At 61.6% G+C, this 57,671-nt stretch carries 50 protein-coding genes, 3 tRNA genes and 1 pseudogene; 27 read left to right on the forward strand and 27 right to left on the reverse strand.

Annotated elements, in window-relative coordinates; translation table 11 throughout:
- Both B4920_RS30560 and B4920_RS20185 read right to left on the reverse strand, forming a co-directional pair.
- Positions 1–608, reverse strand: a pseudogene (locus B4920_RS30560) (transposase); the annotation flags it as partial.
- Positions 609–668: 60 nt separating this feature from the next.
- Positions 669–1,724: an aromatic ring-hydroxylating dioxygenase subunit alpha gene (locus B4920_RS20185; protein WP_079436487.1), complete on the reverse strand. Its 1,056-nt coding sequence runs from the start codon at positions 1,722–1,724 to the stop codon at positions 669–671.
- Positions 1,725–2,054: 330 nt separating this feature from the next.
- Between B4920_RS20185 and B4920_RS20190 the strand changes: the two genes are divergently transcribed.
- The 4 genes from B4920_RS20190 to B4920_RS20205 all read left to right on the forward strand — a co-directional run bounded on the left by B4920_RS20190 (position 2,055) and on the right by B4920_RS20205 (position 5,015).
- Positions 2,055–3,035 carry an isopenicillin N synthase family oxygenase gene (locus B4920_RS20190; RefSeq protein ID WP_079436488.1) on the forward strand — a complete coding sequence of 327 codons (981 nt, stop codon included), beginning with the start codon at positions 2,055–2,057 and terminating at the stop codon, positions 3,033–3,035.
- Between the two features lie 11 nt (positions 3,036–3,046).
- Positions 3,047–3,484, forward strand: coding sequence for a VOC family protein (locus B4920_RS20195; RefSeq protein ID WP_079436489.1), 438 nt, complete (start codon positions 3,047–3,049; stop codon positions 3,482–3,484).
- Positions 3,485–4,042: 558 nt separating this feature from the next.
- Positions 4,043–4,438, forward strand: a complete 396-nt coding sequence (locus B4920_RS20200) for a hypothetical protein (RefSeq protein ID WP_079436490.1) — start codon at positions 4,043–4,045, stop codon at positions 4,436–4,438.
- Positions 4,439–4,571: 133 nt separating this feature from the next.
- Positions 4,572–5,015 (forward strand): antitoxin Xre/MbcA/ParS toxin-binding domain-containing protein, encoded by a 444-nt coding sequence (locus B4920_RS20205; protein WP_161493356.1) that lies wholly within the window; start codon positions 4,572–4,574, stop codon positions 5,013–5,015.
- A gap of 131 nt (positions 5,016–5,146) precedes the next feature.
- Here B4920_RS20205 and B4920_RS31010 read toward each other — a convergent pair whose 3' ends face one another.
- Positions 5,147–5,293 (reverse strand): LysR family transcriptional regulator, encoded by a 147-nt coding sequence (locus tag B4920_RS31010; protein ID WP_216819972.1) that lies wholly within the window; start codon positions 5,291–5,293, stop codon positions 5,147–5,149.
- A gap of 376 nt (positions 5,294–5,669) precedes the next feature.
- On the opposite strand from B4920_RS31010, the gene B4920_RS20215 reads away from it, so the two are divergent.
- Positions 5,670–5,918, forward strand: coding sequence for a growth regulator (locus B4920_RS20215; RefSeq protein WP_079436492.1), 249 nt, complete (start codon positions 5,670–5,672; stop codon positions 5,916–5,918).
- 131 nt (positions 5,919–6,049) lie between these two features.
- On the opposite strand, the gene B4920_RS20220 is transcribed toward B4920_RS20215, so the two are convergent.
- A complete protein-coding gene (locus B4920_RS20220) occupies positions 6,050–6,382 on the reverse strand; it encodes a hypothetical protein (RefSeq protein ID WP_079436493.1) in 333 nt (110 codons plus the stop codon).
- Positions 6,383–6,839: 457 nt separating this feature from the next.
- Here B4920_RS20220 and B4920_RS20225 point away from each other — a divergent pair, with 457 nt between their 5' ends.
- From B4920_RS20225 to B4920_RS28940, 3 genes are read left to right on the forward strand one after another with little or no spacing between them, the layout of a single operon-like run.
- Entirely contained in the window at positions 6,840–7,334 is a 495-nt protein-coding gene (locus B4920_RS20225) for a hypothetical protein (protein ID WP_139379576.1), read from the forward strand.
- Between the two features lie 28 nt (positions 7,335–7,362).
- Positions 7,363–7,806: a hypothetical protein gene (locus B4920_RS20230; RefSeq protein ID WP_139379577.1), complete on the forward strand. Its 444-nt coding sequence runs from the start codon at positions 7,363–7,365 to the stop codon at positions 7,804–7,806.
- A gap of 23 nt (positions 7,807–7,829) precedes the next feature.
- Complete coding sequence (locus tag B4920_RS28940) at positions 7,830–9,590, forward strand: hypothetical protein (RefSeq protein WP_139379578.1); 1,761 nt, start codon at positions 7,830–7,832, stop codon at positions 9,588–9,590.
- Between the two features lie 165 nt (positions 9,591–9,755).
- Here the strand turns inward: B4920_RS28940 and B4920_RS20235 are convergent, their stop codons facing one another.
- The 5 genes from B4920_RS20235 to B4920_RS20255 are packed head-to-tail and all read right to left on the reverse strand — an operon-like array spanning position 9,756 to position 13,810.
- Entirely contained in the window at positions 9,756–10,316 is a 561-nt protein-coding gene (locus B4920_RS20235) for a 3'-5' exonuclease (RefSeq protein WP_079436496.1), read from the reverse strand.
- A complete protein-coding gene (locus B4920_RS20240; RefSeq protein WP_079436497.1) occupies positions 10,313–11,476 on the reverse strand; it encodes a hypothetical protein in 1,164 nt (387 codons plus the stop codon). The genes B4920_RS20235 and B4920_RS20240 overlap by 4 nt, the downstream gene beginning before the upstream one ends.
- Positions 11,476–12,372 (reverse strand): ATP-binding protein, encoded by an 897-nt coding sequence (locus B4920_RS20245; protein WP_079436498.1) that lies wholly within the window; start codon positions 12,370–12,372, stop codon positions 11,476–11,478. The genes B4920_RS20240 and B4920_RS20245 overlap by 1 nt, the downstream gene beginning before the upstream one ends.
- On the reverse strand, positions 12,369–12,863 hold the full coding sequence (locus B4920_RS20250) for a hypothetical protein (protein ID WP_079436499.1): 495 nt from the start codon (positions 12,861–12,863) through the stop codon (positions 12,369–12,371). The genes B4920_RS20245 and B4920_RS20250 overlap by 4 nt, the downstream gene beginning before the upstream one ends.
- Complete coding sequence (locus B4920_RS20255; RefSeq protein ID WP_079436500.1) at positions 12,860–13,810, reverse strand: CBASS oligonucleotide cyclase; 951 nt, start codon at positions 13,808–13,810, stop codon at positions 12,860–12,862. The genes B4920_RS20250 and B4920_RS20255 overlap by 4 nt, the downstream gene beginning before the upstream one ends.
- Positions 13,811–15,138: 1,328 nt before the next feature.
- Here B4920_RS20255 and B4920_RS20260 point away from each other — a divergent pair.
- Positions 15,139–16,146 carry an alpha/beta fold hydrolase gene (locus B4920_RS20260; protein WP_079436501.1) on the forward strand — a complete coding sequence of 336 codons (1,008 nt, stop codon included), beginning with the start codon at positions 15,139–15,141 and terminating at the stop codon, positions 16,144–16,146.
- A gap of 1,075 nt (positions 16,147–17,221) precedes the next feature.
- Here the strand turns inward: B4920_RS20260 and B4920_RS20265 are convergent.
- Together B4920_RS20265 and B4920_RS20270 are read right to left on the reverse strand one after the other, a co-directional pair.
- Positions 17,222–17,608, reverse strand: coding sequence for a type II toxin-antitoxin system VapC family toxin (locus tag B4920_RS20265; protein WP_079436502.1), 387 nt, complete (start codon positions 17,606–17,608; stop codon positions 17,222–17,224).
- Entirely contained in the window at positions 17,605–17,853 is a 249-nt protein-coding gene (locus B4920_RS20270; protein WP_079436503.1) for a type II toxin-antitoxin system Phd/YefM family antitoxin, read from the reverse strand. Before B4920_RS20270 ends, B4920_RS20265 begins: the two co-directional genes overlap by 4 nt.
- Positions 17,854–18,795: 942 nt before the next feature.
- Here B4920_RS20270 and B4920_RS28945 point away from each other — a divergent pair.
- Positions 18,796–19,605, forward strand: coding sequence for a hypothetical protein (locus tag B4920_RS28945; RefSeq protein ID WP_139379579.1), 810 nt, complete (start codon positions 18,796–18,798; stop codon positions 19,603–19,605).
- Here the strand turns inward: B4920_RS28945 and B4920_RS29540 are convergent.
- Entirely contained in the window at positions 19,589–22,459 is a 2,871-nt protein-coding gene (locus B4920_RS29540) for a tyrosine-type recombinase/integrase (protein ID WP_161493358.1), read from the reverse strand. The two genes, B4920_RS28945 and B4920_RS29540, sit on opposite strands and share 17 nt — an antisense overlap.
- A gap of 2,768 nt (positions 22,460–25,227) precedes the next feature.
- Between B4920_RS29540 and B4920_RS20280 the strand changes: the two genes are divergently transcribed.
- The 3 genes from B4920_RS20280 (at position 25,228) to B4920_RS20290 (ending at position 25,476) form a co-directional block, all read left to right on the forward strand.
- Positions 25,228–25,303: transfer RNA gene (locus B4920_RS20280), tRNA-Asn, on the forward strand.
- Positions 25,304–25,312: 9 nt separating this feature from the next.
- Positions 25,313–25,388: transfer RNA gene (locus B4920_RS20285), tRNA-Gly, on the forward strand.
- Positions 25,389–25,400: 12 nt separating this feature from the next.
- Positions 25,401–25,476: transfer RNA gene (locus B4920_RS20290), tRNA-Lys, on the forward strand.
- A gap of 52 nt (positions 25,477–25,528) precedes the next feature.
- Here the strand turns inward: B4920_RS20290 and B4920_RS20295 are convergent.
- The gene (locus B4920_RS20295; protein WP_079436505.1) at positions 25,529–27,169 is read right to left on the reverse strand and encodes a SulP family inorganic anion transporter; all 1,641 of its coding nucleotides are present in this window, start codon (positions 27,167–27,169) and stop codon (positions 25,529–25,531) included.
- 237 nt (positions 27,170–27,406) lie between these two features.
- Between B4920_RS20295 and B4920_RS20300 the strand changes: the two genes are divergently transcribed.
- From B4920_RS20300 to B4920_RS20320, 5 genes are all read left to right on the forward strand, one after another.
- Positions 27,407–28,225, forward strand: a complete 819-nt coding sequence (locus B4920_RS20300; RefSeq protein ID WP_079436506.1) for an alpha/beta fold hydrolase — start codon at positions 27,407–27,409, stop codon at positions 28,223–28,225.
- Between the two features lie 12 nt (positions 28,226–28,237).
- The gene (locus B4920_RS20305; RefSeq protein WP_139379581.1) at positions 28,238–28,738 is read left to right on the forward strand and encodes a DUF1648 domain-containing protein; all 501 of its coding nucleotides are present in this window, start codon (positions 28,238–28,240) and stop codon (positions 28,736–28,738) included.
- Between the two features lie 99 nt (positions 28,739–28,837).
- Positions 28,838–29,701, forward strand: coding sequence for an alpha/beta fold hydrolase (locus tag B4920_RS20310; protein ID WP_079436508.1), 864 nt, complete (start codon positions 28,838–28,840; stop codon positions 29,699–29,701).
- 5 nt (positions 29,702–29,706) lie between these two features.
- Positions 29,707–30,087: a hypothetical protein gene (locus tag B4920_RS20315; RefSeq protein WP_139379582.1), complete on the forward strand. Its 381-nt coding sequence runs from the start codon at positions 29,707–29,709 to the stop codon at positions 30,085–30,087.
- Between the two features lie 22 nt (positions 30,088–30,109).
- Complete coding sequence (locus B4920_RS20320; protein ID WP_079436510.1) at positions 30,110–30,643, forward strand: DUF1697 domain-containing protein; 534 nt, start codon at positions 30,110–30,112, stop codon at positions 30,641–30,643.
- A 361-nt stretch (positions 30,644–31,004) separates the two neighbouring features.
- Here B4920_RS20320 and B4920_RS20330 read toward each other — a convergent pair whose 3' ends face one another.
- On the reverse strand, positions 31,005–31,439 hold the full coding sequence (locus B4920_RS20330; RefSeq protein ID WP_216819966.1) for a lysozyme inhibitor LprI family protein: 435 nt from the start codon (positions 31,437–31,439) through the stop codon (positions 31,005–31,007).
- 179 nt (positions 31,440–31,618) lie between these two features.
- Positions 31,619–33,571 (reverse strand): PhoX family phosphatase, encoded by a 1,953-nt coding sequence (locus tag B4920_RS20335; RefSeq protein WP_079436512.1) that lies wholly within the window; start codon positions 33,569–33,571, stop codon positions 31,619–31,621.
- Between the two features lie 153 nt (positions 33,572–33,724).
- Here B4920_RS20335 and B4920_RS20340 point away from each other — a divergent pair, with 153 nt between their 5' ends.
- From B4920_RS20340 to B4920_RS20350, 3 genes are all read left to right on the forward strand, one after another.
- Entirely contained in the window at positions 33,725–34,165 is a 441-nt protein-coding gene (locus tag B4920_RS20340) for a GNAT family N-acetyltransferase (RefSeq protein WP_079436513.1), read from the forward strand.
- Positions 34,166–34,373: 208 nt separating this feature from the next.
- Complete coding sequence (gene blaOXA / locus B4920_RS20345; protein WP_079436514.1) at positions 34,374–35,147, forward strand: class D beta-lactamase; 774 nt, start codon at positions 34,374–34,376, stop codon at positions 35,145–35,147.
- Between the two features lie 99 nt (positions 35,148–35,246).
- The gene (locus B4920_RS20350) at positions 35,247–36,188 is read left to right on the forward strand and encodes a fatty acid desaturase (protein ID WP_216819967.1); all 942 of its coding nucleotides are present in this window, start codon (positions 35,247–35,249) and stop codon (positions 36,186–36,188) included.
- A gap of 78 nt (positions 36,189–36,266) precedes the next feature.
- Here the strand turns inward: B4920_RS20350 and gstA are convergent, their stop codons facing one another.
- A complete protein-coding gene (gene gstA, locus B4920_RS20355) occupies positions 36,267–36,872 on the reverse strand; it encodes a glutathione transferase GstA (RefSeq protein ID WP_079436516.1) in 606 nt (201 codons plus the stop codon).
- Between the two features lie 313 nt (positions 36,873–37,185).
- Between gstA and B4920_RS20360 the strand changes: the two genes are divergently transcribed.
- The 4 genes from B4920_RS20360 (at position 37,186) to B4920_RS20375 (ending at position 41,667) form a co-directional block, all read left to right on the forward strand.
- Positions 37,186–39,351 carry a TonB-dependent siderophore receptor gene (locus B4920_RS20360; protein ID WP_079436517.1) on the forward strand — a complete coding sequence of 722 codons (2,166 nt, stop codon included), beginning with the start codon at positions 37,186–37,188 and terminating at the stop codon, positions 39,349–39,351.
- Between the two features lie 81 nt (positions 39,352–39,432).
- Positions 39,433–39,705 (forward strand): hypothetical protein, encoded by a 273-nt coding sequence (locus B4920_RS20365; RefSeq protein WP_079436518.1) that lies wholly within the window; start codon positions 39,433–39,435, stop codon positions 39,703–39,705.
- A gap of 1 nt (position 39,706) precedes the next feature.
- Positions 39,707–39,997: a hypothetical protein gene (locus B4920_RS20370; RefSeq protein ID WP_079436519.1), complete on the forward strand. Its 291-nt coding sequence runs from the start codon at positions 39,707–39,709 to the stop codon at positions 39,995–39,997.
- Positions 39,998–40,011: 14 nt separating this feature from the next.
- The gene (locus tag B4920_RS20375) at positions 40,012–41,667 is read left to right on the forward strand and encodes a PepSY domain-containing protein (RefSeq protein ID WP_079436520.1); all 1,656 of its coding nucleotides are present in this window, start codon (positions 40,012–40,014) and stop codon (positions 41,665–41,667) included.
- A 32-nt stretch (positions 41,668–41,699) separates the two neighbouring features.
- On the opposite strand, the gene B4920_RS20380 is transcribed toward B4920_RS20375, so the two are convergent.
- A complete protein-coding gene (locus B4920_RS20380; protein ID WP_079436521.1) occupies positions 41,700–42,551 on the reverse strand; it encodes an SDR family oxidoreductase in 852 nt (283 codons plus the stop codon).
- 91 nt (positions 42,552–42,642) lie between these two features.
- Here B4920_RS20380 and B4920_RS20385 point away from each other — a divergent pair, with 91 nt between their 5' ends.
- Positions 42,643–43,071, forward strand: a complete 429-nt coding sequence (locus B4920_RS20385; protein WP_079436522.1) for a helix-turn-helix domain-containing protein — start codon at positions 42,643–42,645, stop codon at positions 43,069–43,071.
- A 16-nt stretch (positions 43,072–43,087) separates the two neighbouring features.
- Here B4920_RS20385 and B4920_RS20390 read toward each other — a convergent pair whose 3' ends face one another.
- From B4920_RS20390 to B4920_RS20420, 7 genes are read right to left on the reverse strand one after another with little or no spacing between them, the layout of a single operon-like run.
- Complete coding sequence (locus B4920_RS20390) at positions 43,088–44,071, reverse strand: HEAT repeat domain-containing protein (protein ID WP_079436523.1); 984 nt, start codon at positions 44,069–44,071, stop codon at positions 43,088–43,090.
- Positions 44,072–44,090: 19 nt separating this feature from the next.
- Positions 44,091–44,975 carry an ABC transporter ATP-binding protein gene (locus tag B4920_RS20395; protein ID WP_079436524.1) on the reverse strand — a complete coding sequence of 295 codons (885 nt, stop codon included), beginning with the start codon at positions 44,973–44,975 and terminating at the stop codon, positions 44,091–44,093.
- The gene (locus B4920_RS20400) at positions 44,972–45,766 is read right to left on the reverse strand and encodes an ABC transporter permease (RefSeq protein WP_079436525.1); all 795 of its coding nucleotides are present in this window, start codon (positions 45,764–45,766) and stop codon (positions 44,972–44,974) included. Before B4920_RS20400 ends, B4920_RS20395 begins: the two co-directional genes overlap by 4 nt.
- Complete coding sequence (locus B4920_RS20405) at positions 45,763–47,178, reverse strand: ABC transporter substrate-binding protein (RefSeq protein WP_079436526.1); 1,416 nt, start codon at positions 47,176–47,178, stop codon at positions 45,763–45,765. Before B4920_RS20405 ends, B4920_RS20400 begins: the two co-directional genes overlap by 4 nt.
- A 24-nt stretch (positions 47,179–47,202) precedes the next feature.
- Positions 47,203–47,448 (reverse strand): ferredoxin family protein, encoded by a 246-nt coding sequence (locus B4920_RS20410; RefSeq protein WP_079436527.1) that lies wholly within the window; start codon positions 47,446–47,448, stop codon positions 47,203–47,205.
- 15 nt (positions 47,449–47,463) lie between these two features.
- Positions 47,464–49,221 carry a fumarate reductase/succinate dehydrogenase flavoprotein subunit gene (locus B4920_RS20415; protein ID WP_079436528.1) on the reverse strand — a complete coding sequence of 586 codons (1,758 nt, stop codon included), beginning with the start codon at positions 49,219–49,221 and terminating at the stop codon, positions 47,464–47,466.
- 3 nt (positions 49,222–49,224) lie between these two features.
- Positions 49,225–49,992, reverse strand: a complete 768-nt coding sequence (locus B4920_RS20420; RefSeq protein ID WP_079436529.1) for a GntR family transcriptional regulator — start codon at positions 49,990–49,992, stop codon at positions 49,225–49,227.
- Between the two features lie 349 nt (positions 49,993–50,341).
- Here B4920_RS20420 and B4920_RS20425 point away from each other — a divergent pair, with 349 nt between their 5' ends.
- Complete coding sequence (locus B4920_RS20425) at positions 50,342–51,712, forward strand: amidase (protein WP_079436530.1); 1,371 nt, start codon at positions 50,342–50,344, stop codon at positions 51,710–51,712.
- A gap of 21 nt (positions 51,713–51,733) precedes the next feature.
- On the opposite strand, the gene adeC is transcribed toward B4920_RS20425, so the two are convergent.
- Genes adeC through B4920_RS20440 form a run of 3 tightly spaced genes read right to left on the reverse strand, consistent with a single transcriptional unit; the run spans position 51,734 to position 57,509 of the window.
- Positions 51,734–53,134: an AdeC/AdeK/OprM family multidrug efflux complex outer membrane factor gene (gene adeC, locus B4920_RS20430; RefSeq protein WP_079436531.1), complete on the reverse strand. Its 1,401-nt coding sequence runs from the start codon at positions 53,132–53,134 to the stop codon at positions 51,734–51,736.
- A gap of 1 nt (position 53,135) precedes the next feature.
- Positions 53,136–56,300 (reverse strand): efflux RND transporter permease subunit, encoded by a 3,165-nt coding sequence (locus tag B4920_RS20435; RefSeq protein WP_079436532.1) that lies wholly within the window; start codon positions 56,298–56,300, stop codon positions 53,136–53,138.
- A 12-nt stretch (positions 56,301–56,312) separates the two neighbouring features.
- Positions 56,313–57,509 carry an efflux RND transporter periplasmic adaptor subunit gene (locus B4920_RS20440; protein ID WP_079436533.1) on the reverse strand — a complete coding sequence of 399 codons (1,197 nt, stop codon included), beginning with the start codon at positions 57,507–57,509 and terminating at the stop codon, positions 56,313–56,315.
- Positions 57,510–57,671 lie beyond the last annotated feature (162 nt).

The following is a 57,671-nucleotide window of genomic DNA, read 5'->3' on the forward strand; positions in this document are numbered from 1 at the left end:
GTTGGGTTCGGCCACGTCGAACGCCCGCTTGAGATGGTTCGGTGCCTCCACGGCCGGCTTCCCGCTGCGAAACCCGGACCGACGTGTGTAGCCCATCTGGGACTTCCAGCCGGCCTGACGCATCAGCCGGGCCACTCGGTGCTTGCCACAACGCTTGCCCAGGTCGCGCAGATCGTTGCAGACCTTGCGGCAACCATACACCCGCCCGCTCTCGAGCCAGGATTGATATGCGAGGGCGCTCACACGTCGGTCGTCCTGGCTGCGCTGTGAATGGGGCTGCCGGCGCCATGCGTAGTAACCGCTGTGATGGACGGCCAGCACTGCGCACAGGCGCCGACCCGGGTGATGACCCTCATTGGCCTGAATAAACGCGTACTTCACCCGGACTGCCTGGCAAAGTACGCGGCGGCCTTTTTTAAGATATCTCGCGCCTCGGTCACCCGGTGCAGTTCCGCCTTGAGGCGCTTGATCCACGCATACAGGCTGTGGCTGCTGACGTCCAGTCGGGCCGCCACTTCAGCGACCGAATGCCCCCGCTCTGTCACCTGACGGACTGCCTCGGTCTTGAACTCTTCAGTGAAGCGTTGCTGCGACTTCTTCGTTTCCATGAACTCCTCCGATTTGCCTCAGCTGTGAGACTACAGGGTGTCTAGGAAACCCGAGACGACTCAAGCCATGGCAGACGCTGACCGACTAAACGTCAGCCCCATCTCCCTGAGCAACTTGCGATAGGCCAACGAGGTGCGGTCCGCCGCAAAGTGCGCTTCAGCCATTGGATCCAGTGGCAGTTCCTGAGGCCACTGTGTCTCAACCAAGTCTTTGTCTTCGGCAAACACCTGCGCATTGAAGGCATATACATCCTCCAGCGGCCCATTGGTGTCGAAGTTACGCGTAATGGGCACGAACAGTCGCGTGCTGCGGGCGGTCATCGGGCTGGCACAGTTGAGGATGTTCAGCAGACCGCCGTCGGGGAAGTGCACGGTCAGCCTGGCGGTGAAGGGGGGGTAGATCTCGTACACGCGACGCCACTGGAAGTCGGGCGACGCCAGGTGTTGCAGCCCCTTGGGCAGGTTGCTGACGTTGCTGACGTAGTCGCTGCGCACGCCCAGATCTGTGGCCTCCGTCTCGTAAGCGGGCACGACCGGATTTTCTGGATCAGCAAAGGCTTCGTGGTGCACGAAGGCGAAATGCGCGACGTCCACGAAGCCTTCGACTTGTCGTCCTGCAGACCCAAGGATGTCCACTGAAGGCGGTAGCACCTGTTGATGCGCCTCGTCGTACCACGTAGGCATGGGCGAGATCGCGCTGTGCCCGTCCGGGTTGAGGCAGGTCCAGACCAGGCCGTACCGCTCGACCGACGGCAGGCTCTGAAGCCGGAACCGATCCGAGGGCACCAAGCTGGGTTGGGCGGGGATCTTCTTGCAAGCACCTTGCGCGTCAAACTGCAGGCCGTGGTACGCACACACTAGGTGGTTGGCTTTGACGCAGCCCTTACTGAGTGGCACACCGCGGTGTGGGCAGCGGTCCAGCGCCACAGACAAGCCAGCGCTGGTTCGGTACACAACGACTTTCACATCTAGTAGCAGGGCTTGCACGGGCTGATCCGCGACATCGACCGCCCGTGCCACCGGGTACCAATGGCGCGACAGGATCATCCAGTCGGTGTGGTTGAAACTGCTGTCCTCGGGTTGGCTGACAGACTTTGAGGTGATCGGGGTATTCATAACGGAGAGCCCTGCTGTTTGGAATAAAGGTCAGTCTAGGTAGGCGCACCATTGCGGTCGAGAAGAGAATTTGCACAGATCCATTGCATAAAATGCATCGCACAGCGACGACCACGGTCACTGATCCCAGGCTTATTTTTTTGTGGCCCTCATTCCGCAGATGTTTGAGGCCTAGCGGCCGCCCACAGCTCTTGACCGTTTCAGAAACCGAACAGAATGTTGTCCGGATGGGACTTCCGCCACGGTTGGTCCGTGGTGAATAGTGAAGCTTGACAAGACCAGACGGCGCCAAGCCGATCTATTTGCAATCTTCACCATTACAGGTATCCCATGCTCGTCTACACCCCGCCATCGACCGCCAAATTCATTCCCGTCATCGACTTGAGCAGCAGCTTCTCTGACCGACTGAGCGACCGCAAGGCGGTTGCTTGGGAGGTTCACAAGGCGTGTCGCGATACAGGCTTCTTTTACATCTCGCACCACCAGATTCCGCAGGATTTGGTGGACCGCCAACTGGCTTGCGCCAGGGACTTCTTTGCCTTACCGCAGGAGGAAAAGCTGTCTATCGATGTTTCCAAGTCAGCGACGATGAGGGGCTACGAGCCCATGTCGAGTCAAACGCTCGATGATGGTTCAATGCCCGACATGAAAGAAGGCTTCATGGCCGGCGTAGATGGAGCACAGTCATACGTTTCCAACGGCGATTACAACAGTCTCAACCAATGGCCCGCGTCCCAGCCCGACATGAAGGTTTACACCGAAGCCTACATCGCCGAAATGATCAAGCTGGGCAAACATCTACTGAGCATTCTTGCGCTGTCTCTCGAATTGCCTGAAGACTACTTTGAGGAAGGCTTGGATTGCCCGATGGCGACCACGCGCTTGCTACACTACCCACCCCAATCCGGGGTGGGTAGTGGCAACCAAATTGGCGCGGGTGCCCATACTGACTGGGGCATGCTGACCATGCTCCTTCAAGACGATGTTGGCGGGCTCGAAGTGCGTAATGCTGATGGCGAATGGGTTCGCGCACCGCACATCCCAGGTACCTTCGTGATCAATCTTGGCGACATGGTGCCTGTGCTGACCAATGGACTCTATCACTCCAACATGCACCGGGTGCTTAATTTGTCGCCTGAGCGCCATCGCTATTCCGTTCCCACATTCTTCGACCCGAACTACCACTACAAGATCAAGCCGATCAGCGGTGGCCAAGCCGACAAGGAAACGAAGTCCAATGTGACGACAGTGGGCCAGCACATCGCAGACATGTACGCCAAGACCTATGGCGACCAAAAGGTCGTGGCCTGAGGAGAGTCCAAATGAAGCCCATGTTCAATATCTTCTGCCAAGACCTGGATCGAGTTTTCAATTTCTATCAGGCCATTTCAGGCTGGAAGGAAATTCTTGAGGCGTCGTCGCCGATCTATCGTGTTCTTCATCAGGAAGGGACGCAAATTGCCTTCAATGGGTTTCGTGCATACGAACTCCTGGGGCTGAGCGATCGACAGCCTGAGTCAAAGGAGCGTGCGCCGGTCTCGACCATGGTGACCTTCGTGGTTCAGGAGCCCGGAGACGTCGATGCGTTGGCTGCACGTGTGAGCGGGTTCGGCGGGTCGGTCGTTCAAGGTCCATTTCCTACGTACTATGGACACTGGCAGGTCGTCCTGCAAGATCCAGAGCGAAACATCCTGCGCGCTACATGCCCAAAGCTGCCCCACGGCGTGGAACCGTCGAAGGTGAATTTCGGAGGCAAGTGAGGCGGTACATATATTCCCTCTGGGGGAACCACTTTCGTGCATCGAGTTCCCTCGGTGCAAGTGCCTTATTTGTTTCATCGGTGGGCCTTGAGTGCAGCGCCGGCCTCGGTGTCATCACGAGAGTGGCACCTGTGGCGCGGGATTTGGTCACCTTCGCCGTGAGATGTGCACCACAGGCTGCTCACTCGGTGCCATCTCGCGTCGCCTCGGGATTGTTATGCATGGCCGCGCTGCCAGGCACATTCCATTTTCAGGTTCAGGAAGAAGCGCTCCAGCACGAATTTGTCCCAGTAATTGCCTGTCTGGCTCATGCTGAGCTGCATGTCGTCGCTCCCAAACAAGCGACGATGGGCCACGCTTGCATACAATCCAGCACTCCCTCCCTGGGCTCTACTGAATGACAGATTTGTCTATCTTTCATCGACCCAATGCGGCGAGGTAACTGACAGCGCGGATTCTGGAGAACTCCCCCACCTCCGCCTCTCCGTCTAGAATCTTCTGGCACTCCCCCGGCGCACGGGCACGTCGACGTTTATCCGAGAAGACCTGCTTCCTGCAGTGGAGGCTAGCGAAGCCATCGTCACCTACATCGCCCCTGGCGAGTCGATCGCCAGAGGGATTCGTAGCGCGGTCAGCAAGCACGACACGGCCGTCACGCGAATCGCCAAGTGCCTCGGCATCACGAACTGCAAGGTGGGACGGAGCGACTTCTCGATCGAGCGCATTGGGATCGGAAAAAACATCACGCTGGCGCAAGCACTCGTGGCCCTCTCCGATACGGTGAAGCATCCCATCGTGATCGTCATTGACGACGTAGAGCGAACGCTCACCAGCCAGGTCGGAGTGGACAGTCTGTTTGCCTTGAAAGCGGCGCAAGATGAGCTGAACGGTAGTGCGCACGATGGTTTCACCTTGCGCTCTCCGGATCCCACTGCGACAAGCTGGCCATGCTAAGAAGCTGCGTGGATCACGCGTTTTAGGGAACACCAGCCGTGACGCTTCCGCATCTGCACCGAGATGACGTAGAGTCCGGACGTGTTACTCGGGTATGCGCCTAGAAACTAAGTTCACAGCAGCGGAGATGACCTTGGAACCCGATATCACGACGTTCGCAAAAACCCTCTATCGTGCCTCGCCTGCTGAACGCGTCAGCCTCATCCGTGCCGGGGTACCAGCCTCCCGCCTCCCAGAGCTCGTGGCAGCAATGCATGTCTCGCGGGAGTGCCTACTGCGTATACTCAATCTGCCTGGTGCCGCAACCAGACAGAAAGCCCGTCCCGGAGCCATGCTCTCGACTGAACAATCCGAGCTTGTGATCGGGCTGATGCAGCTGATTGGCCAGGTCGCATTCATGGTGGACGACACCGGCGACTCAACGAACTTTGACGCCGCCCGATGGGTCGGCGAGTGGCTTGAGCGGCCAGTCCCCGCCTTGGGTGGAGCGAAGCCGTCAGACTATATGGATACGACAACGGGACAGAGGCTTGTATCCAATCTGCTTGTACAGTCGCAGCTGGGCGTGTTCGCGTAACGCGGGAGATCGGCTGACCTTCTGAGGATGCGAGCCCAGGTTGCCAGCACTACCAGCCGATCAAGGCACAACGAACGGCTACGGGGCACGCTTGAAGAGCTCCTAAGCACAAACGCCGGTCCTGCACCTAGTTATTTTGCAAATGTGACGGGGACAGGAACACGCCGGCTACGGTCAAACGAGGGTGCGTTGAAGTCCTCTTCAAGACTGCGGACATGCCGACTGACCGCCGACTGCGTGAGGCAAACCGCCTCCGCCGCGCGGACGAAGGACCCAATCTAGGCTATGGCAACCAGGGTGCGCAGAGACATCGGTGGCTTTGTGTATGTTTGGCTCTTGGGAGGTCAAGACATGTCCTCACGCCTGCTGGGAGAGTGACTGTCTTGACAGTCTGAGCGCCTATTCTGCTAGCGATGTGGCTTATCCGGTCGCAGGTCTAGAGCTGACGTTGAACCTGAGTTCGTCGTAAGGCTGCTCCTGGCCGAAGAAGGACGATCCGAGTGTTCCGCTTGATCGTCCGCTCAGGCCCGAAGAACAGATTTTCAAACCAGCGACACCGAGCTCGGCCCAAACGGCGGATGGCCCGCCAATGCCCGCACATGGATAGTATGGACATACGGTTGTAATTTATGACCGCTTTCAGCGGTGGAGACTATGCGCCAAGCCAACAAAAGAGCCGACGACGCCTTTGTTCTGACGGCCCCCAGATCCTTTATGGAACAGAACGGGATCAGCGAGGGTGATCACCTTGAGCTTGGGATTCTTGGCGGAAAGATAAGCGCACAGATTGCCGCCCGACCTCGATACAAGGTTACCGACTTGCTCGCAGAAATGCCGGACGGGTTGCCCCGTGTAGAAGAGAATTGGGATGCAACGCAGGATGTCGGCCTGGAAAAACAATAGCTGCCCATTGCGCACTGGTATCACTTTCTAGCCATCACCCTCGGCATCCCGTCCCCCTGCGCGGTCCATGCCGGCGACAGCCCCTCCCCGCCGCATCCGCCCATCCCCGCTGAAGCCTATGGCAAGAGGTCTCAGGCTCCCGCGCCCCCGAGGTTGATCCGGTCCATGGCCTGCATCAGGGCTGCAGCCCGACTTTCCTTGACCTTGTCGATGAGCAGACTGTCCTGGCGTCTCGTCGCGGGCTCCAGACCAGACAGCATCCCGCCGGCCTTCTTGTAGGCGTAGCCTGAGCGGTAGATTTTGTTCAGCCCCCATAGGGCTGCCTGGATGAGTATCCGGGTATCGGCGCTCAGTTCATGCAGGGGTGCCACGGCGCTCTGGTTATATTGGGCCTCCCAAGGCTTGCACGGATTGCTGCGGATGCTCACGGTAATGGCCCCCGCCACACAGTGTTGGGCGCGCAGCTTCTACGCCGCTCGAGTGATGCACCCTTCAGCCAGAAGCAGAGTAAGAAGGCTTCGATAGTGACAGTTACAGATTTCGGTTGCTCATAATCGCTCAGTCTGACTCGTCTTGATAAGAAGGCACGATTGCCTTGATCAACTCCTCCGAGAACCTAAATAACTTCAACGGTCCGCATGGACCCATACCAGCCCCTGGTCGCTCGGGTAGCCGATAACAGGCCACGGAAGCGCACGGCCATCTGGAGCTCGAATCCAGAGGCAGCACCTCGAGCCAAATCGGACGATCCGACAGGATGCTGATAACATCCGCCCATCGGCAAAGAACAGTCAATTGAGCATGTTTGTTATGTGGTCGCCAATTGAGACATCCTCGGTTGGTCCAATTCTAAGGCTTTGACCCAGCGCATCGATCCGGCTCACACGCCATGGTCGATAATTGCTGCAGGGATATTGAAAAATGAAGCATTCAGTAGCGGTCATCGGAAGTTTTAAACAGCACAATGAGCATGTACAGCAGGTATGTGCGAAGCTGCGATCAGCTGGCATTGCTATCACGTCTCCCCAAGGAGTGGATGTGCTTGAAGCGGGCATCGATTTTGTTCGTTTTTCAACGGACGACGCCAGTTGGTCCGACCCCGCCATTCAATCTCTCGCGATGCACCGTATCCTTCGTGCAGGGTTAGTCTATGTGGTCACTCCCAGCGGTTACATTGGACGGACCACTTGCTACGAGGTGGGACGGGTTGTGCAGTTGAAACGCCCCATCTACTTCAGCGAACATCCCGTCGACCTTCCACTGCATGTTCCTCAAGAATTTGTGCTCGACGAGTCGGAACTGATTCAGAGGATAACTGACAGTTCATGGACACCTTGTTGGCTATTTGAGAACGACCATGATCGCTCCAGCGTTCTTGAAAGGGAGCTGATAACGGGGGCATTGCGCGATGACTGAAGGACCAATGCGGACAAACCGGCGAGTCGTGTTGATCGGCAGCATGGGCGTTTACCAGCAGATAAAGGAGTGTGCAGAGGAGTTAGGTTCGTTTGGGATCCAGACTGTTATTCCGACAGAAGAGGGCGAGGCGATCCGGCAGCTATCGCTCTTTGACTTCGAGCACTTCAAGCGGAAAGCCTCCTTCTCCTACCTTCGCAAAATTCGTGACCCTCGCACTTATTGCGTGCTGGCGGTTAATATTGATCGACACGGCATCCTGAACTACGTGGGGCCTAATACGTTTGCGGAAATTGCAGTGGCCTTCGCGCAATCAAAGAAGATTTACCTTCTGCAGGGCACGCCCGATTCTTATTTGGACGAACTTTCGGCGTGGCGGGCGATAAGCCTAAAAGGGCAACTCGATAGGCTGGTCTCTGACTTCCGTGCAGATTGCATGGTTAATGATCCGCAGATGCGGTTCTTTGAGTAATAACCGTGCACACAGGGAGTTCTATGATCACGCAGACAAGACTGGAACGCCTGTTTCTGCATTTTTTTGACACGCATTTCATTGCTGACAAAGGCCGTGCGATTGAATCCCCCCAATTACGTGACGAGATGAAGATCGCCACACGGTTAGCCGTGGCCTGTGCGGAAAAGGTCTTCATTCCTGCTGCTTCGTACTACGAATCTTATCTTTGTCGCCAGATCTTGGCTGATCTTACAGAATTTTTAGACCTTGGGATCATCGGGCTTGCGGGCAATGCCATCAACTTGGAAGAGTATATTCGAGAGCGCCAAGATGAGACGTTCTATAGGAAAGGCAGTGAGCAGCACAGTTTGTATAGAACAGACCAAGAGGCAACCAAGTTTCTACCTTACGTCCGCAGAAATCGCAGTGCAACGCGAGATATTGGCGCGCATTGGGATCAATGCGTTGCAGACGGATCACTGGCGCATAGGCTACGCGATGCTGTTGACAGACCGATTCCGAAACTCGAGGCCCGGCTTGAACGGGTACCCAATGAGTTAGGCTCGTTGGCATTCATTCCAGCACATGTGTATGAAATACTAGATCTATGCGAGGCTTCGAAGCTGATACAAGCGCGAATTAGAAGCGTCATAAACGAAGGATACTTCGAGAGCTACACCAAGGATCTTAACGCTGGCGTTGTCGTCGATCTCAATTATTTGGCTAGTGATTTCCGTATTCCATCCTATGGTCGCGACTTGTCGTACAACAAAATGCTGCGCTTCGTACGCGGTCAAGACCGTCTCAAGGAGCTCTTGTCCTGTGAGCCCGTTAGTCTACTAAGGTTGGCTGATAATCCGGACTGGCAGATTGCCCTTTCAACGGCTGTGACCTACGTGACACAGCCAGAGCCGGTATTTGACGCAAATCTGATGCTGAGCAGCAATCCACCGTCAGGTATAAGTCTAATTAAGAACAAGGATAAAACTTCGATGACTATTTCCACTCCTCCTAACAAATCCGTGCCTACAACAGCTGTTCAAGTACCGTCGCGCTCTGTGCTCTGTGTAGCTGCGGCCCAGGTTGAATTTGACACAGTGCGCGCTCAACTCGTTTCTGACTTTGGAAATGGAACAACGAAATCGCTGAATGGTGGAAAATACTACATTGTGCAATTTATCGATCCGCATAACGGTGTTCATTGGCACCTTGCTGGACAAACGTTTCAAGGGCAAGTTGATGCCGCACTTACGGTTGGCAAAATTGTAGAGATTCTCCGGCCTAGCATCACATTAATGGTAGGGATGTGCATGGGCATGCCAAAACGTAAATTAGAAGTCGGTACAGTTGTTGTTCCAAACGAAGTCATTGCTTTTGATCATCAGCGCCACACCTCTAACGGAACCGAGTATCGAGCGCATGGGGATCGTGTCGATAATGGCCTTTATCGTTTAGCGCGCACAATGGATACCACTGGGCGTGCCTACAAGGTGGTCTTGGATAAGGGGCTAGCGAGTGCTAGCATTAAGATTGAAGCTCGTAACTCCAAGCTGGTCGAGCATATTGAAAGATCGTGCCCAGATGCTGTTGTATTTGATATGGAGAGTTCTGGGTTCTATCGAGCGGCTGAGCAATCTGAATGCCTTTGGGTGAAGGCCGTCGCTGATAGCGGAGAAGCTCAGGGAGCTGCAAACGAGGAGCGCGAGCAAAAACATGTTGTCCAAACCAATGTGACGAAAAATGCGTTGGACTTCGCAATTGCACTGGTACGTGAGTATTTTATTGTCGAGCCGCTAGCATGACGCTAACACCAATGCATCAAAGAAGACGTAGGCTGGCCGGTCAATGACCGGCCGCTCAGGCCAAGTAACTGCCGACTCAGCCCCAGAGTTGAATTGTTGAGTCGTTCAGACAGAGGCTTCCTGACCCGATCACAGAAGGTCGCTGGAAAGGCTGCAGTGAGTTCGTCAACTGCGCTGTCGTTGTGCGACATCCTGAATTAAGCGAAACAACTCAGCCTGGTATTGTGCATCGTGCAGCGCCTGATGGTCGCCCTTGCACTGGGTTGGGTGTAGTCGAGTAGCCATCTGGCTTGAGCGCGTGCCTGCCCAGGTGGAACCTGTCACCCCCATGTAGAACGCTTTGATGTCTAGAGCAGAAAAACCAAACGGATTTGACTTCAGGTACCGGTGGAAGTAGAAGTTCACGAATGACCAGTCGAATGGAGCGTTGAGCCCGACGAACACCGGGGTACCATCTTCGCCGGCAACCTTAACGATCCAGTCGTGAAAGCGCTTCATTGCAACTTCTGGAGGCCATCCCTCGGCGGCAAGTTTCTCCATAGAGAGCCCTGTGATCTCCATGGCCTTCGAATCAGCATTGGCTGAAATCGGCTTCAGCTCACAGGAAAATACCTGCTCTGGGTCATCGACGTTACATGCGCCGATTGTAAGCATGCTGTACTCGCCCGGGATAGGACCTGACGTCTCGACGTCCACGGATAAAAAAACTTCACGTTTCTTATTCATGGGATCAGTGGATCTGTTGAGACGATCGGCGGGCGATTCTTGATGGCATTCCAATGCTTGCGAAATGCCTCGCGCCGCTCTTCTGTACTTCCGGTGGTCTTCCAGTGGTGTCCTGGCAACGAGTAGATGTCGAACGGACGCTCGGTTCCTTCCTTGGCAGTCAAGATGGTAGGAAGCCCACGACCAAGCGCATAGCCCAACTCGATAAAGCAGTTCGGACGAACACCCGTTATGTCTGCGAGGACTACGCTGCTGCGGTGCAGTTTCTTGAAGATCTCGTCATCGATACGGGCATGTTCGTAGGGTTGATTGCCATCGATCACGGTAAGTCTATAGCCCAACTCTCCCTCCATCACGGGCTGAACCACGTTGTCGAAAAAGGCTTGAACCGCGTCATAATCGTCGTGAAGTGGATTTAGCAATCTAACGGCAAATACTTTAGGAGGTATAAGGTCTTCGAGAAGGCCAAGCAGATCACGAACACCATCGCCTGTAGTCTTGCCTGGGTACATTTCAATGCGATTGAGCCAACTTTGTGGAGTCGCTGCACCCTCAGTTTGGAATAAGCGGGGCGCATTGCTTCCGGACATCCCGAAATCAAAGAGGCGCGACGCCCCGGTGGCTACAGATCCAAGACTAAAATTCATCGGAATCACAGGCTTGCCCGCGTCGTGATACAGGTTAGCGAGAAAGAGAACACCTTCACCGCCGCCAACCGCGATAAGGATGTCACCGTGCAGTGCCTGCACCTCCATACGCTTACTGGCCATGTTCCAATGTGCAGCGCTTTCGATCTCTACTAGCGGCGACACACGCATGACATCCCACACGGAGCGGTACTGCGCCGGGATCTGACCTTCGTTCTTATGGTGCTTAACTGCGATGACAAGAGGATTTTGTGCCCCAGCTGGACGGCGTGCAAGGTTACTGTGGATGGTTTCCCAAACGAGCCAGTCGAAACAGATGGGGTGACCATCAGGCCGCGTCTTCTCTGCATCCACAGGAATGACGAAGGTGGCACCCTTGGAGAGTAGTTCTAGCACCAAGGCTTTGACGAACTCGCGAGCCCGAATGACCTCATCTGCAGTCGCACTGTTAGGATCCTCGACGATACTGCCAGCAATGTGGATACGGCGGCCAAATAATGCAGATCGTGGCATCACTTGTCCTCCATGACAGGTGACGGCTGCTGGGCATTCGCGACGTCAATCAGATCCTTGTATGAAAGTGCGCGGCCAGGAAATGCTTGGGCGAGCGCGGCAGGGTATAGACGTGTACGGATGTCTGAGAAAGTCCAGCCGGGTTGCTTGTTGCGCGGACCGGTCGCAAGAACTAACTCCCGGATTTCGTGGTCCGTGAGTCCGACCCCCTCCAAATCCATCGTCAACAAGGCCTGACGCTCACTATCGTCCGGGCGTGTGAACTCCTCGACGATGGCTGCGCGCCGCTGCAATGCAGGATCAAGTACGGATAAACGGTTGGTGCACAGGAAGACCACGATGCGACCATTGAAGCGGCGCAGATCATCAACCCCCTGGATCAGCGTGTTCACTGCCACTTTGTCCTCGTGATGACTATGTGCCTGGTTACGCGAAGCCGCCAAAGAGTCACCTTCGTCAATGATCAGGAAGGCCCGGCGTCCCTTACCGGCAGCTTGGACGACTTCGTGAAAAGCCTGGGTTAGCAGCGTTCCCATCTCACCGACCTTGCCGCTGCCGCGAACTCGGTTGCTCAGTTTGAAGAGTTGAGCATCCTCCGTACGCGACTCCTTGGCCAGTCGATTGGCGATGCATTCAGCTGTGGCAGTCTTCCCAGTACCAACATCACCGTGAAAAATCACAAGGGGGTACTGTTCGGCGACCAAATCGCACAGCAAAAGCTTCTTCTGATGATGTGTCTTACTCCAGGCGTCCAGTTCTCCAAGGTTAAGCAACAGCCGCAATTGGTCGTGTGTTTTCCGATACCGCCCCTCGAAGCCAAGCAGTGTCTTTTCACGCAAGGCAAGCGGGGGATCAGGAAGGAGCGTTCTGGCGTCAAAGATGCTGGGTAAAGTCATAGGCTGAAGTCCTTGCGCTGCATGCCATAACCGTTGCTGACATAGTCACGGTTGGCACCAGCCCTAAGGGTCGAATGACTGAGATCCACGGTTGTCGGCACCCAACTGATGTTGAGCTTCGGATTCATCTTTGTCCGCGCTGCACTATCGTAAGCCTCCGTGTAAGACAACACGATGCGAAGTGTCGGATTGGGCAGCTGTGGCCACAGTACGCCGCCGGGGCGACTCATCGTCAGATCGCCTGAGGCTGTGTTCACTACGAAGCAGGTTGCCCTCATTTCGACGCCGTAGCTGAGCAGGGTGACGTCCACTTTTTGTAAAAAACCGCTCTTGGCCAACAGCTCAATATCGTGGCCATAATCACGAGCTTTCTCTTCCGAAATTGCTTTCGTGCTGCCTGCGATCATCACCAAGTCGGTCGTCACCCGCCGCATAACGACCTCGATGTCAGTGATCGAGTAGGTTTCTGTCTCCGCATACGAGTAACTCACGCAGCCTCCTCAATCGTAAAGCGCGGGCCGAACAGCTCTTTCCAGATGTCGATGTCGTCTTCGATAGATGCGAAGTTTGCTGTCTCCCAAGCCTCTTGGGCTGCGGCGACGATCTCTTTGCGCTCCTCTTCTGTGATGCGGCTCGCAACGTTGTTGTTGTTGCACACTGGATCGAGGATTACGACCGGATCATCGAACGTATGGAACACAAGGCCGTTCTCTGGAAAGCTGATAGCCTCTTGCAATTCAGATTGTGCGATGTAGAGCAGGAAGTCCCTGAAACGTTTCTCGAGGGTGCCATCCTTGCCATTGATCGAGAGCACATGAGCCATGATCAGCTCAATAACGAAGGACTTGAGGGGCTTCAGTTCAATCCGGTTACGCCACTTCTTAGCCAAGCGCACGAGCGTGCGAAAATCCGGGTCCTTGTCCTTACGGTCACGAACGAACTTGATCTGACATGGTGCGCAGGTCTGCACCTTGGTGCCGTCGTGGATGTCAAATTGCCAGCCATACCCGGCACGGGTTGAGTCTTCGATCACCGGAACAATGTCCACGCTAAGGCCCGTACCGGCAAAGGTTACTGTCGCGGCCTTGCGCTGGATCTCGAAGTCCTCGACCGATTTGCTAGGGTATAGCTTGATCAGCGTGTCGTAGATAAGTTGGGTCAGGCTGGCCAGGCTCTCTTTGTCGACGCTGCGACCAGAGATGTAGAAGACGACGTCGACGTCGACGGGGTCCTCGTTTGTCTTGCGCAAGATCGTGTATTTGGCGAATGAGCCAGCCTTCACCACCTTGGTGATTTTGATGTCGCTCTGCTCGTGTACGCGCTTGGTCAGCGCACTGATCAGTCGATCTACCTGCGCGTGATATTCCTTGCGCTTGTCTGCAGGAAGGCGCAGCACGGTACTGTCGTAGTATCGGATTTCGGTGTTGCTTAGTGACAAGATATGTGTCCTTTATGAGTTAATCATCGGTGAGCCAGTGCCGCCAAATCGACGGCACCGGCGGCTACGCATCAAGACCGACGCTGCTTTTGGGTCTTGGCACCTAGCACGATGCGGAACGGTCGGCCATTCGGTCGCCGCACCACCTTCCCGTTCTTCAGACGGATCGTCATCGTGTAGATGACGGTTCCCTCCTCAGTCGGGGGGCCAAAAAGGTTCATTTGAACCATCATGGTCTCCACGTGGAAGGCTCGAACACATAACTCTGAGCTTGAGAATGGCGAACAGCGGCCATACAATCCCAAGGCTTTCTTCACAAAAAGCAGTCAGAGAGACCCCTGGAGCCCGTTCAGTGGTCTTTTCGTCTTGGTGCGGCCGAAGGTGAGAGTTCGGCCGCACCAACCTCAAGCATCACTTCCATGGGGCAATAAAAGCCCATCAATCGTCCTACGTCGAAACCGGAGTTTTGTCGTCAGGAACGAATCTAAAAATGCCGCCTAGGAAATGTTTTCGACATTTATGTCGCGATATTTCTTTCTATAAACGCTCCATTGGCAAGTGCGGTGTGCCGAGGGGGGTATCCTGCGGCCTCATAGGTACCAAGCCTACACGAGACCTAGATTCCTGCAAAATTATTTAGTTCAAAAAAATCAGTTATTTAAAAAAATAACAGTATTTTTAAAAGTCATCAGACACTACATTTTGTATGTTTTTGATCATATTTAAGCAAGCCATGGCGTAAAAATAGAGCGCCCGTGAACAAGGAAGCGTGGTGGCTTTTACACTAGAAGGCGTCAATCTACCACAAGGCAAATCTATCACTTTAGACATAGATTAGCAGTCATTGGCATAGAGTGCTAACCCTGATGAGTTTACACCAAAGGCATAGCCAAATTCTCGATGTATAAGCACTGAACGGGCCTTCGCGCACCTCATCCTGAGGGGCTTCGTTCGTACTTTACAAACGAGTAACTGGGTACTCGATGGCCGCAGCTTCGTAGAACGCCTTCGCAAACACCAAAGAACGGGTCTGGCGCGCGCCCAAGCACCTCTGCCCCATGACCCACCCGCCGTCCTCTAGGCTTACTCAGTACGGCAGCCATCGGGCTACTCTCCAACCGGGCTCTGCCCTCCCTTCTTCGTACGAGAAGCCTTACCGTTGTCCCCATGCCTCTCCTCCGCCACACGACACGCGAACCCGCACAAGAAATCCGTGTCCTAGCTGGCGCCAGCTGCCGCTCAGGTTCCAGCTGGTTTTCTTGTGTGGGGCATTCGGGATGAAATCCGTCTGCCTGTTCCGTATAGGCCTTGAAGTGAGGACGTGTTCGATGCGATTGGGGATGTTGGCAGCCGGCTGGATTGCCGGTCTGGCGTTGGTGGGTGCAGCGCATGCGGCAGAAGGCGGCGTGTACGGTGCCGAGCTGGAAGGGTTTCGCTATCCCTATCCCTTGGCCCATTTCTCATTCACATCCCAGGGGCAGGAACTGCGGATGGGCTACATGGATGTGCCTGCCCGCGGTGCCGCCAATGGCCGTACGGCGGTGCTGCTGCATGGCAAGAACTTCTGTGGGGCGACCTGGGAGGACACGATCACGGCACTCGCCGATGCGGGCTACCGGGTGATCGTGCCGGACCAGATCGGCTTCTGCACCTCGACCAAGCCGGCCAACTACCAGTACAGCTTCCAGCAGCTTGCCGCCAACACGATGGCGCTGCTGAAGCATCTGGGCGCCTCCCGCGTCGTCGTTCTCGGCCATTCGACCGGCGGCATGCTGGCGACCCGCTTCGCCCTGATGTACCCCGATGCGGTCGAACGGCTGGCGATGGTCAATCCGATCGGGCTGGAGGACTGGAAGGCACTCGGCGTGCCGGCACGGACGGTGGACCAGTGGTTCGAACGGGAACTGAAGCTGTCCGCCGCGGGGATCCGCCAGTACGAGCGGAGCGTCTATTACGACGGGCGCTGGAAGCCGGAATACGAACGCTGGGTGGACATGCTCGCCGGCCTCAACAGCGGGCCGGGACACCGGCTGGTGGCGTGGAACTCGGCGCGGATCTACGACATGATCTTCACGCAGCCCGTGGTGTACGAATTCCCGCTGCTGAAGGTGCCGACGATCCTGATGCTGGGTGATGCCGACACCACCGCCATCGGCAGCGACCTCGCCCCAGCTGATGTCAAAGCGCGAATCGGCAACTATCGGCAGCTCGGCAAGACGATCGTGGCGCAGATTCCCGGCGCCCGACTTGTCGCGTTCCCGGGCTACGGCCACGCGCCGCAGATTGAGAACCCGGCGATGTTCAACCGGGCCCTACTCGACGAACTGGCACACTGAAACAATTCGGGTGATCAGTTCCGAGCATCACGGAAGGTTTTGAGGAGCGCTCGCACGTCGTCGACCTCGCCGTAGAGAAGCTAGATAACGATCACACGGCATGCACGCACCCATAAATAAATTTATTTACCGATAAATACAATCAAATCTGCCGCCCACATGCCAACGCTACTCTATGGACTGTCTCCTCCACCCTCCTCCTTTGGTGTGGAATTGAGCCCAGGCCCTTACTGCGCCTGGGCTTTTTTTTGATACGCACGTATCGAATACGGGTTATCCCGTACAACAAACGAGATCTATGTTAGAGTCCCGCGCGATACGGAGGAGCGCAGGACGAGCATCAAGACAACTAACAGACAACGTTGCCTTCCTGCGGCTGGAGTGAGAGATGGGACTGCTCAGGGTGCTGGGCAGTCCCTTTTTGTTGCCTGGATTCAGATCCAGAAGGATGAGATACCGACAAAATTATCGCAAAAGCATACAAGCACTTAATGTGAGGATTTCGAAAATTTACGTGGCAGAGAAAAGCCCCTCACCGCGCCCAAAAACTCACATCCTTCAGCACTCAAGACCCAATTTTCAGCGCGCACAACCACGCTTTTCTGGTCAGTTTTCAACGAGCGTCAACACCTAGGAATGACCCAGGGGGCAAATACCCAAGCCTTTAGCGCGGACGGCACTGCATCACTTGCAGCCCTAGTGAAAAAGGACGAGCCTGTCCCTAGGGGATCATACTTTTTTGAGAACCGCGATGCAGTGTTATGGCCGTAGAGCCCACGAGAGCTACGTAGCAGGAGAACTTTTGAGCGACACATTAAGTGTTGCTTCTAGCCTTTTAGGAAGTATCCAAAGCAACTTGCTAAAAATGCCAAACAACTCTTTGCATTAACTTTTCCATCCTGCCATGTTTTTTGACCTCTGCAAGCACCTGATGGAAACCGACATTCCCTAGCGCTTCTCCGACAAGAGCGCGCTGTGCGACGGGCTAGCAAGGACAAGCCTCCACGCTTCTTGAGGGACTACCCGAAGTTCAGTAGAACTTGTCTCAGTTCACGTTCTCTACTTTTTTCGCTAATCAGACTTTGATGATGATGTCACTATAGAGCGCCACGATGGGATCGTGGGTCATCAGCCGCATGGGTTCGACAACTGCTTGGGCTACGAGAATCCGGTCAAACGGGTCTTGGTGATGCGCAGCCAAATCTTCAACCGCTATGGCGTGTTCGGCCTCGACCACCAGGAAGCGATAGCCAGACTCGCGAAAGTAGCGCACCGCGTCCTGGCTCGATACTGGCATGTCACCCCGCCCAAGCGAATGCTTAATGGCAATCTCCCACACACTGGCGACGCTGATCCAGACTGTCGTCTTCGGGGACTGGATCAATTCACGCGCCTTCTGCAGCAGCTTCGGGCTATCCGTAATCGCCCACAGGGCTACATGGGTGTCCAGCAGCAGGTTCAAGACTGCTCCCCGCCCATGAACAAGCGCGCCACTTCCTCGTTATGAGCATCAATGCTATCCGGCACCTCGAACTTGCCCTTGGCGACACCAATACGCTGTCCGACCGACACCGTATCCATCGGAACCAGCTTGGCAGCAGGGCGGCCATTGCGAGCAATGATGATTTCGCGCTCATGCCCCTGTTCGATGGCTTCCACCAAACGGGACAGCGAGGACTTCGCTTGCAACATATTGACGGCCTGCATCACACTCTCCATAAAGCACATTGTTAGTCTGGTCTAGCTAACCCCGAAGCGCAAGCGAAGATTAAGCCGTCAGCATCAGCAGGACCACACCCCCCCTTTTTGACTGACGACGGGCCCCTCCATACTCGTCTCGTCACCCCCCTGAACCTCCTCGGCCTGCGAGTCTTGGACTTCACGGAAATCGGCCCCAACGCCCTGAAGCCCCTGTTCGGCCACGATATCGCCTCCTACCGCAAGACCGTAGCTATCCACTTGGATGTTCCGCGCTTGCGCTGGAAGCCATTCAACAAAACCTCACGGCAACGATGCCCGTGCTGACAGAATTCCGCTGCCCAGACGTGATCGTCGATAGCTCACCACAATGGCCGTAACGGTAATTTCCGGCACGCCATCGAGGTCGCCGAACGTGCCCGAGCCCTCGCCAGCCACCACACAGAAGCGCATTTGCCGGTGCTGATTGCCAGCAGTCTCCTGCACGATGCGGGCAAGGCCGAGGAATACGTTACCTGTTCGAGTTCGTCTTGCACTGCAGCACATCCAATTTGCGTTCCAGTCCTGCCAGCATAAAATGGGGTTATTACCTCAAATAAACGACCTAAGTCCAGAGCTTACTTCACATTTCATACAAATTTCAGGCAGGGGCATGCTCTCGCTCGGCTCATAGCCATGTCGAATAAAGGGGGTGGATGCATGACTCTGAGTTACTCAGGGTTGAGGGTGATCGAGTCGTCATCAAAGTGCTTGGGCTGATGTGCAAGGATAATGGCGCACGCCGCAGCCTATGGATGGGACAGGTAGCCACGGTGAATCCATCAGGATGAAAACGAAAAAAAGCACCCGGCTATTTTTCTTCCGCAGCAGCCCAAATAGCCCCCGCGCCAAATAAAACCGGCAAAAAAACATGTCAGCATAAGCCATCACAACACATCTGGCGACAGAGACATGGCCAACCAAAATGACATTGAAGCCCAAATCAACCTAACCAAAGGTGACCCAATACTGATTATCGAGCAGCAAACAGTTATCGCCGTCACTCAGCTCGATGCCAATATTATTAGTGGCAATTTTGCCTCCATCAATTGGCAAAATCTACAAAGTATCGCTAACGGCATCATGTCGACCATATCGACCGCCGGAATCACCGATGAAAAAACACTCGAGGCACACGAAACGTTACGCCGCGACCCGACAAGCAAGACAATATCGCCATGCGTACATATCTATTGCCAGCGCTCGCTCAACGAGGTCGAAAAAAACACGATCAGATCCCTATGTTTATACCAATCATCATGCATGCTACAAGCGCCACTTTGCCGGACCGGCACCGATGATATGTTTAACAAACTCACCACGATTGATTTGACGGACCATCAAAAAGAGGCGGCAGAGAATGGAGCCCGCGCAGCCGTCGCAGCAGTCGGATCAAGACTAACTCATCCAATAGCTATTATTGACAGCCAAAAATCAAAAATTAGCGAGCTAGCTGGAAAAGTACAAAAACATCCAAAATCTCTTGTCAGCCCGACCGCAAACCGAATCGTTAATGCAATGATCGATCTGCTTAGCTACAGTCAATTCTCATTAAAACTGATAACTGAAGACGGAGAAATCGTAAATGGAAACTATGAGAATCATGAAGACTTTCCTAGTCTCGCAGAGCTTTTAAAGAATAGAAACATGCACCGATACGCCCTATTCGAGACAATCGCCGACAACGGTAGAAGCATGATATCAATCAGCCTTTCCGACTAAATCCACCAACAATCTCCCCCAAAACGATGGACATCAAAAACTCCGCCCCATGTCGTATGGGGTGGTCCGTCTCACGGACAAGAATTGCAAGCCGATGATCGACTGTGAATTGGCCATCATCACCACACCTAACAGTATCAATCTGGACTGCAGGACTTGACTTCTTGCAATCCTTAACTTCAAGTCCATAGGACTGGGCAGTGCTAATCAATTTCGACGAACACCTTGGCGAATGCACAGCTAGCAATTGCTCATTGCCGATCCCCCACCAATTCAAATGATATTTCGCCGCCTCTAGATCCTCGGCAGTCCATAGAACAAGCTGCCGGGATGTGGTTATTTTTGAGTACAAATGACTTGTACGGGCAATTTTAGCCACGCACCACCGTTTCCTAGCCCAGTCGATCCACTCATCCCACACGCTGTCGCTAAAGCGTGTGATCAACTGTGCCAACGATGGATACATCTCTAACATAGAGGGGGCAAAAGCCCGTTCAGAAGCACTAAATCTAAATCGGCCCGCCATATTGTCAAGTCGCTTATCAATTAGTTCAGCGACATTCTCATCAACGTCCAGCGCATCCGCTGCCACGTCTCGTGCAAACCCACGAGCGCGTAGCCGCAAATACATCAGGCTATCAGCCACCGTCAGACTCCGTACCTGTTGCCGCTCGGCGCCAGCTAGGATTACGGCACATGATGCGGGCGCATCGTCCAGATATTTCACCCCTGCAAGCCGTACTTCCTTTTCAGCATCCAAGGCGTTGTATTGATTACTCCAGCAATCCAATATATGCAGATAATACTCTTGCGTCGTCCCAGCATCCGCATGCCCCAAATACCGCTCGACGGCAGGGAGTGCCCGCCGCGTCCTTTCGGAGCTCCCCAAAAGTATGTTTTTTATTGTGTTAATCGACGTAGACTCACAGTCACTCAATCCCAGTTCATCAACGCCAAAAACGCTCGCTGCAATAACATTGCCTGCACTATGTCGAGCGTGATGGACATTAGCTCGTGAATTACCTGTAACCACGCGCAGCAAAGGGATCAACAACTTCCGCAAACGTGACGCAAACACTCTTCTTTTTCTACGCTCAATATTCGTAGCATCAATGCCAAACACTGGATAATTCGAGTCACCTCCACCTTGCGCTTCTGCCTTTGCCATCATATTTCTGATTAGCTTTACTTCTCTTTCATCCAAGTCCGCAAGCAAGGGGACCAAACGGCGAGACGACTTATTTGTTTTCAGCTTCCTCAGCTTGTTATTTCTTACAATAACAATCAATCCAAACTCTGGATCTCCAACGATGTCCTTGCGTAAAAGTCCAAGACTCTCACCGACGCGAAGGCCAAATCGATAGGCAAATAACAATAGGAGCGCAGCGAGCTTAGCAGTCTCGTCACCCGCAGATTTTTCAAGATAAGAAAAAACACGGAGGTACTCCGCCTCCGACACAACGCCGGGATTGGCATTCAGAGATTTGTCAGCTCCTGCGACAAGAGACCAGTCAGGCTCCTCCACAGATTTCTGCCAAAGAAGCCAGTCGTGAAACTCTTCAAGGCGAAGTCGACTATAGCGTTGCGATTTGGGAGGCACATCATCAATAATCGATGCGTAGACTTCGGTTATCTCGTCCTCATCAAGCTCTTCAATTTCTATATCGGGTGCAAGCTCGACTATATATTTCGATAGAGCACAAAGATAACGCTCTACCGTCGAAAGGCTCAGATATTGATCTCGATGTTGATTCTGCCTGGTCAGCAAATGCGCAGCCCAATGGGCCAACAGGCAGACCATTGAGCCCGGCTCCCCTACAGCCTCGGCAACCAATTCCCTAATACCCACCGCACGTTCATCGCGTGCCAGCCGACGCGAGCCTTCTTTTTCGCCGAGGAGATGCACAATCGCACCGATCAATTTGCGATTTGCCTGTTGCCGTCGATCCGGACCGACTGAGGTATTAACAGCCAGCGACACGCTCGCCGCGGGCATTTCCTTCTGCTGCGGCGAATCCGCCTCTTTCACCAAATACCCGAAGTCACGCACATGACCATCTTGCAAACGGGTAAAGTCATACCAATTGAGTGACAACGACTTCACACGTCCTGCCAAATAGCCCGCAACAATACCTGGGCGGCTGACTGCATTAACTTGGTCGACCAATCTCGCGGTTGCCAAGACAAGCTGTTCAACGTTGGCAATTCCTGAAGCGCTCGGAGAGTGGCCCTGGATGCAATCAACCAACGGGTGGAGATTTTGATCAATCGTCCTTTTCCCCGCATTGTTGGCCCGTTTCCCCGTCAGCCCTGCAGCCAATAGACGCGCGGCCGCTTGACTGATCTCAAGACGACGACATAATGCATCCGGCCCTGCTTCGGCGATTTTCTCCCCAAGTTCTATGTACGTTCGATCGCGGAAGCCGATAACGCGATAGTTCTCTCCAGCAAGGATGTCTCGTAAAGCATCCCCATCCGTCAACCTTGACTCAAGCACCAACCTCAGCACGCCAAGCGCCAACGCCTGCCCCAACGCTCGCGGCAGATAAGCCGGTTCAGGCACTAAGCTCATCAAATTCGCCAAGCGTTGATACGTACGGTAGGCGCCACACGCCATGGGCGTAATGGCGCTAGGCTCATCCGTAAAGGCCAGATATACCCTTCGCATGCGAATAGGCCGCAACTGCCTTTCTTGGGCTCGCTCAAGCTGTCTCAGAAAAACAGCGTATCGCAGTGACCCAAGCGCATGGGGGATACCGTTGGGATTAAATACGAGCGCGCGGCTCAGTTGGTCGATCTCGTCTGTCGTAAGCTCGCCGATTTGACGCCCATCGCAAACGGTTTCGATCATCATCCGAGCCCCCTGCACCGCGCCGCGCAACCGCTCTCGACGCCGTATCGCACGTTCGGCTCGCCCAAACAGCACTGGGCCTTGCTGGTCGGCAACGCGAGGGACTAGGTTCTCCAAGGGCGTGGACTCCAAATGTCGCGAAATCCTGACGGGTCTGAACCCAAGACTGGCGAAACATGACTCCAGGGCCGGTCGGGCGGCCGTCATGTCCTCCAACCAGACACGCTCAGAGCGATCTCCATACGCGGCACTCCCCCGCTCAGCGTGACCCAGCAAACCATCGATGATCTCGGGGTTCAGTTCGGCGGATCGCAGCTGCCTTGCGAGCCGGTGACGCAAGTGTCGGAGGGGTAGAGGCCACGTAAAAACCCCCGCATTTGCAATCCCTGCCTCACTGCATGGCTCCCACTCGAGCGACTTCCCATCGAGGCGCAGCATGAAGAACAGCGGCACAGATGGAGTGCCATCTCGGGTAGTGACAGCAACGACCCGACGCCCGAGCTCGGAGTCGCCACTCCTTTCTATCCAGAGCCCCAGCGATCGCAGATAAGGGAGATATTGTTCTGCGAGAAAGCTACACAGTCGTCGTGGCAGCGGCACAAGGCGTCCTGATCGCGACGCCCCACTCACCTTGTCAGCAACAAAAGCCGTTCCAGCATCCAAGTCAAAATCCCTGAGCGTCTCGAATGGTGCTCGGATGGGTCGAGCACCGGACGCCGCGTGTAGTGCGACGACCAAGTAGCTCGTGAGCGCGTTGTGATACTGGAATACATCCTTGCCTCGCAGGTGACGTAAGGCATGAGCGGCTCGACGTATCTCCCTACGTAGAAGCGACTCAATAGGATCAAGTCGGCTACCCAACACATTTGAGGTGGATAGGGCTCCGTCAAGCACCGGGACTGGGAGACCTGCACGACGGAGGGTGGCGGCGAGTTCACTACCTGTCCAGCTTGGATACGCCGCCGCACCTGGCAGTCCAGTTTGAGGATGGCGCGCGTAGAGGCGCGCGAGGATTGCATCCTTCGTTGTGGTGTAAAGCTGCGAGGGCAGTACATTGGCAAGCATGCCGGCGGTCACGCGCGGCGCGACCTCCTGCATGACCTCCCGGAACCGGCTTGACAACACCTGTGCCGGGAGCAGATCCCCCAAGACGGTCGGCGATACGGGTAGCAATCGCTCGATACCGGCGGCAAACACCCCGGCCACCTCCTCAGGCAACCGAAGCTCATAATGGGCGCTCAACGCTCGAACCCAGCGGGCTTGGTCATCAGTTGGGCTCCAACCTCGGCTGGGGCGGGCACTCGCGCGTAACAGTGCCCCCGATGACGCAATCGACCATTCTTCACCGGCACTATCCGACAGCCTCATGGCAAGGACTCGGGCGAGAGAGCGCCCGGTGTTGATTGCGATCCAGACAACGGCAGCAAGCAGTTGGTCCTCTGCGGCACTCGTCTTTAAAGCTGTCGCAATCCATGCTTGGATGTCATGCAGTTCCCCGGGAGTGAGGCGCGACCAAGTCCAAGACAGGAACTGGTTTTCTTCAAGGGTACTGAGGAGGATTGATGAAGCGTATTTGACTTGGCCAGCGAGCGTTGCATCCTGAGGTACGCTCACACAGACCAGATCATCGTCACGGCCCCCAACGAGCTCAAGGCCCGATGACGACGCGTCGTCATTGTCATAGAGCAAAGCAGGGAACACCGGCGCAGCGGCATGCAGTTGCTCAATCCTTGTGTGCCACAAAGTGGCGTCGAAAAGCTGTCCACGTAAAGGCCCAGCTGCAGCATGGTCTTCCCGCAGCGCAACCTGGCTCAGCGCACGCAAGAATGCTCGAGCGCTGGATTCCAACTGCTCAGATCGTAGCTGTACCGCCACGCGGACACATATTTGGGCGTCGAGCGCGTAGGGGTCTCGGGCTGTTAGCCGCAACGAATTCAGGATGTCTAGCCAAGCAGCCTTGCCATCACCTGCAAGTCTTAGCCGGGTTGCAACCTCTCGGACAGCCGAGTCGAGGAGGATCCCCCTCTCTGCACGTTCAAGCGCATGCACAAGCAGCCACAGCCGCAGGCGGTCATACCCGGCCCGCCCGACAGTGTCACCCGACGCATAGGGGTTACGCGTCGCCAACAAGGCATAGAGGTACTGGGTATCCAGTCCGCCCTCAAACCGGGCGCGGGCCGGCAAAGCATCCGGTAGCGGCCGATAGTGTTCAAGTACATGTTGCCCGGCGACGGCCAACCGGTGCGCCAAACTCCACAACAGTCCTGCATGCGCGTTCTCGTCAGCCCACAACTCCAGGTCGTTGAGAATGCCGGGCTTAACGATGTAGTGCAGGATGGATCCGACAGCCCCGGGCCGCTCGACAGCGGCAGTCGCGTCGCACAACAGCATGACAGGAGGCAGCAGATCTTCGGCACCTGCCCACTTGTACAGAACATCCCACGTAGCCACGGGGGGAGCAGGAGTCGTTGCAAAAACCCGATTGTCCAGGTCTAATGGCGCGGCTTGAGTGGGCTGCAAGGACTTAGAGAGAGGCACGTTGGGCTAGGGCTGGCGATCGATGATCTGCACAGCCTAGCATCTACACCCCGTTTTTGCAGGTTGTAGACCTAATGTTGAAGTTTTTGTGCGTATAATGCGCACAGAGATGGCGTACCCTCCGAAGGGTCGGACGTTCGAATCGTCTCGGGCGCGCCACAAACCGGAAAAATGTGCTAGAGTGCGGCCCCTTTCTTGCAGAACTTCGTAAGAAAAGAGCAAAAAATTTGTATTCCTCGATAGCTCAGTCGGTAGAGCGCCGGACTGTTAATCCGTAGGTCCCTGGTTCGAGCCCAGGTCGAGGAGCCAGAATTCAATGCGGCAGTAGCTCAGTTGGTAGAGCGCAACCTTGCCAAGGTTGAGGTCGAGAGTTCGAGACTCTTCTGCCGCTCCAGTTTCAAGAAGTGGGTTGTTAGCTCAGTTGGTAGAGCAGCGGACTCTTAATCCGTAGGTCGAGTGTTCGAGCCACTCACAACCCACCAAGCATCATCGCAAAGGCCACCTCCGGGTGGCCTTTGTCATTTCTGGCGCCCCTCACGTGCCCTTCCGCAGGCGCGTCGCTTGCACCGCGTCATCCACGCTCCAGTAGGCGGCGATGGCGTGGTCGGTCTCGCCCACCAGGCCGGCGCGGGCCAGCGCATCGCGGATACGGTCCTTCACCCGGGCCAGGGCCAGCTCGATGCCGGCGCTACGCAGGTTGGCAGCCAGTTCGGCGAGCGCCTCGCCGGCCGTCACATCCAACTCGTCGCACACCTCCAGACTCAGCACCACCACACCCGGCTGCAGCGCCAGGGCCGTCGCGCGCACGGACTGGAAAGCCTGCTCCGCATTGGCAAAGAACAGCGGCTCATCCACTCGCAGGATCAGCAGGCCGGGAATACGGATCGCCTCCGCGTGGCGCTGGCAATCCTGATAGTCGCGAGTGCCCGGCAACTGTCCCAGCTCCACCACCACCGGCTGCGCGAAGCGATGAATGGCCAGCAGCAGCGATGAGCCCACCGCCAGCAGCATGCCGAACAGAACCCCGAAGACCAGCACCGCCACCGCCGCCATCACTGCCAGCCAGGCGTCGCCGCCCGCGCGCAGACCGGTGATGACCGCCTTCGGCCACAGGTTGTGGGACAGGATGCCGACCATCACCGCCGCCAGCACCGGCAAGGGCAGCAGCCCCAGCGCAGTGCGGGCATGCCACAGCAGCAGGCCCAAGGTGAGCGCCGCGGCGAGCCCAGCCGCCTTGCTGCGCGCCCCCGCCGAATAGTTGGCCGCCGCCGCCGAAAAGCCCGCCCCCACCGGCAGGCCCTGCAGGACTCCGCTCAGCAGATTGCTGGCGCCGATCGCCAGCAGCTCCCGGTCCGCGCTGAGCGTGTCGCCTTTCTGCAGCGCCAATGAACGCACCGCCCCCCAGGACTCGGCGAACAGGATCAGCAGCAGCGCCGGCGCCCATTCGGCCATGCGCAGCCAGCGCTCGGCGCTCAGGGACGGTAGATCCAAAGCCAGGCTACGCCACTCGATATGCCCCACCAGGGCGATACCGCGACTGCCCAGGTCGAAGGTGGCGGACGCCACGATGCCCAGCGCCAGCACCACCAGCGACTGGGGCAGGAAGACCACGCGCCGTAAACCGTGATGCACCGCCAGCCACAGCAGCAGCGCGACGGCGCCGAGCCCGACGCTGGGCCAGTGGATCGCGTCGGCCGCATCGATCAGCCCGACCAGCAGCTGCCAGGCGTTGCGGCCTGGCACATAGACGCCGGCCAGATGGGGCAACTGCTTGAGCACGATGGTCACCGCCAGGCCCCACGCAAAGCCGCGCAGCACCGGCCGCGAGATGAAAGCACCGATGGAACCGGTATGCAGCAGGCCCGCCATCACAAACAGCGCACCGGTCAGCAGCACCAGCGCGTAGCCCATCTCCGGCCCGCCCACCGCCACTGCGGTGGCAAAGATCGCCGCGGCGGACGAAGTCGGCGCGACGACCGCGAAACGGCTTGAGCCGAACAGCGGATAAACGATCAAGCCCACCAGCGCCGCCAGCAGCGCGTGGGACGGCGGCACACCGGCAATCGCCGCATAGGCCACCGACTCGGGCAGCAGCACGCCGGCCACCGACAGGCCGGCGAGGATGTCTCCCCACGGCAGACTGGGCGCAGCAGGCAGGGTTCGGAGCGGCGACATGGCGAACGGGGATCGGCATCGAATGGAGCATTATCCCCATTCCGCGACATCCGGGAGATGGTCAATGGCGCAAGGCCGGCGAGGGTTATCCCTAAAGGGATTTACCGGCCACGCTGAGTTACGTTAACGTCAACATTATAAAAAGGCGCCGCCCGATATCCGTTCCGTCTCCGGAAGCCGCGCCCGGCACGGAAGGGAAACCATCGGCAGCCCTCCGACACCGCCAAAGGAGAACCCATGTCCGAATCCGACGCCCCCCGCAACACAGCCCAGGACATCTGGGTCGAGCACCCCCACGGCCGCCTGTTCTCCCGCGTGTGGACGCCCACCAACCGGGGCGCCAGCACATTGCCCGCCGAGCCCATCGTGCTGCTGCACGACTCCCTCGGCTGCGTCGATCTGTGGCGTGACTTCCCGGCCGAACTCAGCGCCGCCACCGGCCGCCGCGTGATCGCCTACGACCGTCTCGGCTTCGGCCGCTCCGACCCGCGGGACGACACGCTGAACCTCGACTTCATTGCCGACGAAGCCCGCAGCTACTTCGCCACCGTGCGCCGCCACTATGGCTTCAGCGGCTTCATCGTGCTGGGGCACAGCGTCGGCGGTGGCATGGCCGTCAATTGCGCGGCCCAGTTTCCCGACGACTGCAAGGCCGTCATCACCATCGCCGCCCAGGCCTTCCTGGAAGACCGCACGATCAAAGGCATCCGCATCGCCAAGGAACAGTTTCAGGACGACAAGCAGATCGACCGCCTGCGCAGATACCACGGCGACAAGGCCCGCTGGGTGCTCGACGCCTGGACCGAAACCTGGCTCGCCCCCGATTTCGCCGATTGGTCCCTGCATCCCGTGCTGCCAAAGGTGAGTTGCCCACTGCTGGCCATCCACGGCCTCCACGACGAATACGGCTCGACCCGCCATCCCGAACTGATCGGCGAACTGAGCAACGGCCCCGCCCGCGTCGAGATCATCCCGGACACCTTCCACATGCCCCACCGGGAAAAGCCGGATACCATCGTCACGCTGGTATCCGACTTCATCGCGACGCTGCCGTAAACCATTGCCGGCATGAAACCATCCCCCGGCACCCTCTCCTTCCTCGTGCTGCAGGCTGTGCTCACCGGCTTTGTCTGGCACAGCGCCCAAACGCTACCGCCGATTGTCGCATCGCACTTCTCGGCCTCCGGCATCGCCAATGGCTTCATGCCGCGCCAAGCCTACGTGATCGGCTTCTCGCTGCTCCTCATCGGCATTCCACTGCTGATCGCCTTTCTACCGGGGAGTCTGGCCCGCCGCAGCAGCGCCCACCTCAACATCCCCAACCGCCCCTACTGGCTGGCCCCCGAACGCCGGGACATGACCCTCTCCTTCATCAGCAGCCATGGCAAATGGTTTGCGGCTGCAGTGAGCCTCTTCCTCGGCTACGTCCATTGGCTCATCGTACAAGCCAACCGGCTCCAGCCGCCGACGCTCTCCAGCGCCGACATCCTCGGCGGCCTGGCCATCTTCCTGCTGGCACTCGGCATCTGGCTGGCCGGCCTGTACCTGCGCTTCAGGAAAGCATGCTGACGCAATAGGCGCAGCACGCGGCATGCCATTCAGCCGCACCAATTCCAATAGAATATTCCGGAAGTTCTTCGATCCTCAATCCAGACTTCCTCTCCCACCATGCACTTCATACCTTCTGACCGCCGGCCGATCACGGCAGCCCTGCTACTGTTGCTGGCCGCACTGTCCGGCTGCTCCAGCATGCCTCAGAAGCCCGACAGCGGTAACAAGTCCGGGGCCGACCTGCTGGATGTTCCCGACACCCCACTCGTCCGGTTCGGCAAAGGCACACCCCCGGTCGTCCTGCAGGCCGGGCTCGGCGACAGCAAGAAAACCTGGAAAAACGTGCTTCAACCACTCGCGGCAGAACATCTGGTCGTGGCCATCGACCGACCGGGGCGCAACGGTCTGGCGGATGCGGACACGCCGCGCGACCCCTGCTCCATCGCCCGCGAGCAGCACGCCCTGCTGCGCGAGGCCGGCATCACGCCCCCCTACCTCCTCGTCGGCCATTCCCTCGGCGGGCTGTACCAGTTCGTCTATGCCAAGCTCTATCCCCAGGAAGTGGCCGGCATCGTCTTGCTGGATCCCACACCGCCGCACCATTGGACGCGGATCCAGCGAGAGGCACCTTCCGCCGCGGCGCTGCTGAAGACGCTCCGCGTCGTGGCCTTCTCCCGCACCGACCGCGCCGAGTTCGACGATCAGGAAACCTGCCTGGACACCCTCGACCTGCAGACGCCGCTGGCCAAACCCGCCAAGGTACTCGTCGCAGGACGCCTCCGCCCCGAGGAAAAAGGGGATTTCGAGAAAATGATGAAGCAGTCGTGCCGGGACTGGGCCCGCCTCACGGGCATCGCCGCGCTGGACGTGGTCTGGGACTCCGGCCATTTCATCCAGAAGGACGGCCCCGAAGACGTTATCGATGCCGTACGGCAGGTGAGCACCCCAACGCACGACAGCAGCTTCGCTGAAAGGAAATGAAAGCGATGCATCGATCCCGCATGCGACACCTTCTACCGGGACTGCTCAGCGCACTCCTCCTCGCCAGCCTGGGCGCCTGCACAACGATCAGCCCCAGCGCGCGCCTGCAGGAACGGCAATCGGCCATCGTCACCGGCCAAACGACCAAGAAGGACATCCAGGAACGCTTCGGTGCGCCAACCGAGGAAATCCGCGAAGATGGCGTGAACATCTGGGTCTACAGCGGCAAGATGGAAGTGCCCTTCGTGCTCGGCATGATCCCCGTACTCGGAGACGCCCTGGACGCCATCGAGACGGCCCACAACCTGCAGACCCATTACGAACTCATCGTCCAGTTCGATGCCCGCGACGTGGTCAAGAAACACAAGCTGCGCGAAATGGAATAGACGGGCAAACAGCGGATAACCCATGCACACCTATATCGCCTTGTTCCGCGCCATCAACGTCGGCGGCAAGAACACCCTGCCGATGAAATCCCTGACGACACTGCTCGAACACATCGGCGCGACAGAGATCCACACCTACATCCAGAGCGGCAACGCGGTATTCCGCCATGCCGGCGACGCCGTGCCGGTTGCCGCACGACTGGTGGCGGCAATCGGGGAACAGTATGGCTTCGAACCCCAGGTGCTGCTGCTGAGCCGGAAGGACATCCTGCGGGCCTGCGAGCGGAATCCGTTTCCCGAGGCGGAGGCCGAACCCACATCGCTGCACCTCGGCTTCCTGGCCGCCACGCCCCCTGCGCCAGACCTGCAAAAGCTGGCGAGCCTCAAGAAGGACAATGAGCGCTTCCTGCTTGACGGAAACGTGTTCTACCTCCACGCCCCCGACGGCGTCGGCCGCTCCAAACTGGCTGCCGGCAGCGAACGCCTGCTCGGCGTACCAATGACGGACCGCAACTGGCGGACGGTCTGCAAGCTCCGCGAACTGGCCGGGCCTTAGTGCCCACCCGGCCGCAGCGCCGGCCAGACGGGCGCATCTACTCAGACGCGCGTCAGCCACACGTCGATGTTGCCGCGCGTGGCATTAGAAACGGGACCTTGAGCGCGCCATCGGACGACTCGGCACGGCCGCCTCGCCCCCCGGTGGCAGTGGCATGGACACGGTACAAGACCTTTTCGATGGACATGGTCATCTCCTGCCAGGGCGGTTTGAATGAAAGAAATGCCAATGGGCAGTTCTCACTTTAGACGCCAGCCGAAACCAGGAAGCGCCTGGCCTCCAGAAATCTTGATGCAGACAGGCCAGCTCAGCTACAGACGAGGCACAGCCGTTTCCGGGGAACGAACGTGTGTCATACCGATCATTTCAGTGGCAATTCGTGAACCGCGCTACTAAGCTGCTCGGCGCGTCGGCTATTGAGTTCCGCCATACAGGCCAGCCGCCTCATCTCGTGCGAATTTCCGGCTCCACCGCCACTCAGTGAAGCGAAAAACCCGCATTGAACCTCCCGGTATTTGGCAAATGCCTTGTTTGCTCGAGCAAGTTTCGTTTTGGCCAGGCCAACGTATTTTCTGTCGTCATCCCACTGGCTGAGCACTCCGACGGCGTCTTGCTCGGCCCGCATCAAGGCTTTCGCACTTTCATCGGCCTTCTTCGCCAGGCAATCCCGCATTCCAGCCTGCGAGAAGGCACCACATTCCTCGCGTATGGAGCGTTCGCTCGGCACAAGGCCGGTTGGAGTCGCGAAGACAAATTGGGGCAGACAAACCGCCAAACCCAAACCGACCCATCTCATCACACACATCGCCCAGCCCTCCCCTAATCAGCGCCGTCGCATGATTAATCCTATAGGCATAATTTTCAATACTCTCCCCTCACCGAACAAGAACGCCCGGCCTCCTTGCAGAGGCCGGGCAAACAACGCACTTCGAGATACGCTCTCGCGGCCCGTGTTCAACGAGCCCGCAGCATCACTTACTTCGCCAGCTTGAACTGCTTCAACTCACCCGTCAGGTAGCCCACCGCGGCGCCGGACTTGTTCTTGTAGTTGGCCTTGATCAGCGGATCCAGCGTGTCCTTGACGACGTTGTGGATGCTGCCCCAGTCGCCCGGGTGCTGGAAGTTGCTCATGATGTAGGTCCAGCCGTTGATCTCATCGACGGCGTGCAGGCCGGTCGATTCGCCGCCGGCGGGGATCGACATGATGCGCGACAGCACCTTGGTGTCGATGTTGTAGGCCCACAGGAAGTTATTGACGTGCTGGCCGCTGTCCTCGCCGATGAACAGGGTGCGCATCTTCTCCGAAAACTTCAGGTTGTCCGGGTTGGCGACCTTGTTCGGGTTGCCGGTGTTGCCCAGCGCGTCGGCGGCGATGTCTTCGCCGACCAGCAGCGCCTTGGTATCCGCCGGCATCCACTCGCTGTTGATGGCCGCGCCCTTGTCGTCCTTGATACCGCCCTTCAGGTTGAGGGCCATCACCGCACCGGCCTTGAGGGCCTTGTCGAGGGAGATGCCGTTGCCGGCGGTGTAGCCCTTGCCACCGACGACCATCGAGTCCTGGCAGTTCTGCAGCGCGGAATAGGCCACCTTGTCCTTGATGTTGACCGTCGTGCCTTCCATCTTCGTGAAGCCCATGCTGGCGCCCACGTAGGCCGCGTAGCGGTGGGTTTCCAGGAAGGCGGCGGCCTTTTCGTTGATGACCTTGATCCACTCGGTCTTGCCGTTGGAGGTCACCTTGCGGAAGGTCGCATCGGCGGGATCGGCGCTGCGCACGTCCATGATGTCGGTCGGCCGGATGCCGCCGTCCACCAGGGCCTTGATCTCGGCACTCGTCGCCGAACCCAGCTTGATCCACGACAGCGACGCCGCGGCGGCCGCCGGATCGAGAGAGAAACCGGCACCGACCCTGGCCACGTACAGGGAACCGGCGGACAGGTCGTTTTCCTTGTCGGCAACGAACACGAAGTAACCGCTGTTGGTCGCGTCGTCGCCCATGAACACCGTGCGGCGATCCGGCATCACCTGCACCAGCTCGTGGGAGATGCGGCCCAGACAGTAGTGCTTCTTGATCGAGCCGGTGCCGTCAGTGTTGACGGTGACTTCCGGCAGGTGGCCGTAGTGATAGGGGTTGGCGGTCGCCTCGTTGCCAAACAGATTCTTGCTGAAGGCCTTGAGCTGGGCGTTGCTGGCCACGAAGGCGTCCGGCTCGTACTCCTCGCTCGACAGATGGGTGCCCCACGGCGACAGGCTGGCGCCACAGGTGATCCACAGGCCATTGACCTTGGACGTATCGACGTTGTGGTACTTCACCAGGGACAGCTTGCCGGTGGCCGTGTCCTGGTCGAGGGTCAGCACAGCAATCGGCGACGGCAGCTTGCCGTACATGTCGGTCTTGCCGTCCTGCGCCCAGGTGGTGTACTCGAACTGCACCACGGCGAACACCGGCTTGCCCTTCACGCCGTCGACCTTCGCACCCTCGACGGTCAGCAGCGACGTGCCGTCCGGGGAATCGGAGAAATACTGGCGCTCCTGGCCAGGCACCGTCGCATCGATGATCGGCTGGTTGTTGATGTCGTAATAGCCGCCAGCCAGGATCTTGCCGCCCTTGCCGTCGGCCACCAAGTCGCCGGTGATGAAGAAAGGCTGGTAGGCCAGCGTGAAGTCCAGCTTGCTCGAATCGGCAAAGCTCACCGACATCACGGAACCCACCGTCGTCGTGGCCATCGCAGCCGGATTGGCCAGTGTCGGCGCCGGCATACTGCTGAAGCTGACGCTGGAGAGCGCCACCGGCGCATCGGAACCACCGCTGCCGCCACAGCCGCCCAGGAACGCGGACGCCCCGGCGATGGCAGAGGAGAACGGCAGCAACGGGGCACCCGACATCAGCTTCAGAAGGTGGCGGCGGGACGAATCCGGCAAGGTACTCATAACAGTGACGACTCCAGTGAGATTGCGTAAAGGCCGCAATCATCAGCGCCGACCGTGAAAGCTTGATGACAGCTTTCTCGCCCCGGGGGAAAGCGCGGCGTACGATACCGCCCTTCCCGCAAGCGCCCCTCCACGACCGGGCCTCTCCAGACCATGCGACTGACGATCCGTGAATTCGAAGAAGGCGACCGCGACGCACTGCGCCAGATCTACACCAGCTCCCGTCGCGCCGCCTTCACGTGGCGGGACGCGGCGGCCTTCCAGCCCGTCGACTTCGACACCGACACCCAGGACGAATGCATTCTCGTCGCGCTGGCCGACGGCGTACCGGTCGGCTTCGCCTCCATCTGGGAACCCGACAGCTTTCTGCACACCCTATTCGTCCATCCGGACTTCCAGCACCGTGGCGTCGGCAAGACCCTGCTGACCCACTGCTCGGCCTATTTCACCGCCGCCACGCCAACGTTGAAATGCCTCAAGGCCAACGCCAACGCCATCGGCTTCTACATCCACCAGGGCTGGCAGGCCGTCGCCGACGGCGATTCACCGGACGGCCCTTATCTGCTGTTTGCAAGGCCTGCCGAGGGGGAATGAACGGAACGGCCAGACTTCCCGATAACGCCCGGCCTTTTACCTTCAGTCGAGCGGACCTTTGAGCCGCCTCGCTCGCAGCGCCTCGACCAGCCCCTCACCTCCCGGGCCATCACGACCCTTCCCAATCCGAAAAATGTGAACTCCTCCGTAGCGGGCATACCGGATGCCGTGCGATACCTCCCCCATCGCAACGACATACCCCGATGCAATGAAAGCCCTGCTGCTGATGTTCGCCCTCGCACTACCGATGCTGGCCCAGGCCGAAGACGAGGGCATCGCCAAGATCTTCCAGGCCCATGGCGTGGAGGGCACGATGGTCCTCACCGCCCTGCACGGCGGGCAGACCTACATCCATGACGACGCCCGCGCCGCCCGGCGCTATCCGCCGGCCTCCACCTTCAAGATCCTCAACACCTTGATCGCCGCCCAGGAATGGGTCGTCGCCGACCGCGACACCCCCTTCAAGTGGGACGGCGTCGAACGTGAAATTCCCGACTGGAACCGCGACCAGACCCTCGCCTCGGCCTTCAAGCTCTCCTGTGTGTGGTGCTACCAGGAGATTGCACGCAAGGTCGGCGCCGACACCTACCGGCGCTACCTCCGCCAGGCCGATTACGGCGTCCTCGCCGAGCCCTTCGACCTCACCACCTTCTGGCTGTCCGACCAGTTGCAGCTCAGCGCTCAGGAACAAATCGCCTTCCTGAAGAAGATCGTGCTGCGGCAACTGCCCTTCGGCCCCCACGCCCACCAGGTTCTGCAGGACGTGATGCTCACCGAGCAGACCGACCAGTACCGCCTCTTCGCCAAGACCGGCTGGGCCGCCCGCCGCCAACCGCAGATAGGCTGGTATGTGGGCTACGTCGAACGCCGCGGCGAAGTCTGGCTGTTCGCCACCAACCTCGACCTGCGCTCCGACAAGGACGCGCCCCTGCGCCAGGCCATCACCCGCGCCGTGCTGGCGGAAAAAGGCGCCTTCCGCTGAGGCAGAAATTGGTTAACACTCCCCCTCGAGCACCGTTTCCGCACGAGTCCGGGGGGCGTGTTTTCATTCCCGATCGAAATTGCTCTGTAGGAACCGATAGTGCTACCCATCCCAATCCGCATCGAAAAGGATGCGCTACCGACCGACCTGGTCAATCGCGTCAAAGAACTCAACGGTGCCAAACCTGCTCCATTCACCTTTGCGCTGCTGACGGCCTGGATCGTCATCTTCGGATCGATCGGCCTCGCCCAATGGATTGACACCTGGTGGGCCACACTGCTTGCGATTTTCATCGTCGCAACACGGATGAACATCCTGGGGCTATTGGTGCACGACCAAACGCACATGGCGGGCTATCGTCACAAATTCGGTGACCTCATCGTCAACCTTTTCTGCGCATACCCGCTACTCGTCTTGACGGTCGAAGGCTACGCCCAGGTCCACTTGGCCCACCACCGCGACTATTTCAGCAAGAATGACCCGGACCACCTGAGAAAATCCGGTCCTGACTGGAGCTTCCCGAAAACCAGGCTTCAACTCCTGAAACTCGCCCTCAAAGACCTGTCGGGGCTCAACGTAATTGCCACAATACGCGGCAAACGCATCGCGGGCGGGCTGGTGACGTTCCAGCGCCGCGGCGTCAATCCGAAATGGGTGCGCCCGGTCTACCTACTCGCCATCATCGGCATCTTGGTGGCCACCGGAACCTGGAAACTGGCACTCCTGTACTGGCTGTTGCCTCTGCTCACGGTCATGCAATTGATCGTCCGCTGGGGAGCGCTCTGCGAACACGAGTACAACCACGAAAACGGTTTTGTGACCGACACCACGCCACTGATCGAACTGCGCTGGTGGGAAAAACTGATCCTGCCCAACCTCAACTTCTCCCTGCACATCTACCACCACTACTTCCCCGGGCTCGCATTTTCCGAACTGCCCAAAGTCCATCAGATGTTCAGAGATGCCGGCCTGGTCGACGACGGCGCCGTATTCCACGGCTACGGCGCATATCTGAAGCACTTGACGACAGCATCAGCCTGAGCAAGCAGGACCGCCGCAGAGAAGCGCTTTCCCTAACTCAAAGAGTAGGAAACCGGCGCTTCCCGCCGGCACGATTCATTAAACCAAGCCTTCCGCCTTCATCGCCGCCTGCACTGCAGGCCGCACGCCGACGCGTTCATGGAACACGATCAGGTTCGGGTAGAGGCTGAGGTCGAAGTTGATGAACTTCATCCAGCCCAGCACGGTGAACAGGTAGCCATCGGCGACGCTGAAGTCATTGCCGAGCAGGTAGGGCTTGTCGGCGAGGTGTTCGTTCAAGTAGCCGAAGCGGCGTTCCAGGTTGAGCCTGGCGGCGGCTTTCCAGTCGTCCTTGCTAAGCGGGTAGAAGAAGGCGGTAGCGGACTTGTGAAGTTCGGTGCCGACGAAGTTGAGCCAGCCTTGCAGGCGGTAGCGTTCGAGGCTGCCGTTGGGGGGCGCGAGCTTCTTTTCTGGGACGAGGTCGGCAATGTACTGGACGATGGCCGGACCTTCGGTGAGAACGTCGCCGGAGTCGAGGACCAGCGCGGGCACGTAGCCCTTGGGATTGACTTCGAGGTAGTTGGCGCCGCTGCCGGTGACCTTGGTGGCGAGGTCGACGATTTCGGTCTCGTACTTGAGGCCGGCTTCTTCGAGGGCGATGTGCGGGGACAGGGAACAGGCGCCGGGTTTGAAATAGAGCTTCACGTAGTCTCCTTGGTGCGCGCGGAGGCGCAGTTTTTGTGGTCTGGAACAGGAAGCGGCCGACGCGCTGCCCCAACGGGGGGCACTGCCGGCCGGTCGCTAAGATAGCAGCGGATCAAGACCGCCTGCTAACGGCGCTGCTTGCTGCAGAGCAAGAACGGACGGTTCAGGAGGTCTTTTGTTGATAACCGTTCTCGTTTAGAATCTTCGCATGATGTCTGACGGTCATCGACCGGCAAATCCATTCTGACCAGGTAAACAACCACAGCACACAAGCCAGCCCTCGCCAGCCAGTGTTTATTCAAGGAGAAACACGATGCGGCGAATGACTCCGCTCGCGCTGGCGATGAGCATGCTTGCGCAATCCCCCTGGGCGGCGGCACAAGCGCTTCCCGATGCAGTTACGGAAAACGAGGCGACGCTGCCGGCGGTGAAGGTTGCCGCCAACGCGGAACGCCCGTCCGATGCGCCGGCCCCCTACGCCGGCGGCCAGGTGGCCAAGGGCGCCCGCCTGGGCGCGCTGGGCAATCAGGAGGTCATCGACACCCCGTTCAACATCACCGGCTATACCGCCGAGCTGATTGCGAACCAGCAGGCGCGGACGCTCTACGATCTGATGGCCAACGATCCCTCGGTGCGTTTCACGACGTCGAGCGGCCACGCTTATGAGAACTACCGGGTGCGCGGCTTCGATGTGAATTCCTCCGAACTGGCCATCAACGGCATGTTCGGGCTGGCGCCCGTGGGCCACGCGCCGCTGGAAGCCGTCGAGCGGGTGGAGGTGCTGAAGGGGCCGAGCGCACTGTTCAGCGGCATGCCGCCGGGCGGCGGGGTCGGCGGGGTGATCAACCTGGTGCCCAAGCGGGCGGCCGACGATCCCCTGACGCGCCTGTCCGTGGGCTACCAGTCCAAGGGGCAGTTCGGCACCAGCATCGATGCGGGGCGCCGCTTCGGCGAGCGCAAGGAAGTGGGCGTGCGCATCAACGGGGCCTTCAGCGACGGCAACACCGAGCTGGACGGCCAGACCAAGAAGCGCGAGTTCCTTTCGGCAGCGGTGGATTACCGCAGCAGCGCACTGACCGCGTCCCTCGATGCGTACTACAGCAAGGAGTCGTTTGCCGGCGGAACACCGGCGATGTACTGGTTCCAGAGCACGATCCCGGTGCCGAAAGCCGCCGATCCGCACACCAACCTGTTCCGCGGTGCCAGCGGCACGCTGGAGAGCAAGGCCGTGATGGCCCGCGCCGAATACGAGTTCAATTCGCAGCTTTCCGCCTTTGCCGGCGTGGGGGTGATGAACTTCGAGTCCACGGGTTTCATCAACGGGACGCATGCGCGCACGATCGCCGCCAACGGCAGCTTCACGGCGGCAACCAACGGCACGCGGGCCTATACGGACAGCGTGTCGGCCGAGGGCGGGCTGCGCGCACGCTTCGGCACCGGCAGCGTGGCGCACGAGCTGGTCCTGCACGCCAGCAACCTGGAGCAGGAGAGCGGCTCGGCCACCAATTCGGCAAGCGCCACGTCGAACATCTACAACCCGGTCACCACACTGGTGATGCCGACGCCGCCGGGCGTGGCGCCCAAGACCAGCGACACGACGCTTTCCAGCCTGGCCCTGATCGATACGCTGTCGCTGCTGGACGACCGCCTGCGGCTGACCGTGGGCCTGCGCAACCAGAGCATCAAGACCACCAACTACAACGCCACCACGGGGGCGGTGACGGCCGAGTACGACAAGAGCGTGGTCACGCCGGCGCTGGCTGCCGTCATCAAGCCCTGGGGGCCGAAGGTTTCGCTGTACGCCAACTACGTGCAGGGGCTGAGCAAGGGCGACACGGTCACCGACACGCTGGCGACCAACCGGAACTTTGTGTTCGCGCCCTACAAGACCGACCAGAAGGAGGCCGGCGTCAAATGGGAGGTCGGCACTTTCACCAATACCGTCAGCCTGTTCGAGATCACCAAGCCGACGATGGTCGCGCTCGGCAGCAGCAGCAACCCGACCTACACCGACGACGGCGAGAAGCGGGTCCGCGGGCTGGAGTGGAATACCTTCGGTGAGCTGACGCGCACGGTCCGCCTGCTCGGCGGCGCGACCTATTCCCAGGGCGAGCAGACCAAGACCGCCTACGGCCAGTACGACGGCAACGTGGCCATCGGCACACCGCGCTGGCAAGGCAACCTGGGCGCCGAATGGGACACGCCGTGGCTCTCCGGGCTGACCCTCAGCGGCCGCGTCGTGAGCACCAGCAGCCAGTATCTCGATGCCGCCAACCGCCAGCAGATCCCCAGCTGGACGATCCTCGACGTCGGCGCCCGTTACGCCACCCGCATGGATGGCCGCAAGGTGGTGCTGCGCGTAAACATCAACAACCTGTTCGACAAGCAGTACTGGTCGGGCAGCTTCAGCGACAGCTATTCGATAGCCACCCTGGGCGCTCCGCGGACGATCACCGCCTCCGCGACGATGGACTTCTGATGGCCGCACGGCAGTTGTTCCTGGAACACGCCCGGTAAACGAACGGACCGCATCCGGTCCGAAAGGCAGGACTCCTTCGACATGAAAACATTCACCTTGATCGGCCTGGCCGCGTCGCTGCTCGGCTGCGCCGGCCTCTACCTGGCCTCCCCCAACCAGCGCCTGCTCGCCGCGCAGTGGCCGGCCCGCCCTGCGCGGGTTGCCGGCACGGCCCTGCTGGCCGCCGGCTGGCTGGGCCTGGCGCAGGACATGCAGACCCTCACCGCCAGCTTCGCCTTCGTGGTGGTGCTGATGCTGGCGTTTGCGCTGCTTCCGTATGTCGGCGCGTTCTTCGGCCGCGGAAAGGGGCGCTGACATGGCCACCGCCAATCATTCGCCGATCCGCCGCGACTGGCTGTCCAAGACCCTGGCCGGACTGGTGCTGGGCGCCGTGCTGGGGCTCGGCGGCAGCGGCCTGTTCCTGCAGTTCAGCACCGACATGCCGCTCTCCGTGCGCGGGCAGCTGGCCATGTGGATGGTGCCCCCCATCTGGCTGGGCGTGCTGGGCGGCGTGTTCTTCTTTGCCAGCGGCCTGCGGGCCTGGCTGTGGCTGGGCGGAACGGGGGCGCTGGTATTGGGCGCCCTGTCCGCCCTGCGCCTTTCCTGACCGGACATCACACCATGAGAAGCGAGTTCGTCCGCATCTACAAAGCGGTCCATACGTGGACCGGCATCATCGCCGGAATGGCCTTGTTCATCGCCTTCTACGCCGGCGCGCTGACCGTCTTCAAGGAACCGCTGGCGCGCTGGGCCTCGCCGCCGGGCGCAATCCGCCCGGTGGCGCTGGAAGACGCACAGCAGCTGATCGTCGGCACCCTGGCCGCGCACCCGGCGGCGGCCCGGGATTTCACCCTCTATGTGCAGGATGCCGAGAACGTGCCGGCCCGCCTGGGCTGGCACGTGCGCAACCCGGATGCCGACGATCACGACGACAGCCAGGTCCGCCACTACGCGGCGACGCTGGACGCCTACGGTGCGGCGCAGGTGGAGGAGACCCACCCGTCGCGACTGGCGTCCTTCATCGACACGCTGCACCGCGTCGTCGGCCTGCCGGCGGACAGCGATCCGAACCGCTGGGTGATGGGCGTCGTCGCGGCGCTCTACGCGCTGGCGCTGGTGTCCGGCGTGGTGGTGCTCCTGCCGTCGCTGGTCAAGGATTTCTTCGCGCTGCGGGTCGGCAAGAACCTGAAGCGCATGTGGCTGGACGCCCACAACGTGGTGGGCATCGTCAGCCTGCCCTTCCATCTGGTGATGGCGCTGACGGCGGTGGTCTTCGCCTATCACGACGGCATCTATGCGGTGCAGGACAGGCTGCTGCACGACGGCAAGTGGGGGACCGCCTTCCAGCGGCAGCGGCCGGCGCCCGGTGCGGCCGAACGCGATCCGGCAACGATGCTGCCGCCGCTGGAGATCCTCGCCCGGGTGCGGGAATTCTCGCCCGGCTTCGAGCCCACCATGCTGCAGTACCAGCAGGTTGGCGGGCCGCGCGCGGTGGTACGGGTATGGGGCAAGGACGCGGCGGCCGTCTCGCCGCGGGCGCGGGGCGGCTTTGCGGCAGTCGATCCTTACAGCGGCAAGGTGGTCGGCAGCGATTCCCTGCCCGGCCGGCAGAGCACGCCCAATCTGTTCATCAGCAGCTTCTTCGCCCTGCACATGGCGGCCTTCGGCGGCACGCCGGTGCAGTGGATGTACTTCCTGCTCGGGCTGGCCGGCGCCTGGCTGTTCTATAGCGGAAACCTGCTGTGGGTCGAGAGCCGCCGCAAGAAGCAGGCGCGCCAGGGCGGCGAGCTGCCGGCCCAGCGACTGGATGTGCGCCTGATGGCCGCCGCCACCGTCGGCGTGTGCCTGGGCTGTATCTGCGGTGTTTCGCTGGCGATTGTCGGTAGTAAATGGCTGCACGGCCTGGCCGGCGATGCCAACGCATGGCTGCCGGCGCTGTACTACGGCACCTTCTTCGCCAGCATCGGCTGGGCCTTCCTGCGCGGTGCGGCACGCGCGTCGGTCCATCTGCTGTGGCTGGCGGCCACCATCACCGCGGCCATTCCGCTGACCTCCCTGCTCGCCTGGAGCCTGCCGGTCCTCGGCATGTGGACGCACACGTCGGCAGCCAGCCTGGGGGTGGATGCCACGGCGCTCGCCGGTACCGCAGCCTTTGCGTGGATGGCCCGGGCGACGGCGCGACGCGTCCGCAGCGGGGCACCGGACAGCGTGTGGTCCGCCAGCGGCGCCCAGGCCAGGCCGGAGGCTGGCGTGCCGGCGGCACAAACTCCGCGCTGACGGGCCGGCAAGGCGCCGGCCCGCGCCGCCGCTTATTGCAACGCGGCCTTGACCAGCGCCGCCAGGCCGGCGGTCGGGCGGCCGATCAGCTGGCTGAGCTGGTGGCTGTCGTCGAACAGGCCGCCCTTGGAGGCGCCGATGTCGGATTCGGCCAGCAGCGCGGCGAGGCCTTCCGGCAGGCCGGCGCCGAGCAGCGCAGCCTTGAAGTCGGCTTCGGGCAGGTTCTGGTAGGCCACCGCCTTGCCGGACTGGCGGGCGATCTCGGCAGCCAGCTCGGCCAGCGTGTAGGACTCGTCGCCGGCCAGCTCATAGACCTTGCCGGCCTGACCGTCGCGGGTGAGAACGGCGGCCGCGGCAGCGGCGTAATCGGCGCGGGCGGCAGAGGCGATGCGCCCTTCGCCGGCGCTGCCGAGCACCACACCGTATTGCAGCGCCGGCGGGATGCTGGCCAGGTAGTTCTCGGTGTACCAGCCGTTGCGCAGGATGACCGCCGGCAGGCCGGCTTCAACGATGAGCTGTTCGGTGGCCTTGTGCTCGGCGCCCAGCGGCAGCGGCGAGGTGTCGGCGTGCAACAGGCTGGTGTAGGCGATGAGGCCGACCTTGGCGCGCTTGGCGGCGTCGATCACCGCACGGTGCTGGGGCAGGCGGCTGCCGACTTCGCTGGAGGAGATCAGCAGCAGCTTGTCGGCGCCGGCAAAGGCGGCGGCTAGGGTTTCCGGCCGGTTGTAGTCGGCCTCGCGGACCTGCACGCCACGCGCAGCGAGGTCGGCGACCTTGGCCGGCGTGCGCACGGCGGCGACGATCTGGGCGGCGGGAACGGTTTGCAGCAGGTTCTCGATGACGAGGCGGCCGAGCTGGCCGGAGGCGCCGGTAACGACGATCATGATGCGACTTCCTTTATTTGGGAGAGAGGAAGCGGCAGAATATCTGCCTGACTAACTTTTAGTAAGTACGCACCAAAAGGTAAGTTCAATCATGAATGCAGACCACGACGACAGGGCCGAAGCCCGCCCGACCCTGGCCGAGATGATGCGGCGCGGCGACGTGTTCGCCGAGAAGTGTCCGTCCCGCGAGGTGCTGAAGCACGTGACCAGCCGCTGGGGCGTGCTGTTGCTGGTCGGCCTGCTCGGCGGCACGCACCGCTTCAGCGACCTGCGCCGCAAGGTGAACGGGATCAGCGAGAAGATGCTGGCGCAGACGCTGCAGCAGCTGGAGAGCGACGGCTTCGTCGCGCGGGTCTCCTACCCGGTGGTGCCGCCCCACGTGGAATACACGCTGACGCCGCTGGGCGAGCAGATCGGCCGCAAGGTCGAGGCGCTGGCCGACTGGATCGAGCTGAACCTGCCCGAAATCCTGGCCGCCCAGCAGGCGCGGGCGGGCCAGGAAGAAGGCGTGGCGGCCTGAACCGGCCGCGGTCGCGTCAGCCCGCCGCGCCGGCACGCAGCTGGATCTGGCCGATGGCCAGGCGGGCGGCCTTGCGTACATCGGGGTCGGAATCCTGCTGGGCCTGCTCCAGCGCAGCCAGGGCGCTGGCGGCGCCGATCTCGCCGAGAGCCAGCGCGGTTTCCTTGCGCAGGTTGGCGGACGAATGGACCAGCGCCGAGCCGGCCAGGGCCGGCACCGCCCGTTCGTCCTGCAGGCGGCCGAGGGTGCGGGCGACGCGCAGGCGGACCTGCCAGTAGTCGTCCTCCAGCGCAGCGATCAGCGCGTCGACGGCCTCGGCCAGCTTGAGCTTGCCGAGGGTCGTCGCGGCTTCCTCGCGCACCTGCCAGACCTCGTCCTTGAGCGCGCCGAGCAGGCCCGGCAGCACGCTGGCGTCCGGCGCCAGGCCGAGGGCGCCGACGGCGGCGCGGCGTACTTCGGGATCGGGATCGTGCCCGGCCAGACGGGTCAGCGCCGGCAGCGCCTCGCTGCGCTTGAGCCAGCCGAGCACACCCACTGCCTCGCGGCGGACCTCGGCCTCCGGGGCCTCGGCGGCGGCCAGCGCCGGCGCGCAGCTTTCCGCCAGGCGCAGCTCGCGCACCGCGCGCAGCACGCTGGCCCGCACAAAGGCGCTGGAGCTGGACAAGGCCGGCAGCAGCAAGCGGCCGCTGTCCGGCAGGCGGATCTCGGCCAGGCTGTGGGCGGCGGCGTGGCGCACCGGCTCGGCGGCATCGTCCAGCGCGCCGAGCAGCGCCGTAACGGTCTGCGGGCTTTCCCAGTAGGCGAGGCGGTCGGCGGCTTCGGCGCGCACCACCGGGTCGGGGTCGGCCAGCGCGGCGGCCAGCCACGGCGCGTGGTCTTCGTTTTCGAGTTCGGCCAGTTCGATCAGGGCCAGGCGGCGCACCGTGGCGTCATCGGACTGCAGGCGCGGCAGCAGGGCCGCCAGGTCGGCGTCGTCGGCGGAGAGAAGGGGCACAGTCATGGGAATCGGTTTCAAGGGGTCAATCGGAATAGGCGGTGCTATCCGCCGCGTCGCCCGAGGGCTCGCTGAGGGGCGACAGCCGCGCCAGCGGCACGGCCGGCGCGGAGTCCCGCAGCAGGGACAGGCAGTGGCGCTTGTGTTCGATGAAGCTCGGGCCGGTCAGCCATTCGGCGGTGCGCGGGCGCTCCGCCGGCACCCGGATCTCCTCGACCACCCGCCCCGGGCGGGCGCTCATCACGAGGATGCGGTCGGCCATGAACAGGGCTTCGTCGATGTCGTGGGTGACGAACACCACGGTCATGCGGCGCTTGGCCCACAGGGCCAGCAGCAGCTCCTGCATCTTCAGGCGGGTCAGCGCGTCGAGGGCGCCGAAGGGCTCGTCCATCAGCAGCACGCGGGGCTGGTTGATCAGCACCCGGGCGATCTCCACGCGCTGCTGCATGCCGCCGGAGAGGGCATTGGGGTAGCTGTTCTCGAAGCCCTGCAGGCCCACCTCGGCGAGCCAGGTCAGGGCCTGGGCGCGGCGTTCGGCGCGCGGCACGCCGCGCATGCGCAGGCCGTAGGCGACGTTGTCGAGGACCGTCAGCCACGGGAACAGGGTGTGGTGCTGGAACACCAGGCCGCGCTCCGGGCCGGGCCCGGCGATGGGCTGGCCGTCGAGCAGCAGGCGCCCGCTGGACGGCGCCAAGTGGCCGGCCAGCCCGCCCAGCAGCGTGGACTTGCCGCAGCCGGACGGCCCCAGCAGGCACACGAACTCGCCGGGCCGGATACTCACGGACACGTCGTCGAGGGCGGTGAAGCGCGCCGCGCCGCTGCCCAGCTCGACGGACACCCGCTCGATCTCCAGGCTGCCGGTGGCGGGCTCCGCCGGGGACAGATCGGACAGTTTCAGTACGGCGTTCATGCGCGGCCTCCGGGGCGATACCAGGGCATCAGGGCCTGCCCGGCGCGGTGCAGCAGGGCACTGCTGCCCATGCCGAGCAGGCCGATGAGCAGCATCCCGACGATGATGTTGGCGTAGTTCTGGACGGTGTAGGACTCCCAGGTGTAGTAGCCGATGCCGTACTGCCCGGAGATCATCTCGGCGGTGACGAGGCAGAACCAGCAGGTGCCCATGCCGATGCTGAGCCCGGTGAGCACCGACGGCGCGGCGGCCGGCAGGATCACCCGCAGGAAGATGCCCCAGCGGCGCGTGCCGAGGCTGCGCGCCGAGGCGATGAGGCGCGGGTCGACGCCGTGCACGCCGTGGATGGTGTTGAGCAGGATCGGGAACAGCGCGCCGACGAAGGTGATGAAGATCATGCTGCCCTCCGAGGACGGGAACATCAGGATCGACAAGGGAATCCAGGCCACCGCCGGGATCGGCCGGGCCACCTCGAGGGGCGGCATCAGCGTCTCCCGGACCCAGTGGAAACGCCCGATCGCCAGTCCCAGCCCGACCCCGGCAACGGCCGCCAGCACGAATCCCGACAGGACTCGGCTGAGGCTGCTGCCCAGGTGGTACTGGAGCTTCGGCGACTGCAGCAGGGCCCACGCGGCATCCAGCACTTCCAGCGGCTGCGGCACGTTCTGGAAGGTCACCAGGCCCAGGTTCAGGTGCCGGGACGCGGCCAGGTGCCACAGGGCCACGCAGGCCAGCAGCGACAGCGCGGGCAGCAGGCGCCGCCCCGCCGAAGGGCGATCGGAGACGTTCACCGGCCGCCCCCGGCCGCTTTTAGGGCGGCGAAGTCGAGCAGCTGGCCCTTGTTGGCCGAGGCGTAAGCCACCGCCGCGTCCTTCTGCAGGAAGGCGCTCACCTCGCCCTGAGCGTCGCGGGCGAACCAGGCCGTCGGCGCCAGCAGCTTGATGTGGTGGATCAGGTCATGCACATACACCGCACGCACGCTCTTGCCGGACTGCTCCAGGCGACGCAGATCCTGGAAGGCGTTGCCGATGCTGGCGTAGTGGCGCACCTTCGGCTCGCCGGCCACCCACAAGCCAGCCAGGCGCTTGAAGTCGGTGATCGGCTTGCCGGTCAGCGCGTCGTTGGCCTTGAGGGGCAGCTTGTCGTAGTTCTTCAGGCGGGCATCGTAGTTGAGGCCGGCCTGCTTGAAGGCGGCGCGGATGTACTGGTCGTCCACAAAGGTGGCCGGGTCCAGCGTCACGTCGATGCGGCGCATCAGGTGCAGCGTGTCGATGGAGGTCTTGAGGGCCTGGCGGTACTCGGGCTTCCAGGTGAAGTCGCGGGTCTGCAGGCCGAGGGGGCCGTGGAAGAGGTAGCTCACCGGCGCCTCGATGCCGGTCGTCTTCTCGATCAGCTCGCTGTATTTCTCGGGGTCGCTGGCGAACAGGCGGTCGGCCTCGATGGCCGCGCGCAGGAAGGCCACCACCACTTCCGGGTACTTCTTGGCGAACTCGGCGTTCACCAGCGAACCGTGGAAGGTCGGCGTGGACGACTGGACGCCGTCGTAGATCTTGCGGGCGAAGCCGCGGTAGGGGAACAGCTCGGCGAAGGGCACGAAGTCGGCGTGGGCGTCGATCTTGCCGGCCTGCAGCGCGGGGCCGGCGACTTCCGGCGCCTGGGTGACGATGTTGACGTCCTTCTCCGGGTCGATCTTCTGGCTCTTCAGCGCACGCAGCAGCATGCCGTGGGCGGCGGAGGCGAAGGGCACAGAGATGGTCTTGCCGCGCAGTTCGGCGAGGGAGGTGACGGTGGAGTCCTTCGGCACCACCACGCCGTTGCCGCTGCCCTCGGTGCTGCCGGACAGTACGGTGATGAACAGGCTCTTCTTGCCGGCCTTCTGGAAGGCCGCGCCGTTGGCCGAGCCGGGGAAGTCGGCCATCGTGCCGATGTCCAGCTTGTCGGCCACCATCTCGTTGGTCAGCGGCGCGCCAGAGGTGAAGTTCTTCCACTGGATGTCGTACTGCACGCCCTTGTACTTGCCGTCCTTCGGCAGGTATTTGTCGAGCAGCTTGAGCTCGCGGATCAGCAGCCCACCGGTGGCGCAGTTGATCGTGGTGTCCTGGGTGCCGATCGCCACGCGCAGGGTTTCGGCATGGGCGGCCAGGCTTACGGTCATCGCGGCAAGCGCCGCAGCAGCAGTCTTGGTCAGGGTCGAAAATCGCATGAATGGGTCATCCGTCGGTTGGGGTTAGCGCAGCAAATAGGGAATCGCGACCTGGATCGCGCCAGTCGGACAGTCCTTCTGGCACGGCAGGCAGTACCAGCACTCGTCCCGCTTCATGTAGGCCTTGCCGGTGGCGGGGTCGATGTCGAGGATGTCCATCGGGCACACGTCGATACACACCGTGCAGCCCTTGTGGGCAATGCATTTGTCGAGGTCTACGGTGACCGCCGCTTCGCTGTACTGGGCGATGCTTCGGGGTTGGAAAGCCATGGGTATCTCCGGAAATCAGGCGGTGGCGACGGCCCGGGCGGCCGTCGTCGGGTTCAGGCGCAGGCGGTCGTAGGCGTCCTTTTCCTGCTCGGCAATGGGCACGATGTAGGGCTCGACCGGGCGCTTGAGGTGGCTCATGCGGCCGTCGGCGCCCTTCTTCAGATGGGCGTGGCAGAACCACTCGGCGTCGTTGCGCTCGGGGTGGTCGACGCGCAGGTGGTACAGGCCCCAGCGGCTCTCGGTGCGGAACAGGGAGGCGCGGGCGGCCATCTCGGCGCAGTCGAGGATCGCCGCCACTTCGGCGCAGCGCATCAGTTCGTGGGCGTCCGCCGCCTTGAGCTGCTGCAGGTCTTCGCGGATCTCGGCGAAGCGCTCCAGCGCGATCTCGTACTTGCGGGTCACCTTGGGGGGTTGCAGGTAGTCGTTCACGAAGCGGCGCAGCTTGTATTCCACCTGCAGCGGCGGCAGGCCGTGCTCGCGCAGCAGCGGCGCGAAGATGCGCGCCTTCTCCCGCTCGACCTGCTCCGCGTCGATGGGTGCGAAGTCGATGGCGGCGGCGCGCTCGGCCGCATTGACGCCGGCAAACCAGCCATAGACGAAGGCCCCGAGCATGTAGTTGTGCGGCACCGCGGCCATGTCGCCAGCCGAGTAGAGGCCCGGCACCGTGGTTTCGGCGCGCTCGTTCACATACACGCCGGAGGCGCTGTGGCCACTGCAGAAGCCGATCTCCGAGATGTGCATCTCGACCATCCGGTGGCGGTAGTCGGTGCCGCGGCCGGCGTGGAACTGCCCGCGGCTCGGCCGCTCGTTGCCGTGCAGGATGGTCTCGATGGTCTGGATGGTCTCCTCGGCCAGGTGGTCGAGCTTGAGGAACACCGGGCCATTGCCGCTCTGCAGTTCCTGGTAGAACTCCAGCATCATCTGGCCGCTCCAGTAGTCGCACTCGATGAAGCGCTCGCCGCGGTTGTTGGCGGTGTAGCCGCCCAGCGGACCGGTCACATAGGCGCAGGCCGGGCCGTTGTAGTCCTTGATCAGCGGGTTGATCTGGTAGCACTCCAGGTTGGCCAGCTCGGCCCCTGCGTGGTAGGCCATGGCGTAGCCGTCGCCGGCGTTGGTGGGGTTCTCGTAGGTGCCCATCAGGTAGCCGGAAGCCGGCAGGCCCAGCCGCCCGGCGGCGCCACAGGCCAGCACCACCGCCTTGGCGCGGATCACGTGGAATTCGGCGGTGCGCGAGTCGAAGCCCATCACGCCGTTGACGCTGCCGTCGGCGGCGGTCAGCAGGCGGGTGGCGACGATACGGTTGGTGATCTCGACGCGCGCCCGCTTGAGCTGGCGGTAGAGCACCTTCTTGACGTCGTGGCCTTCCGGCATCGGCAGCACGTAGGTGCCCATGTGGTGCACCTTGCGCATCGCGTAGTCGCCGTTGGCGTCCTTCTCGAACTTCACGCCCCAGCGGTCGAGCTGCTCGATGGTGGTGAAGCTGTGCTTGGCGTAGGCATACACCGTGGCCTGGTTGACGATGCCGTCGTTGGCGATGGTGATTTCCTTGGTGTACTGCTCGGGCGTCGCATAGCCCGGCACAACGGCGTTGTTGAGGCCGTCCATGCCCATCGAGATCGCCCCACTGCGCTTCACGTGGGCCTTGTCGAGGAGCAGCACGCGCGCATCGGGGTTGCGCTCCTTGGCCTTGATGGCGGCCATCGGGCCGGCGGTTCCGCCGCCGACCACCACTACGTCGTATTCGCTTTCGATGACCTTAATGTCGTTGGGCATAACTCACTCCGCAGAGGATGGATCGCGATCCACCTTGAATCGGTATTGGAAGGTGTCGCCGCGGAAGTACAGGAACTCGTAATCCACGGGACGGCCGGCGTGGTCGTGGGTCAGGCGCTCGACGCGCAGCAGCGGCGCCCCCCGGGCCACATTGAGCCGGCTGGCCAGCTCGGTATCGGCGGCCACCGCATCCAGGGCCAGTTCGGCCTGGCCCAGCGGCACGCCGCAGTCGTTCTCGAGAATGACAAAGATGTCGCGCCCCTCCAGGTCGGCCCGTGCCACCTGCAGGCCCAGGTCCCGCTGTAGCCAGGTCAGTTCGACCGACACTGGCTCCCGGTCGAGCAGGCGCAGGCGGCGGATCTCGATGACCGTCGCGCCCTCCGCGACGCCGAGGCGGGCCGCCACCCGCGCATCGGCCACCACTTCGGCGAGGCTCAGCAGGCGGTTGCGCACCTCGTGGCCGTGGCTGCCCATCTGCTCGGCAAAGCCTTGCAGGCGGCTCACGTTCTGGAAGGCCTTTGGGCGGCTGACGAAGCTGCCGCTGCCCTGCCGGGTGTAGATCAGGCCTTCCTGCTGCAGCGCGCCGATGGCCTGGCGCACGGTGATGCGGCTGGCGTCGAACTGGGCGCCCAGTTCGCTCTCGGACGGCAGGCGGGTACCTGCCGGCCAGTCGCCGTCGAGGATGCGCAGGCGCAGTGCCTTGCTGATCTGCCGGTACAAGGGCACATCGGCAAATTCCGGCCGGGAGGTTTGCAGTTCAGTGGAGGACATCTCAACTCGTCATAACAAGCTGAGACCAATTTATTGATCCAGATCAAAATCCGGAACTGAAAAGAAATGCGAACGATATGAACACATAAGAAAAAGCATTCACTACGCGTCTCCTGATATGCGGAATCGATTCACCCGCCTGGTCTGCCGGCGCGATGCTGGCGGCGCATCAGGGATGTGCTGTTTTCCGTGCAGCCGGCAGGGCCGGGCCGGCGCACCCGGAATAGCCGCCAGTGCGCTAAGCCCTTCAGTGCGCAGCGAAAAGGCAGCACCGCAACGGACGTCTATCTACGGGGCATGGAACTTGCGCCGCACGGGCCTCATTCCGCTCCCCCCACGAGACAACCCGATGCCCACCGACCTGACCCAACTCAGCGCCCACACCCTGCTCGGCCTTTACCGCAGCCGCAAGGTCTCCCCCGTCGACGTGACCCGCGCGGTGCTGGCCCGCATCGACAGCCTGCAGCCCCACTACAACGCCTACCGTGCGGTGGATGCGGAGTTCGCGCTGGTCCAGGCCCGCGCCTCGGAGACGCGCTGGCAGCGCCAGAAGCCCCTCGGCGGGCTGGACGGGATTCCGGTGGCCTTCAAGGATCTGCTCAACGTGAAGGGATTTCCGACCCGCAAGGGCAGCCTCGCCACGCCCGACACGCCGGCCGGCGAAGACTCACCGGCGGCGGCACGGCTGCGCGAGAGCGGCGCGGTGATCCTCGGCAAGACGCAGACCGCCGAGTTCGGCTGGAAGGGCCTCACCGAGACGAAGCTGGCCGGCATCACGCCGAACGCCTGGGACCGCCAGTACGCCAGCGGTGGCAGCAGTGGCGGCGCGGCGGTGGCCGCGGCACTGGGCCTGGGGCCACTGCAGGTCGGCACCGACGGCGGCGGCTCGATCCGCCAGCCGGCGGCGGTGAACGGGGTGTTCGGCTTCAAGCCCACCTACGGACGGGTGGCGGGTTATCCGGCCGCCCACAACGGTAGCCTGTTCCACATCGGCCCGCTGACCCGCAATGTCACCGACGCGGCACTGCTGCTCAACGTGATCGCCGCACCGGACGTACGCGACTGGAGCAGCCTGCCGAAGGACATCGGCGACTGGACGGCCGGCCTCGACAACGGCATCAAGGGCCTGCGCATCGCCTACAGCCGCACGCTGGGCTATCTGAAGGTGGATGCGGGCATCGCCGCGGTGGTGGACCGGGCGGCGGCACGCCTGGCAGACCTGGGCGCGATCGTCGAGGCAGTGGACCCGGGCTTCGAAAACCCGGCACCCATCCTCGATGCGCTGGCCGCCGAGCGGGCGGTGCGCCTGCGCCGGGACATCGGCGCCGCCGGGCTGGCGCTGGTCGATCCGGCGATCCGGGAATCGGTCGAAAAGGCGGAGCAGCACAGTCTGACCGACGTGGTAGCCGCCCACCAGGCGCGCGCGGCGCTGGGAGCCAGCCTGCGCCGCTTCCACCAGCGCTACGACCTGCTCGTCACGCCGGTCACCTCGCAGCCGGTGCCGCGGCTCGGCACGGCGCCGGCTGCGCCCTTCCTGTCCCCGTTCAACCTCACCCAGCAACCGGCGGCAGCGGTGCCGGCGGGCATCGACAGCAACGGCCTGCCGGTGGCACTGCACATCGTCGGCCCGCAGTTCGCCGACCTGCGCGTACTGCGGGCGGCCCGGGCACTGGAGCGCCACCAGGCCTTCCCGATCCTGCACCTGAGCGCCCTGCTGTGACGCGGGGCGCGAGGCAGGCGCTTACTTCGCGCCGCCGCCGAGCACCTTGTACAGCGTGACCTGGTTGCTCAGCCCGGCCAGCCGGACGGTGATCAGGCTCTGCTCGGCGCTGTACTGGGCGCGCTGGGAGTCGAGCACCGCCAGGTAGCTGTCCACGCCCTTGTCGAAGCGCGCCTTGGACAGGCGGTAGCTGGCCGCGGTGGCATCGACGAGGGATTGCTGGGCGGCCAGCTGGCCTTCCAGCGGGGTGCGCAGCGACAACGCATCGGCGGCTTCGCGGAAGGCGGTCTGCACGGCCTTTTCGTACTGGGCCAGGCCGATCGCCCGGTCCGCCTCGGCAACCTTGAGGTTGGCACTGATCCGCCCGGCGTCGAAGATCGGCAGGGTGATCTGCGGCGAGAAGCTCCAGCTGCCGGCGCCGCCCTTGAACAGCTCGGACAGCTGGCTGCTGGCGACGCCACCCTTGGCGGTCAATGTGATACTCGGGAAGTAGGCCGCCCGCGCAGCACCGATGTTGGCGTTGGCAGCCTGCAGCGCACGTTCCGCCTGCAGCACGTCGGGGCGCCGCTGCAGCACGTCCGCCGGCACGCCGTCGGGCACGCCGGCCAGCGCCGAGACGCTGCCCAGTTCGCCCGGCTGGGCCAGCTCGTCGGGCAGCGGGCCGCCGAGCAGCAGCGCCAGCGCGTTGCGGTCCTGGGCCAGCTGGCCGGTGTAGCGAGCGACGTCCACGCGCGCCGAGTCGACGCTGGTCTGGGCCTGGCGCAGGTCCAGCTCCGACGCGCTGCCGAGTTCGAAGCGGCGCTTGGTGAGGTCGTAGGAACTCTGCTGGCTGGCGCGGGTTTCCTCGGCCAGCTTCAGGCGCTCGTTGTCGGCGACCAGCGTCAGATAGGCGCTGGCGACCTCGGCCACCAGACTGATCTGCGCGCTGCGCCGGGCTTCCTCGGTGCCAAGGAACTGGTACAGGGCCTGGTCCTTGAGGCTGCGGATGCGGCCGAAGAAATCCAGCTCGTAGGACGCAAAGCCGAGGCCGGCGGTGTACTGGTGGGTGGTCATCGCCTGGCCGGTGGTGGACAGGCTGGCCGGCGTGCGCTGGCCGGTGCCGCCGGCCGTCGCCTGCACGGTGGGGAACAGGTCGGCACGCTGGATCTGGTACTGGGCGCGGGCCTTCTCGATGTTGAGGGCGGCGACGCGGAGATCCCGGTTGTTGTCCAGAGCCAGCGCGATGAGCTGGCGCAGGCGGGCATCGGTGAAGAAGTCCTGCCAGCCGATGTCGGCCGCGGCGGCACCGGTGGCGGCGCCCGCGTCGGCCGGCCATTGCTGCGGCACCGGCGCGGCCGGCGTCGCGTAGTCGGGGGCCAGCGTGGCGCAGCCGGCCAGCACGGCGGAGGCCAGCGCCGCGGCGAGAAGAGTCATGCGGGGCATCTCAGCGCACCTCCTGGGCGGGGATGGATTCGGCCTGGGCGGCGTCCGGAGCGATCTTGCCCCGGAACACCCGCCGCACGGCCACGAAGAACAGCGGCACGAACAGCACGGCCAGCACGGTGGCGGACAGCATGCCGCCGATCACGCCGGTGCCGATGGCGTTCTGCGCGCCTGAACCGGCACCGTTGGAGATGGCCAGCGGCAGCACGCCGAGGATGAAGGCCAGCGAAGTCATCACGATCGGCCGCAGGCGCAGGCGCACTGCTTCCAGCGTCGCGTCGATCAGGCCCTTGCCGTGCTCCATCTGCTCCTTGGCGAATTCGACGATCAGGATCGCGTTCTTCGCCGACAGGCCGATGGTCATCAGCAGGCCGACCTGGAAGTACACGTCGTTGGACAGCCCGCGCATCATCGCCGCCAGCAGCGCACCGATGATCCCCAGCGGCACCACCAGCATCACCGCGAACGGGATGGACCAGCTTTCGTACAGCGCGGCCAGGCACAGGAACACCACCAGCAGCGAAATCGCGTACAGGGCCGGCGCCTGGGAGCCGGACAGGCGCTCCTGGTAGGACAGGCCGGTCCATTCGAAACCGATGCCGGCCGGCAGCTTGGAAGCCATTTCTTCCATCGCCACCATCGCCTCGCCGGTACTGTGGCCGGGCGCCGCGGAACCCATGATCTCCGCCGACGGCAGGCCGTTGTAGCGCTCCAGACGCGGCGAGCCGTAGGCCCAGTGGGCCGACGCGAAGGACGAGAAAGGCACCATGGCGCCGTTGCTGTTGCGCACGTACCACTTGTTCAGGTCTTCCGGCTGCATGCGTGCCGAGGCGTCGCCCTGCAGGTAGACCCGCTTGACGCGGCCCTTGTCGATGAAGTCATTGACGTAGGCGCTGCCCCAGGCGGTCTGCAGGGCGTTGTTGATGTCGGCCAGGGACAGGCCCAGCGCGCCGGCCTTGGCGTGGTCGATGTCGAGCTTGTACTCGGGGGTATCGTCCTGGCCGTTGGGGCGCACGCCGACCAGCAGCGGGTTCTGCGCCGCCATGCCGAGCAGCTGGTTGCGGGCGTCGATCAAGGCCTGGTGGCCGAGGCCGGCGCGGTCCTGCAGCTGGAAGTCGAAGCCGCTGGCGTTGCCGAGTTCCACCACCGCCGGCGGCGCGAAGGCGAAGGCCATCGCGTTGCGGAAGGTGGAGAAATAACCCATCGCCTTGCCGGCCACCGCCGCCACCTTCAGGTCGGGACGCTTGCGCTCGCTCCAGTCCTTCAGGTTGATGAAGGCGATCCCGTTGTTCTGGCCGCTGCCGGCGAAGCTGAAGCCGGTAACGGTGAAGATGGAATCCACGGCCTCCTTCTGGTCTTCCATGAAGTGGTGCTCGACCTTCTCCATGACCGCCAGCGTGCTTTCGGCGGTCGAGCCGGCCGGCAGGATCACCTGGGACATCAGGAAACCCTGGTCTTCTTCCGGCAGGAAGGCGGTCGGCAGGCGCAGGAACAGCGCGCCCATGCCGACTACGATGAGGCCGTAGATCAGCAGGTAGCGCTTGCTGCTGCCCAGCATGCGGGCAACGACGGAGCGGCTGCCTTCGTTGCTGCGCTCGAAGGCGCGATTGAACCAGCCGAAGAAACCGCCCAGCAGGCCGCCCTCACCGGCCGTGTGGCCCTTCTCCACCGGCTTCAGCAGCGTTGCGCAGAGCGCTGGCGTAAGGACCAGCGCCACCACCACCGACAACACCATCGACGACACGATGGTGATCGAGAACTGGCGGTAGATGACGCCGGTGGAACCGCCGAAGAAGGCCATCGGCACGAACACCGCCGACAGCACCAGCGCGATGCCGATCAGCGCGCCGGTGATCTGGTTCATCGACTTGCGCGTCGCCTCCTTCGGCGACAGGCCTTCCTCGCTCATCACCCGCTCGACGTTCTCCACCACCACGATGGCATCGTCCACCAGCAGGCCGATGGCCAGCACCACGCCGAACATGGTCAGCGTGTTGATCGAGAAGCCGGCCGCGGAGAGCACGCCGAAGGTGCCGAGCAACACCACCGGCACGGCGATGGTCGGGATCAGCGTGGCGCGGAAGTTCTGCAGGAACAGGTACATCACCAGGAAGACCAGCACGATGGCTTCGACCAGGGTCTTCACCACTTCCTCGATGGAGACCTTCACGAAGGGCGTGGTGTCGTAGGGCGCCACCGCCTTCACGCCCGGCGGGAAGAACTTGGACAGCTCGTTCAGCTTGGCCTTCACCGCATCGGCGGTGTCCAGTGCGTTGGCGCCGGTGGCGAGCTTGATCGCCAGGCCGGTAGCCGGCTTGCCGTTGTAGCGCGCCACCACGTCGTAGGACTCGCCGCCGAGCTCGATACGCGCCACGTCGCGCAGGCGCACGGAGGCACCGTCGGCGGTGGTACGCAGCAGGATCGCGCCGAACTGCTCGGGCGTCTGCAGGCGGCTCTGGGCAGTGATCGTCGCATTCAGGCGCTGGCCCTTCGGCGACGGCATGCCGCCGAGCTGGCCGGCGGAGACCTGAGCGTTCTGGGCGGTAATGGCGGCGCTGATGTCCGCCGGGGTCAGCTTGTAGTTGTGCAGCTTGGCCGGATCGAGCCAGATGCGCATCGCGTACTTGCTGCCGAACAGCTGGGTCTCGCCGACGCCGTTGATGCGCGCCACGATGTCCTGCACGTTGGAGGCGACGTAGTCCCCCAGATCGATGTCGCTGAGGCTGCCGTCTTCCGACACGAAGCCGACCACCATCAGGAAGTTGCTGGTGGCCTTGGCAACCTGCACGCCCTGCTTCTGCACTTCCTGCGGCAGCAGCGGGGTGGCCAGGGCCAGCTTGTTCTGCACCTGCACCTGGGCGATGTCCGGGTCGGTGCCGGCGTCGAAGGTCAGGGTGATCGTCACCGAACCCGACGAGTCGCTGGCCGACGACATGTAGGTCAGGTGATCGATGCCTTTCATCTTCTGCTCGATCACCTGGGTGACGGTGTCTTCCAGGGTCTTGGCGGAGGCGCCGGGGTAGGTCGCGCTGATCGACACCGCGGGCGGGGCGATCGGCGGGTACTGGGAGATCGGCAACGTGCGGATCGCCAGCACGCCGGCGAGCATGATGACGATCGCGATGACCCACGCGAAGATGGGCCGGTCGATGAAGAAACGGGACATGCGCGTACTCCCTTAGCGTGCCACGACCGCCGGGCCGGCCGGCGTCGGCGCCTCGGCCTTGGTGGCCGCCACCGGCTTGACCGGTGCCCCCGGACGGATCTTCTGCAAGCCGTCGACGATCAGCTTGTCGCCGGCCTTCAGGCCGTCGCTGACCAGCCACTTGTCGCCCAGCACCCGGCTGGTCTTGAGGACGCGCTGTTCGGCCTTGCCATCGGCGCCCACCACCATCGCGGTCGGATTGCCCTTGGTGTCGCGGCTGACGCCCTGCTGCGGCACCAGAATGGCCTGCTCGTCGACGCCCTCTTCGAGCACCGTGCGCACGTACATGCCGGGCAGCAGGTCGCCCTTCGGGTTGGGGAAGACGGCGCGCAGCGTGATCGTGCCGGTACTCTGGTCCACGGTGATGTCGGAGAACTGCAGCTTGCCGGGCAGCGGATAGGCACTACCGTCCTCGAGCACCAGCTTGACCGCCGCCTGGCCGGCGCCGGCCTTCTTGAGCTGGCCGCTGGCCAGGTCGCGCTTGAGGCGCAGCAGCTCGGCGCTGGACTGGGTCACGTCCACATAGATCGGGTCGAGCTGCTGCACGGTGGCCAGCGCGGTCTGCTGGCTGGCCGTCACCAGCGCGCCCGGCGTCACCGTCGAACGGCCGATGCGCCCGGCGATCGGTGCGGCGACCTTGGTGTAGGCCAGATTGATGCGCGCCGTCTCGACCGCCGCCTTGGCCGCCGCCACATCGGCCAGGCCCTGCTTGAGGGCGGCCTGGGCGTCGTCGTAATCCTGCTGGCTCACAGCCTTGATGGTCACCAGCTCCTCGTAACGGGACGCCTTGCTGCGCGTGCTCGCCAGGTTGGCTTCGGCCTTGGCGAGGCTGGCCTTGGCGCTCTCGAAGGCCGCCTGGTAAGTGGCCGGATCGATCTGGTACAGCGGCTGCCCGGCGGCCACATCGCCGCCTTCGGTGAACAGCCGCTTCTGGATGATGCCGCCGACCTGCGGCCGCACCTCGGAAACCATGTATGCAGCCGTGCGGCCGGCCAGCTCGGTGGTCAGCGCCACCTTCTGCGGCTGGATGTCCACCACACCAACTTCGGCGGGCCCCATCGGGTGCTGCTCACCGGCAGCCTTCGGCTCGCCACAGCCGCTCAGGATCACGCTGCCCAGCGCCAGCAGAAGCCCGGCGGAACGCACCGCCCTGTTCATTTCGATCTGCATATCCAACACCTTTCCTGCCTAGAGTGGGCGCCAAATCAGCCCGTTGGGGAGAGCAAAAAATATTCGGCGCCCATAAAAGAATGAACGCTCATTCTAGTTCGAACGCTCATTCTATATTAGAATTTGCCATACAAGCAAACGCCTAAAGATGGCAGACCCTCA

It is taken from the genome of Zoogloea sp. LCSB751, assembly GCF_002028455.1.
GTDB lineage: Bacteria > Pseudomonadota > Gammaproteobacteria > Burkholderiales > Rhodocyclaceae > Zoogloea.

Coding starts and splice junctions, on each gene's coding strand:
- B4920_RS20185 (WP_079436487.1), bottom strand. CDS start 1,724: ATGAATACCCCGATCACCTCAAAGTCTGTCAGCCAACCCGAGGACAGC.
- B4920_RS20190 (WP_079436488.1), top strand. CDS start 2,055: ATGCTCGTCTACACCCCGCCATCGACCGCCAAATTCATTCCCGTCATC.
- B4920_RS20195 (WP_079436489.1), top strand. CDS start 3,047: ATGAAGCCCATGTTCAATATCTTCTGCCAAGACCTGGATCGAGTTTTC.
- B4920_RS20215 (WP_079436492.1), top strand. CDS start 5,670: ATGCGCCAAGCCAACAAAAGAGCCGACGACGCCTTTGTTCTGACGGCC.
- B4920_RS20225 (WP_139379576.1), top strand. CDS start 6,840: ATGAAGCATTCAGTAGCGGTCATCGGAAGTTTTAAACAGCACAATGAG.
- B4920_RS28940 (WP_139379578.1), top strand. CDS start 7,830: ATGATCACGCAGACAAGACTGGAACGCCTGTTTCTGCATTTTTTTGAC.
- B4920_RS20235 (WP_079436496.1), bottom strand. CDS start 10,316: ATGAATAAGAAACGTGAAGTTTTTTTATCCGTGGACGTCGAGACGTCA.
- B4920_RS20240 (WP_079436497.1), bottom strand. CDS start 11,476: ATGCCACGATCTGCATTATTTGGCCGCCGTATCCACATTGCTGGCAGT.
- B4920_RS20245 (WP_079436498.1), bottom strand. CDS start 12,372: ATGACTTTACCCAGCATCTTTGACGCCAGAACGCTCCTTCCTGATCCC.
- B4920_RS20260 (WP_079436501.1), top strand. CDS start 15,139: ATGCGATTGGGGATGTTGGCAGCCGGCTGGATTGCCGGTCTGGCGTTG.
- B4920_RS20270 (WP_079436503.1), bottom strand. CDS start 17,853: ATGCAGGCCGTCAATATGTTGCAAGCGAAGTCCTCGCTGTCCCGTTTG.
- B4920_RS28945 (WP_139379579.1), top strand. CDS start 18,796: ATGGCCAACCAAAATGACATTGAAGCCCAAATCAACCTAACCAAAGGT.
- B4920_RS29540 (WP_161493358.1), bottom strand. CDS start 22,459: ATGATGATCGAAACCGTTTGCGATGGGCGTCAAATCGGCGAGCTTACG.
- B4920_RS20295 (WP_079436505.1), bottom strand. CDS start 27,169: ATGTCGCCGCTCCGAACCCTGCCTGCTGCGCCCAGTCTGCCGTGGGGA.
- B4920_RS20300 (WP_079436506.1), top strand. CDS start 27,407: ATGTCCGAATCCGACGCCCCCCGCAACACAGCCCAGGACATCTGGGTC.
- B4920_RS20305 (WP_139379581.1), top strand. CDS start 28,238: ATGAAACCATCCCCCGGCACCCTCTCCTTCCTCGTGCTGCAGGCTGTG.
- B4920_RS20310 (WP_079436508.1), top strand. CDS start 28,838: ATGCACTTCATACCTTCTGACCGCCGGCCGATCACGGCAGCCCTGCTA.
- B4920_RS20315 (WP_139379582.1), top strand. CDS start 29,707: ATGCATCGATCCCGCATGCGACACCTTCTACCGGGACTGCTCAGCGCA.
- B4920_RS20320 (WP_079436510.1), top strand. CDS start 30,110: ATGCACACCTATATCGCCTTGTTCCGCGCCATCAACGTCGGCGGCAAG.
- B4920_RS20330 (WP_216819966.1), bottom strand. CDS start 31,439: ATGAGATGGGTCGGTTTGGGTTTGGCGGTTTGTCTGCCCCAATTTGTC.
- B4920_RS20335 (WP_079436512.1), bottom strand. CDS start 33,571: ATGAGTACCTTGCCGGATTCGTCCCGCCGCCACCTTCTGAAGCTGATG.
- B4920_RS20340 (WP_079436513.1), top strand. CDS start 33,725: ATGCGACTGACGATCCGTGAATTCGAAGAAGGCGACCGCGACGCACTG.
- blaOXA (WP_079436514.1), top strand. CDS start 34,374: ATGAAAGCCCTGCTGCTGATGTTCGCCCTCGCACTACCGATGCTGGCC.
- B4920_RS20360 (WP_079436517.1), top strand. CDS start 37,186: ATGCGGCGAATGACTCCGCTCGCGCTGGCGATGAGCATGCTTGCGCAA.
- B4920_RS20365 (WP_079436518.1), top strand. CDS start 39,433: ATGAAAACATTCACCTTGATCGGCCTGGCCGCGTCGCTGCTCGGCTGC.
- B4920_RS20370 (WP_079436519.1), top strand. CDS start 39,707: ATGGCCACCGCCAATCATTCGCCGATCCGCCGCGACTGGCTGTCCAAG.
- B4920_RS20375 (WP_079436520.1), top strand. CDS start 40,012: ATGAGAAGCGAGTTCGTCCGCATCTACAAAGCGGTCCATACGTGGACC.
- B4920_RS20380 (WP_079436521.1), bottom strand. CDS start 42,551: ATGATCGTCGTTACCGGCGCCTCCGGCCAGCTCGGCCGCCTCGTCATC.
- B4920_RS20385 (WP_079436522.1), top strand. CDS start 42,643: ATGAATGCAGACCACGACGACAGGGCCGAAGCCCGCCCGACCCTGGCC.
- B4920_RS20390 (WP_079436523.1), bottom strand. CDS start 44,071: ATGACTGTGCCCCTTCTCTCCGCCGACGACGCCGACCTGGCGGCCCTG.
- B4920_RS20395 (WP_079436524.1), bottom strand. CDS start 44,975: ATGAACGCCGTACTGAAACTGTCCGATCTGTCCCCGGCGGAGCCCGCC.
- B4920_RS20405 (WP_079436526.1), bottom strand. CDS start 47,178: ATGCGATTTTCGACCCTGACCAAGACTGCTGCTGCGGCGCTTGCCGCG.
- B4920_RS20410 (WP_079436527.1), bottom strand. CDS start 47,448: ATGGCTTTCCAACCCCGAAGCATCGCCCAGTACAGCGAAGCGGCGGTC.
- B4920_RS20415 (WP_079436528.1), bottom strand. CDS start 49,221: ATGCCCAACGACATTAAGGTCATCGAAAGCGAATACGACGTAGTGGTG.
- B4920_RS20420 (WP_079436529.1), bottom strand. CDS start 49,992: ATGTCCTCCACTGAACTGCAAACCTCCCGGCCGGAATTTGCCGATGTG.
- B4920_RS20425 (WP_079436530.1), top strand. CDS start 50,342: ATGCCCACCGACCTGACCCAACTCAGCGCCCACACCCTGCTCGGCCTT.
- adeC (WP_079436531.1), bottom strand. CDS start 53,134: ATGCCCCGCATGACTCTTCTCGCCGCGGCGCTGGCCTCCGCCGTGCTG.
- B4920_RS20435 (WP_079436532.1), bottom strand. CDS start 56,300: ATGTCCCGTTTCTTCATCGACCGGCCCATCTTCGCGTGGGTCATCGCG.
- B4920_RS20440 (WP_079436533.1), bottom strand. CDS start 57,509: ATGCAGATCGAAATGAACAGGGCGGTGCGTTCCGCCGGGCTTCTGCTG.